The 57,671-nt window shown below is 56.3% G+C and carries 33 protein-coding genes and 1 riboswitch (1 of these 34 running past the window's edge); of the genes, 17 read left to right on the plus strand and 16 right to left on the minus strand.

Annotated elements, in window-relative coordinates:
• Nucleotides 1-169 precede the first annotated feature (169 nt).
• Together fghA and B2T33_RS18210 are read right to left on the minus strand one after the other, a co-directional pair.
• On the minus strand, nt 170-1,027 hold the full coding sequence (fghA, locus tag B2T33_RS18205; protein ID WP_286792809.1) for an S-formylglutathione hydrolase: 858 nt from the start codon (nt 1,025-1,027) through the stop codon (nt 170-172).
• A 77-nt stretch (nt 1,028-1,104) separates the two neighbouring features.
• Complete coding sequence (locus tag B2T33_RS18210; RefSeq protein ID WP_349678270.1) at nt 1,105-2,229, minus strand: S-(hydroxymethyl)glutathione dehydrogenase/class III alcohol dehydrogenase; 1,125 nt, start codon at nt 2,227-2,229, stop codon at nt 1,105-1,107.
• 120 nt (nt 2,230-2,349) lie between these two features.
• Here B2T33_RS18210 and B2T33_RS18215 point away from each other — a divergent pair, with 120 nt between their 5' ends.
• Together B2T33_RS18215 and B2T33_RS18220 are read left to right on the plus strand one after the other, a co-directional pair.
• Nucleotides 2,350-3,234 carry a LysR substrate-binding domain-containing protein gene (locus B2T33_RS18215; protein ID WP_286792810.1) on the plus strand — a complete coding sequence of 295 codons (885 nt, stop codon included), beginning with the start codon at nt 2,350-2,352 and terminating at the stop codon, nt 3,232-3,234.
• Nucleotides 3,235-3,302: 68 nt separating this feature from the next.
• A complete protein-coding gene (locus B2T33_RS18220) occupies nt 3,303-3,485 on the plus strand; it encodes a YegP family protein (protein WP_286792811.1) in 183 nt (60 codons plus the stop codon).
• 65 nt (nt 3,486-3,550) lie between these two features.
• Here B2T33_RS18220 and B2T33_RS18225 read toward each other — a convergent pair whose 3' ends face one another.
• The 3 genes from B2T33_RS18225 to B2T33_RS18235 all read right to left on the minus strand — a co-directional run bounded on the left by B2T33_RS18225 (nt 3,551) and on the right by B2T33_RS18235 (nt 6,592).
• Nucleotides 3,551-4,066: a hypothetical protein gene (locus B2T33_RS18225; RefSeq protein WP_286792812.1), complete on the minus strand. Its 516-nt coding sequence runs from the start codon at nt 4,064-4,066 to the stop codon at nt 3,551-3,553.
• Between the two features lie 3 nt (nt 4,067-4,069).
• The gene (locus B2T33_RS18230; RefSeq protein ID WP_286792813.1) at nt 4,070-4,852 is read right to left on the minus strand and encodes a 3-hydroxybutyrate dehydrogenase; all 783 of its coding nucleotides are present in this window, start codon (nt 4,850-4,852) and stop codon (nt 4,070-4,072) included.
• A gap of 105 nt (nt 4,853-4,957) precedes the next feature.
• Nucleotides 4,958-6,592 carry a sigma 54-interacting transcriptional regulator gene (locus tag B2T33_RS18235; RefSeq protein ID WP_286792814.1) on the minus strand — a complete coding sequence of 545 codons (1,635 nt, stop codon included), beginning with the start codon at nt 6,590-6,592 and terminating at the stop codon, nt 4,958-4,960.
• Nucleotides 6,593-6,817: 225 nt separating this feature from the next.
• Here B2T33_RS18235 and B2T33_RS18240 point away from each other — a divergent pair, with 225 nt between their 5' ends.
• Nucleotides 6,818-8,044 carry a methionine gamma-lyase gene (locus tag B2T33_RS18240; RefSeq protein WP_286792815.1) on the plus strand — a complete coding sequence of 409 codons (1,227 nt, stop codon included), beginning with the start codon at nt 6,818-6,820 and terminating at the stop codon, nt 8,042-8,044.
• Nucleotides 8,045-8,107: 63 nt separating this feature from the next.
• Here B2T33_RS18240 and B2T33_RS18245 read toward each other — a convergent pair whose 3' ends face one another.
• Nucleotides 8,108-8,908: a substrate-binding periplasmic protein gene (locus B2T33_RS18245; RefSeq protein ID WP_286792816.1), complete on the minus strand. Its 801-nt coding sequence runs from the start codon at nt 8,906-8,908 to the stop codon at nt 8,108-8,110.
• A 648-nt stretch (nt 8,909-9,556) separates the two neighbouring features.
• Here B2T33_RS18245 and B2T33_RS18250 point away from each other — a divergent pair.
• From B2T33_RS18250 to B2T33_RS18265, 4 genes are all read left to right on the plus strand, one after another.
• Nucleotides 9,557-11,941 (plus strand): transketolase, encoded by a 2,385-nt coding sequence (locus B2T33_RS18250; RefSeq protein WP_286792817.1) that lies wholly within the window; start codon nt 9,557-9,559, stop codon nt 11,939-11,941.
• Between the two features lie 187 nt (nt 11,942-12,128).
• Nucleotides 12,129-13,277, plus strand: coding sequence for an HPP family protein (locus B2T33_RS18255; RefSeq protein ID WP_286792818.1), 1,149 nt, complete (start codon nt 12,129-12,131; stop codon nt 13,275-13,277).
• Between the two features lie 26 nt (nt 13,278-13,303).
• On the plus strand, nt 13,304-14,323 hold the full coding sequence (locus B2T33_RS18260) for an Ldh family oxidoreductase (protein WP_063086785.1): 1,020 nt from the start codon (nt 13,304-13,306) through the stop codon (nt 14,321-14,323).
• Nucleotides 14,324-14,478: 155 nt separating this feature from the next.
• Complete coding sequence (locus tag B2T33_RS18265; protein WP_063086786.1) at nt 14,479-15,396, plus strand: calcium/sodium antiporter; 918 nt, start codon at nt 14,479-14,481, stop codon at nt 15,394-15,396.
• A 37-nt stretch (nt 15,397-15,433) separates the two neighbouring features.
• Here the strand turns inward: B2T33_RS18265 and B2T33_RS18270 are convergent, their stop codons facing one another.
• The 3 genes from B2T33_RS18270 to B2T33_RS18280 all read right to left on the minus strand — a co-directional run bounded on the left by B2T33_RS18270 (nt 15,434) and on the right by B2T33_RS18280 (nt 17,517).
• Complete coding sequence (locus B2T33_RS18270; protein ID WP_063086787.1) at nt 15,434-16,171, minus strand: MarC family protein; 738 nt, start codon at nt 16,169-16,171, stop codon at nt 15,434-15,436.
• A gap of 110 nt (nt 16,172-16,281) precedes the next feature.
• Nucleotides 16,282-16,617 (minus strand): HNH endonuclease signature motif containing protein, encoded by a 336-nt coding sequence (locus B2T33_RS18275; RefSeq protein WP_064787602.1) that lies wholly within the window; start codon nt 16,615-16,617, stop codon nt 16,282-16,284.
• A 6-nt stretch (nt 16,618-16,623) separates the two neighbouring features.
• The gene (locus B2T33_RS18280; protein ID WP_286792819.1) at nt 16,624-17,517 is read right to left on the minus strand and encodes a M48 family metalloprotease; all 894 of its coding nucleotides are present in this window, start codon (nt 17,515-17,517) and stop codon (nt 16,624-16,626) included.
• 418 nt (nt 17,518-17,935) lie between these two features.
• On the opposite strand from B2T33_RS18280, the gene B2T33_RS18285 reads away from it, so the two are divergent.
• The 3 genes from B2T33_RS18285 to B2T33_RS18295 all read left to right on the plus strand — a co-directional run bounded on the left by B2T33_RS18285 (nt 17,936) and on the right by B2T33_RS18295 (nt 43,868).
• Nucleotides 17,936-20,422, plus strand: coding sequence for a type I secretion system permease/ATPase (locus B2T33_RS18285; protein ID WP_286792820.1), 2,487 nt, complete (start codon nt 17,936-17,938; stop codon nt 20,420-20,422).
• Complete coding sequence (locus tag B2T33_RS18290; protein WP_197146101.1) at nt 20,422-21,729, plus strand: HlyD family type I secretion periplasmic adaptor subunit; 1,308 nt, start codon at nt 20,422-20,424, stop codon at nt 21,727-21,729. The genes B2T33_RS18285 and B2T33_RS18290 overlap by 1 nt, the downstream gene beginning before the upstream one ends.
• Nucleotides 21,730-21,974: 245 nt before the next feature.
• Nucleotides 21,975-43,868, plus strand: coding sequence for a M10 family metallopeptidase C-terminal domain-containing protein (locus B2T33_RS18295; protein ID WP_286792821.1), 21,894 nt, complete (start codon nt 21,975-21,977; stop codon nt 43,866-43,868).
• An 87-nt stretch (nt 43,869-43,955) separates the two neighbouring features.
• Here B2T33_RS18295 and B2T33_RS18300 read toward each other — a convergent pair whose 3' ends face one another.
• Nucleotides 43,956-44,954 carry a tRNA dihydrouridine synthase gene (locus tag B2T33_RS18300; protein ID WP_286792822.1) on the minus strand — a complete coding sequence of 333 codons (999 nt, stop codon included), beginning with the start codon at nt 44,952-44,954 and terminating at the stop codon, nt 43,956-43,958.
• 203 nt (nt 44,955-45,157) lie between these two features.
• Here B2T33_RS18300 and B2T33_RS18305 point away from each other — a divergent pair, with 203 nt between their 5' ends.
• Complete coding sequence (locus tag B2T33_RS18305) at nt 45,158-45,307, plus strand: hypothetical protein (protein ID WP_157097702.1); 150 nt, start codon at nt 45,158-45,160, stop codon at nt 45,305-45,307.
• Nucleotides 45,308-45,451: 144 nt separating this feature from the next.
• Nucleotides 45,452-45,604, plus strand: coding sequence for a hypothetical protein (locus B2T33_RS18310; RefSeq protein ID WP_157097701.1), 153 nt, complete (start codon nt 45,452-45,454; stop codon nt 45,602-45,604).
• Between the two features lie 58 nt (nt 45,605-45,662).
• On the opposite strand, the gene meaB is transcribed toward B2T33_RS18310, so the two are convergent.
• From meaB to B2T33_RS18325, 3 genes are all read right to left on the minus strand, one after another.
• Nucleotides 45,663-46,718 (minus strand): methylmalonyl Co-A mutase-associated GTPase MeaB, encoded by a 1,056-nt coding sequence (meaB, locus tag B2T33_RS18315; RefSeq protein WP_286792823.1) that lies wholly within the window; start codon nt 46,716-46,718, stop codon nt 45,663-45,665.
• A gap of 69 nt (nt 46,719-46,787) precedes the next feature.
• Complete coding sequence (gene scpA / locus B2T33_RS18320) at nt 46,788-48,941, minus strand: methylmalonyl-CoA mutase (RefSeq protein ID WP_286792824.1); 2,154 nt, start codon at nt 48,939-48,941, stop codon at nt 46,788-46,790.
• Nucleotides 48,942-48,943: 2 nt separating this feature from the next.
• On the minus strand, nt 48,944-50,992 hold the full coding sequence (locus B2T33_RS18325; protein WP_286792825.1) for a methylmalonyl-CoA mutase family protein: 2,049 nt from the start codon (nt 50,990-50,992) through the stop codon (nt 48,944-48,946).
• Between the two features lie 136 nt (nt 50,993-51,128).
• A riboswitch (cobalamin riboswitch) is annotated at nt 51,129-51,307 on the minus strand.
• 285 nt (nt 51,308-51,592) lie between these two features.
• Between B2T33_RS18325 and B2T33_RS18330 the strand changes: the two genes are divergently transcribed.
• Complete coding sequence (locus tag B2T33_RS18330) at nt 51,593-52,015, plus strand: response regulator (protein WP_008888386.1); 423 nt, start codon at nt 51,593-51,595, stop codon at nt 52,013-52,015.
• Between the two features lie 58 nt (nt 52,016-52,073).
• Here the strand turns inward: B2T33_RS18330 and phhA are convergent, their stop codons facing one another.
• The gene (gene phhA, locus B2T33_RS18335; protein ID WP_286792826.1) at nt 52,074-52,973 is read right to left on the minus strand and encodes a phenylalanine 4-monooxygenase; all 900 of its coding nucleotides are present in this window, start codon (nt 52,971-52,973) and stop codon (nt 52,074-52,076) included.
• Between the two features lie 140 nt (nt 52,974-53,113).
• On the opposite strand from phhA, the gene B2T33_RS18340 reads away from it, so the two are divergent.
• A complete protein-coding gene (locus B2T33_RS18340; RefSeq protein WP_197146095.1) occupies nt 53,114-53,593 on the plus strand; it encodes an Lrp/AsnC family transcriptional regulator in 480 nt (159 codons plus the stop codon).
• A 69-nt stretch (nt 53,594-53,662) separates the two neighbouring features.
• On the opposite strand, the gene B2T33_RS18345 is transcribed toward B2T33_RS18340, so the two are convergent.
• Nucleotides 53,663-54,421, minus strand: a complete 759-nt coding sequence (locus B2T33_RS18345; RefSeq protein WP_197146094.1) for an SDR family NAD(P)-dependent oxidoreductase — start codon at nt 54,419-54,421, stop codon at nt 53,663-53,665.
• A 149-nt stretch (nt 54,422-54,570) separates the two neighbouring features.
• Here B2T33_RS18345 and B2T33_RS18350 point away from each other — a divergent pair, with 149 nt between their 5' ends.
• The 3 genes from B2T33_RS18350 (at nt 54,571) to B2T33_RS18360 (ending at nt 56,686) form a co-directional block, all read left to right on the plus strand.
• The gene (locus tag B2T33_RS18350) at nt 54,571-55,155 is read left to right on the plus strand and encodes a TetR/AcrR family transcriptional regulator (RefSeq protein ID WP_197146093.1); all 585 of its coding nucleotides are present in this window, start codon (nt 54,571-54,573) and stop codon (nt 55,153-55,155) included.
• A gap of 174 nt (nt 55,156-55,329) precedes the next feature.
• The gene (locus B2T33_RS18355; protein ID WP_197146092.1) at nt 55,330-56,349 is read left to right on the plus strand and encodes an asparaginase; all 1,020 of its coding nucleotides are present in this window, start codon (nt 55,330-55,332) and stop codon (nt 56,347-56,349) included.
• Between the two features lie 16 nt (nt 56,350-56,365).
• Nucleotides 56,366-56,686, plus strand: a complete 321-nt coding sequence (locus B2T33_RS18360) for a YnfA family protein (RefSeq protein WP_120224147.1) — start codon at nt 56,366-56,368, stop codon at nt 56,684-56,686.
• Here B2T33_RS18360 and B2T33_RS18365 read toward each other — a convergent pair.
• On the minus strand, nt 56,683-57,671 hold the 3' portion of the coding sequence (locus B2T33_RS18365) for a two-component system sensor histidine kinase NtrB (protein WP_286792827.1). 433 nt of this gene lie beyond the right edge of the window; only the last 989 of its 1,422 coding nucleotides appear in the window; its start codon lies off the right edge, out of view; the stop codon is at nt 56,683-56,685. The genes B2T33_RS18360 and B2T33_RS18365 overlap by 4 nt on opposite strands.

Below are 57,671 nucleotides of genomic sequence, written 5' to 3' on the forward strand. Positions count from 1 at the left end.
ATCCGCACGCTTAAAATGGCCGATGACGTCGCCGATGCGATAGATGCGCGCAGCTTTGACTAGGCATCATCGCCGGGTTTTCAGATTTCCCCGAAAAGAAAAGCCCCGGCACGCCAGAGGGGGGAAGTCAGTGGGCGGCGTGCCGGGGGAGTCGAAGATCGTGGTGCAATCAGCTCAGTCCAAGATGCTTGGCGTGGAAGCGGATATGATCTTCGATAAAGGTCGAGATGAAATAGTAGCTGTGGTCATAGCCATCCTGAATGCGGATGGTGACCGGGTAGTTTGATGTCTTGGCCGCGGCTTCGAGCACTTCGGGCTTAAGCTGCTCGGCCAAAAAGCCATCTGCACCGCCCTGATCGACCAGGGCCGGGGTCTGAACATCGGGCGCACTTGCGGCCTTCATCAGTTCCGAGCTGTCCCAGTCTTTCCAGACTGACTTGTCATCACCGAGATAATTACCAAGCGCCTTTTGGCCCCACGGGCAATTGATCGGATTGGAGATCGGTGCAAAGGCGGTGACGGATTTGAACGTGCCCGGATTACGCAGTGCAATCATCAGTGCCCCATGACCACCCATGGAATGACCGGAAATCACCGCATCATCATTGACCGGGAAGTGATCCTTGATCAGTGCTGGCAGTTCCCTGGTTACGTAATCATACATGCGATAATTGCGCGCCCACGGCTCCTGCGTGGCGTTGACGTAAAAGCCCGCGCCCTTACCGAAATCATAGGCCTCTTCCTCGTCATCAGGGACGTGATCGCCGCGCGGGCTGGTGTCCGGGGCAACGATGGCGATGCCCAGTTCGGCGGCAATGCGAAATGCACCAGCCTTCTGCATGAAGTTTTCATCCGTGCAGGTCAGGCCCGACAGCCAGTACATGACTGGCACCTTTGCGCCATTGCTGGCCTGTGGTGGCAGAAAGATCGCAAAGCGCATGTCACAGCCAAGGGTGGTTGACGGGTGGGTATATTGCTTTTGCCAGCCGCCAAAGACCTTGTTGCTTGAAGAATTCTCGATACCCATATCGGGGCCTCCTTCTGATCGGCCACTGCCGGAAAATTTCCGACAGTGACGCAATTATTCAAACGTTTATGTATCGATCAGTAATGGATAACCGAACGGATGCTTTCGCCTTCATGCATCAGGTCGAACGCTTCGTTGATGTCTTCGAGCTTCATGGTGTGGGTAATGAAGTCCGAGAGCTTGAACTCACCGGCAAGGTAACGTTCAACATAATCGGGCAGCTGCGAGCGGCCTTTAACGCCGCCAAACGCCGTGCCGCGCCAGACGCGACCGGTGACCAGCTGGAACGGACGGGTGGAGATTTCCTGACCGGCACCGGCAACACCGATGATGACCGACTCACCCCAACCCTTGTGGCAGCACTCAAGGGCTGAACGCATGACATTGACATTGCCGATGCACTCGAACGACCAGTCAACGCCACCGTCGGTCAGCTCGACAATGACTTCCTGGATCGGCTTGTCATAGTCTTTCGGGTTGATGCAATCGGTCGCCCCCAGTTTCTTGGCGAGATCGAATTTCTTTTCGTTAAGATCAATGGCAACGATGCGACCGGCACCGGCCATCTGCGCGCCAATGATCGCCGAAAGACCGATGCCGCCAAGGCCAAAGACGGCCACAGAATCACCCTTTTGCACCTTGGCCGCGTTAACCGTGGCCCCCATCCCGGTGGTGACCCCACAACCAAGCAGGCAAACTTCTTCAAGCGGGGCGGATTTGTTGATTTTCGCAAGCGAGATTTCCGGAAGCACAGTGTATTCCGAGAAGGTCGAGCACCCCATGTAATGATAGATCGGCTTGCCATTCTGCGAGAAACGCGTGGTGCCGTCCGGCATCAGGCCCTTGCCCTGGGTTTCACGGATTTTCTGACACAGGTTGGTTTTGCCCGATTTGCAGAATTTGCACTCGCCGCATTCCGGGGTGTAAAGCGGGATCACGTGATCGCCAACCGAAACGCTGGTCACACCTTCGCCGATGGACTCAACGATGCCGCCGCCCTCATGGCCAAGGATCGCTGGGAAGATGCCCTCGGGATCGTCGCCCGACAGGGTGAAGGCATCGGTGTGGCAAACGCCGGTCGCAACGATCTTGACGCGGACTTCGCCGGCTTTCGGCGGGGCGACCTGAACTTCTTCGATCGACAGCGGTTTGCCCGCTTCCCAGGCGATGGCGGCTTTACAGGTGATGGTTTCGGCGGTCATTGCGCGTCTCCGATAGATTAATTGAACTGTAGCCAGTGTATTTATTCCATCCAGAATGATAATCCGCTATTTTGGTAATTCACTTTTACGTATGTGGAATAATCAAAATGGGGTCGGGCAATGAATGCCTGGGACGGGATCAGCGAATTTATCGCCGTGGCCGAGCGGCAGAATTTTACCCATGCCGCCAAGCAGCTCGGTATTTCGGTCGCCCAGGTCAGCCGACAGGTCACAGCACTCGAGGAAAAGCTGGGTGTGCAGCTTTTTTACCGTACCACACGCAAAGTCAGCGTGACCGAGGCCGGGCAGATTTACTATCAGCATTGCCGGCAACTGATGGATGGGCTGGATGAAGCCGAGCGCGCGATTGGCAACCTGACGGAACTGCCGCGTGGCAAGCTGAAACTCACCGCGCCAACGACTTACGGCGAGACGGTGATTGCGCCGCTGGTCAATGATTTCGTCACCCGCTATCCCGATCTTGAAGTGCAATGCCGCTTTACCAACCAGAAGCTTGATCTGGTACTGGAAGGCTATGACATGGCGATCCGTCTGGGCCGGTTGGAAGGCACGACCGGCAGCCTGATGACCCAGCAGTTATCCACCCGCCGCCTTTATGCCTGTGCTGCGCCGAGCTACATCGCCAAACGCGGGGAGCCCTATTCCCTGTCCGAGTTGCATCACCATAATTGTCTGGTTGGCACACTCGATTACTGGCGCTTTGAAGAAGATGGCCGTGAACGCACGGTGCGTATTCATGGCTCCATCCACGCCAATAGTGGACAGGCGCTTCTTGATGCGGCGCGCAAGGGCATCGGCATCGTGCAATTGCCCGACTATTACGTCGATCCGTGGATTGCCAGTGGTGACCTTGTGCCGGTGCTGACCAAATACCAGCCATCCGATGAAGGCATCTGGGCGATCTATCCGACCAACCGACACCTCAGCCCCAAGATCCGGATGCTGGTGGAGCATTTGGGGCGGTATTTGGGGCAATCATCCTGATTTTTTGTCACAACCGGCTTGCGCCCGCGTCGAACCCTCAATGAATTTCGGTTTGAAGGAGGCGCGCGATGTCAAAGTGCACAGGGTCGAAAGGTGATCTGTGGGAGCTTTATGAAGCAAAGGATGGCTGGCGGTGGCGGCGCACGGCCAGCAACGGCAATATCGTCGGGGCTTCGACGCAAGGTTATTCGAACAAAACCGACTGCATCGCCAATGCCAAGCGCAACGGATGTGATTGCGACCTGAGCTAAGGGTATTGCACTTGGCGGAATGAAAAAAGCCCCGCAGCGTTTGCTGGCGGGGCTTCTCCTGTGTTTCATGGCCGCAGTTCTTTGACTAGCTTGTCGATCAGTTCGATTTGAGTGCCCCACCAGTCCAGAGCTTCCTGATAAACATCTCTTGCGTCGTCCCCTTCCTTTGGTCCAGTCAGAATGGGGCGGTAGATGCTTTCGTCAAGTAGATGTGTTTCGCCGAATTTGACTTCATCTCCTTCGGGAGAAACCGCTTTTCCGACGATTGCTACCTCAATTTGGTCATGTGGATGAACGTTGAACTCGTACTCTTTGAGGATCAAATTTCTATCGCGTTCAATAAATTCATTAAACAACTCGTAGGTTTCGCGATCCTTTTTCCATTTCTGGTAAAGATCTTTGGAAACTTGAGCCACAATCGGATCTTTACCATCTACCTTGTCGAGTACGTGACCAACCGCCCTCAGAAGAGCAAGTGCACCAGCCCAGTGGACCCGCCATAGATCAGGGTCAGTTTCGTTCTCCAGCAAGTTCAAGGCGTAGTGGCAATCCAGTAAGACCCGACGAGCTTGATTGGTCATTTCTTACTGCGCCGTCCAGCCGCCATCGACCGAAAGGTGCGTGCCGGTCATCTGCGATGCCGCGTCCGAGCACAGGTAAAGTGCTGTCTGGCCGATTTGTTCGGGGCTGACGAACTGTTTGGACGGGTGTTTGTCTGACACAAGGCGGGTTGCGGATTCTTCAACCGAAATGTTGTTTTCCTTCGCGCGCGCTTCGATCTGGCGTTCGACCAGTTCGGTGCGCACCCAGCCCGGGCAGATCGCATTGGCTGTGATGCCGGTTTCGGCGGTTTCAAGGGCTGTGACCTTGGTCAGGCCAATCACGCCGTGCTTGGCGGCGACATAGGCGGCCTTCTGGACAGAGGCGACAAGGCCGTGGGCCGATGCCGTGTTGATGATGCGGCCCCAGTTTTTCTTGCGCATGTAGGGCACGGCAAGACGGGTGGTGTGGAAGACCGATGACAGGTTGATCGCAATCACCGCATCCCACTTTTCGGGCGGGAAGTCTTCGACATTGGCGGTGTATTGGATGCCGGCATTGTTGATCAGGATGTCGACGCCGCCAAACTTGGCTTCGGCGTCTTTCATCATCGCTTCGATTTCATCGGGTTTGGACAGGTCGGCACCGTTATAGTGCGCGGTGACGCCATGTTCGGTTTCAAGAGCTTTGCGGGTCGCCTCGATTTCATCGGCGTCGCCAAAGCCATTGAGCATCACATCCGCGCCGGCTCCCGCAAGGGCCTTGGCCATGGCAAGGCCGATCCCGCTGGTGGAGCCGGTTACAAGTGCGCGTTTACCTGTCAGCATTTTGTCTTCTCCCTGTGAAATGGGCTTTCTGCCCTTTGATTTAGGAAGATCATGCCGCAGTGCAATGTAAGTGGCAAGAAATGCTGTGGTCGGGTAGATGGCTTTTTAGGTGCCGATACCGTATTTGCGCAGCTTGTTGGCAATCGAGGTATGCGAAACACCAAGCCGTTTGGCGAGCTTGCGCGAGCTGGGATAATCCGGATAGAGGCGGGTCAGCATTTCCCGTTCGAGCAATTCCATGCCGCTATTGAAATCACTTTGTGCCAAGGCGGTGGCGATCAGATCGGCCTGTTTACTCTCGCCCGCAGGGGAAGCCTCGCCGCTATCCTGCGCGCCGTGAGCCTGTTGGGTGTCGCGTTCGGGTGTCATGGCCGTGCCGGTGGCGGCATCGGCAAGGTCACGCGCGCCAAGGACGTTGCCATCAAGCAGGGCGACGGCGCGAAACAGGGTGTTTTCAAGTTCGCGCACATTGCCCGGCCAATCGTGACGGCAAAGCCATTCCAGCCCATCGCGGGCGAGGCGCGGTGGTGTTCGCTCGGTCTGCTGGGCGGTGCGGTCGATAAAAACGGCGGCAAGATCGGCAATGTCTTTGACCCGGTCGCGCAAGGGCGGCAGGGTGATGCCCAGTACGTTAAGGCGGAAATAAAGATCTTCGCGAAACGTGCCGTCATGGGACATCGCCTCGAGGTCGCGGTTGGTCGCGCTGATAGCCCGGACATCGACGGTGATTTCATCCGTCCCGCCGACGCGCCGAAACCGGCCATCCTGCAGCACGCGCAAAAGCTTGGCCTGTAAATAAGGCGTCAGTTCGCCGATTTCATCGAGAAACAAGGTGCCGCCATCGGCCAGTTCCAGAAGCCCCGGCTTGCCGCCACGCCGCGCACTGGTAAAGGCACCGGCGGCATACCCAAACAGTTCACTTTCAGCCAGGCCTTCGGGCATCGCTGCACAGTTAAGGGCCAGAAACGGTTGATCAGCGCGCGCACTTGCGCGGTGGCAGGCGCGTGCAAACAGTTCTTTGCCGGTGCCAGTTTCGCCAAGGATCAGGATCGGGGCATCGATGGCCGCAAGTCGTTCAGCCTGTGATTTAACGCGCAGCATGGCGCGGCTGGTGCCGATAATGTCGTCAAAGCCGGTGTGGCTGCGATCCTGAAGGGCTGTGATCACGCGGCCCAGCCGTGCCGGACGGTGAAAGACCATCACCCCGCCCCAGGGCGCATCATCGCTGGCGTCCGATCCATCATCAACATGGCCGATCGGTTCGACCTGCAAAAGATAGGTCTGGCCACCCAAAACCACTTCGCGTTCCGGCAGGCGAAAACCACCTTGGCGTAAATCTTCAATAGATGGTTCGCCAAGTATGCTCAATATATCCTGATCACGCAGGGGTCTTTCAGGGGTGGCTGAAATTGCCTGTGCCGCCGGATTGGCCTGTGCAATCAGGCCGTTTGCATCAACCGCGATCACCGGATCACCAAGGGCGGCAAGCGTTGCATGCAACTGTGCGCGACGGCGTTCGGTCGGCAGGCGGTCGATTTCGGTGATGTCGAAAATGCCGGGGATTTTCTTCAATGCGCTCGCCAGTGCCGGGAAGCGTTCCGGGCGGATGGCCGGGATATCGGCATAGATATGATGGGTGGTGACTTCGAATGTGCGGATGTCCAGGCCCTGATCGGTCAGGACGTTGATGACGTCACGCGTAATGCCGAGCCTGTTTTCACCGCGAATTTCGAACCGCATATCCGTACCGATAAGTTTACATTGTATCGATAAATGTACAGATTTAAGTGACTGAAATCCAGAGTCTTTGCGCTTTTCTCTGATGATGAGCGTAGGTGTGTAAATTAATGTTTACACACAGAGGGGCGGCCATTTCCGTAAGTCTTTGAAAACAAGCGATTTTTAAATCTGGCATGGTGATTGCGACTGTCAGGGCAGAATAAACGCATTTCAAGGAGCCTTCCGATGTCTGCCAATGACAAACACAACAGCGCCAAAACCGGCTTTGCCACCCGTGCGATCCATCACGGTTATGACCCGCAAAGCCACAATGGTGCGCTGAACCAGCCGGTTTACATGTCTTCGACCTTTGCGTTCGAAACAGCCGAGCAGGGCGGGCGGTTTTTTGCCGGCGACGAGCAGGGCTTTATCTATTCCCGCATCGCCAACCCGACGCTGGATCTTCTCGAAAAGCGCCTTGCGGTGCTTGAGGGCGGTGAAGCCGCCGTTGCAACAGCATCGGGCATGGGCGCGATTACATCTGTTTTCTGGACCTTTATTGCGCCGGGCGACGAGATCATTGTTGATCGCACGCTTTATGGCTGCACATTTGCCTATTTCCGCCACGGTCTGGAAAAATTCGGCATCAAACATACCCATGTCGATCTGACCGATCCGGCAGAGTTGGAAAAGGCGATCTCGGACAAGACCAAGATTGTCTATTTCGAAACGCCGGCCAACCCGAACATGCGTCTGGTCGATATCGAAGCGATTTCCGACATCGCGCACAAGCATGGTGCCAAGGTGGTTGTCGACAACACCTATTGCACGCCGTATCTGCAGCGCCCGATTGAACTCGGTGCCGATATCGTTGTCCATTCCGCAACCAAATATCTGGGTGGACATGGCGATCTGATGGCCGGTGCGGTGATCGGAACGCTTGAAGATATGACACAGGTGCGTCTGGTCGGGCTTAAGGACATGACCGGTGCGGTTTTGTCAGCGCAGGATGCCAACCTTGTGATGCGTGGCCTTAAAACGCTTGAGCTTCGTATGGAACGCCATTGCGACAATGCTGAAAAAATCGCCGATTTCCTGGAGAAGCACCCAAAGGTCGAGAAGGTCTTCTATCCGGGGCTTGAAAGCGACCCGCATCATAAACTGGCGAAAAAACAGATGGACCGGTTTGGCGGCATGATCGCGTTCGAACTTAAGGGCGGGATCGAAGAAGGCCGTAAACTGATGAACGGCCTTAATATGATTACGCGCGCGGTCAGTCTGGGCGATGCCGAAACCCTGATCCAGCATCCGGCATCGATGACCCATTCGACCTACACTGCCGAAGAACGCGCCGAGTATCAGATCACCGATGGTCTGATCCGTCTGTCGGCCGGGCTTGAAAGCATCGATGACATTCTGGCTGATCTGTCCAACGCACTCGATGGCGATCAGATGGCGATTGCCGCCGAGTAACGGCAAATCAACTGTGGATCGGGATGGCCGAGTGCCATTCCGGTCTGCTGTTTTCACCCGCCACTAGTCAAACAGACTGTATTGAGCCATTGCCTCGCGCGACCGGTCTGACAGGTGTTTATTCTCGATCCGCATGACTTTCAGATCGTGCAAATCAATTTGCGAGAATGACGGTGCGGTATCGCGATGGGTTTTCAAAAGATCCAGCATCATGCCGTTTGAAAAGGCGCGCTTAAGTCCGGTTTCGATGATGTCGCGCAGTTCCGGATTTTTGGGGCTGACAAAGAAATAGATCGGTTGCGGGTAATAAAGTGCTGTTTTTTCGGCAATTTCGATACCGGGTGCTTGCCACTTCATCCAGTTCCATTCGCCGACAATCTGCCAATAGGCACGCGGATAAAGATCAAATCGCCTTGCGTCGAGCATACGATGAAGCGTTCTGTAGCGGCCGCTTACGACGTCAAAGCCGTTATCAGTCAAAATCTCGTTGTCTGGCCATCCAAGTCCCTGACCCATGGAAAGTTTCCTGAGGTCGTCAATCGTCTCAATCTGACTGAACGGTTCTTTGAGATCTTTATGCAGCATGAACAGCCGCAAACCGGTGGTGCCAAGATAGATCGGGATATAGACCGCAAGCAGCCTTTCTTCGCGCTCTGCATTGGTGCCAAAGAAAACCGTGTCGAACTGGTCGGCAGCTTCGAGCATGGGAATGCGCCGGTCTTCGGTCGGGTAATCCATGCATACCGGCACAAGGGTGGCGTTGTGCCCGCTCAGTCTCAGGGCCAGCCGCAACAAATCGATGTGATATTCCCGGTGTGCTTCCCAGGTGATCTCGCCGCGGCAAAATTCCGATGGTGTATCCATGGGGATGCGCACGACGCGTGGATCATTGGTGGATGCCGACTGCGCATGGGCGGGGATGTTACCAAGCAGGTACGCAGTGAAGATTATTAGGCAAAGAAATTGTCGGGCAACATCTTTGATGGCTGTGAACCGGTTGGCCACAGAGGATAATACGCCTCGAATTGCTCCGATCCGGACTGTCATCAGAACAGAATAACTTTGGTCAGGGAAAGAGATCTTAACGAGAGAAAGTTTGGCAATTTAGACGTCACCGGAAGCGAACTTTAGGAGAGGCGGTATCTATATATCAGTATAAGATATTTCTGTGCAAAGAGTTTGAGCCGGGGTTGCACCCAAGTCGCAATCTTCCACCCGGCGCTGGTCGAATTTGGCGGTCTTCCGGGTTTGATCGACTCGCACGGGAATAAGTGCGGGCCAGTTATTTTCCGGATTTTTTGCTGGAACGGAAATTCGAGAGTTTCCCTGTGATCGTCGCAGCTGATTCCAACATTTCAGTGAAATTGCCGAATCTTGTGTGAATTGCCGGACCGCCATCTTGATTTCCGCGACGTGCCCCTAAAAATCGGCATTGTGGTGCCGAATTATTGAGGCGCCAGACGACATCGCATGAAACCCGCAATATCGGATAAAAAAGAAAGCAATCAGGAAATGTCAGTACAGGAAAGCGCACCGGAAATCGGTGAAATCATCGAAGCAAGCAGCACGGCCGATATCAATGCCAAGGACCTTGAGATGCTGGGTCTGCTTGAAAAGAAAGTGCGCTGGCTGTCAAGCTGGACAATCCATAATGCCAACCATCTGCGCCCCAAGCGCGATGGCATCAAGGTTGGCGGCCATCAGGCCAGCTGTGCGTCGATGACCACCCTGATGACAGCGCTTTATTTCAATGTCCTGCGCCCGCAGGACCGGGTCGCGGTCAAGCCGCATGCAAGCCCGGTATTTCATGCGATCAATTATCTGTTTGGCCGTCAGACCAAGGAAAAGCTTGAAAACTTCCGCTCGTTCGGTGGGGCACAATCCTATCCGTCACGGACCAAGGATGGCGATCAGGTTGACTTCTCGACAGGCTCCGTCGGTCTTGGCGCGGCGGTGACAAACTTTGCCGCCCTGACACAGGATTACCTGCGCTACAAGGACATGCTGCCCAAGGATGAAACGCCCGGTCGCATGGTCGCCCTTGTCGGGGATGCCGAACTTGATGAAGGCAATATCTATGAGGCGCTGCTTGATACCTGGAAGCATGACATTCGCAATGTCTGGTGGGTGATCGACTATAACCGCCAAAGCCTTGATGGCATGATCGATGCCCATCTGTTCCGCGTGATCGGCCGGTTCTTCCGCGCAGTTGGATGGAACGTGATTACCATCAAATATGGTCGCAAGCTGCATGACGCCTTTGCCAAGCCGGGCGGGAAATCGCTTAAGAAGTGGCTAAATGATGTGCCCAACGACATCTATTCGGCGCTGACCTTCCAGGGCGGGGCGGCATGGCGCAAACAGATCACCTCGGACATGGAAGGCGACAATGCGCTGGCAAGCCTTTTGGGCGACTATGACGATGACCAGCTTCATGATCTGATGACCAATCTGGGCGGCCACTGCATGGAAGCCGTGCTCAGCGCCTTTGACGCCGTGCCCAATGACAAGCCGACCGTGTTTATTGCCTATACCGTCAAGGGCTATGGCACGCCGCTTCAGGGGCACAAGGACAACCATGCCGGCCTTATGAACGTGCCGCAAATGGATGCCTTCAAGCTGCAAAACAAGATCGCCGACGGGCAGGAATGGGATGTCGCAGCCGGCCTTGATATCAGTGCCGATGCCCTTCGCGACTATATCGCCAGCGCACCGTTTAACGATGATGCCCCGCGCAACAGGTCGGCCAAGCACATCACCATCCCTGAAATGCCCTATGCGCGTGCCGAAACGTCCAGCACGCAGGAAGTCTTTGGCAAGATCCTGAATGAATTGGCCAAGATGAAAAACAGCGATCTGTCTGACCGGATCGTGACCACATCCCCCGATGTGACGGTGTCGACCAACCTTGGCGGGTTTGTGAACCAGCGCGGTCTGTTTGGCCGCGAAGAGCTGGCCGATCAGTTCAAGGAACGCAAGGTTCCCTCGGCCCAGAAATGGATCAGATCGCCGAGCGGACAGCATGTTGAGCTTGGCATTGCCGAGAACAACCTGTTCCTGAACCTGGCCGCACTCGGTCTGTCGCACAGCCTGTTTGGCGAACGCCTTTTCCCGATTGGAACGCTTTATGATCCGTTCATTGCGCGCGGTCTCGATGCGCTGAATTACGCCTGCTATCAGGATGCACGTTTCATGGTGGTAGCAACGCCCAGCGGCATCACGCTGGCCCCCGAAGGCGGGGCGCACCAGTCGATATCAACGCCAATGATCGGTATGGGGCAGCCTGGCCTGACCAGTTTCGAGCCAAGCTTTGGCGATGAACTGGCTGCCATCATGGGCTGGTCGTTTGAACATATGCAGGACCCGGATGGTGGATCGATCTACCTGCGTTTGTCGACCAAACCGCTCTCGCAGCCGGAACGTGACCTGTCACAAACTGAAAAGACCGAAATTATTTCGGGTGGCTATTGGTTGCGTCAGCCGGGCGACGATTGCAAAATGGCGATTGCCTATTGTGGTGCCATGGCACCCGAAGCAATTGCGGCGTGGGAAAAGCTTTCCGAAGATCATCCGGGCCTTGGTCTGCTTGCCGTGACGTCGACCGATCGCCTTTATAACGAATGGCAGGATCTTGAGCGCGCCCGCCTAGAAGGCAAGGCCGATGGTAAAATGGCCCATGTCGAAAATCTGCTGAAACCGCTGGCATCCGATGCCCGCCTTGTCACGGTGATTGATGGTCATCCGGCCGCCCTTGCGTGGCTTGGCGGTGTGCGTGGGCACGCGGTTGCGCCGCTGGGTGTGAATGCCTTTGGCCAGTGCGGTGATAGCATCGCACTTTATGATCACTACCAGATCGGCACGGAGGCCATCCTGCGCGCGGCGAAACGCTGGGACTGATAGGGCATGCTTGAGGTTCGAAAGGGAGGGTGCTTTGCCCTCCCTTTTTTCATGTCTGGGTCGACCACTTGGAGTGGTCCGGCAGTTGACGCAATGTCGGATTGTAAGTACGAGAACTGTTCGCAATTTATAAAAATTAAAATCGGTTCAGTGTGTGTAACCCCGAGCCGGGCAGTGAAACGTTCTTATGAAAAACAGAAGTCTTAAAGGGCTTTATCCGGCGATGCCGTTTGGCACACCGATTGAGGCCACGCGCGCCGGCGGCGGGGCCCTGATTGGACTGGGGCTGGCGGGTTTTTTGCTGTCACTACCCGAGTTGCAAGGCGCAGGTCTTTATCTGATTGCGCCATTCGGTGCGACATCCGTCTTGTTGTTCGCAGTACCCAACAGTCCGCTTGCGCAACCATGGTCCGCGATTGTTGGCAATAGTGTTGCCGCACTTGCCGGGGTGGCTGTGTGCCTGATGGTTGATGACCCTGTGCTTCGCGTTGCGTTGGCGGTTGGACTGGGTATTTCTGCGATGATTGTCGCACGGGCGGTTCATCCGCCTGGTGGTGCGGTTGCGATGGTCGCCGCCCTGAACCCGGATATGGTCGCCGATCTCGGCTTTCGCTTCGCCGTGACGCCGGTTGCTGTTGTGACAGCCATTCTGGTTCTGGTTGCAATTGCCTATGCCCGCTTGACCGGGCGCACATATCCATTCCGCCATTTCGATGACAAAGGTTTGCATCGGACAGCAGATCGTGCACCAATCGAACGGCTTGGCCTTGATGAGGATGAGCTAAACGCGATCCTTCAGCAATATAGCCAGTCGCTTAACCTTGGTATTGAAGACCTGGCGCGGTTGATTGGCGCGGCCGAATTACAGGCGGCATCCCACCGTGCCGGGCCAATGACCGCACGCGATATCATGTCGCGCGATCTTGTGACTGTTGAGGCGGAAACACCCCTTGGCGAGGTGGCCGACCTTTTTCGCAAGCATGGCTTTGCCTCCCTGCCAGTGATTGGCGCGGACGGCCAGTTCATTGGTGTGATCTTTCAAATTCATCTGATCCGCCGCGCACGAGAGGATGCATTGCGTCTGGATCGTGGGTTGTTATCGGCGATGTCGCGTCTGGTTGATCGCAAGCGTGAAGCGCCTGTCCGGGCGATGGAAATCATGTCTGTCACGGAACCACGTGCCACGCCTGATACACCAATTGCGGCGTTGCTACCGCTGATGGCGGATGGCGCATGTGATGCCGTTCCTGTTCTTGATTATGGAAAAATCATTGGCATTGTGACCCGAACTGATTTGATCGCCGCCATGGCCCATGCAAGCATTACTGCCGATTGAGTTGCCCACAAAACTGGAAAAGCCCGATGACTGAGACTGTTACACTGACAATCGAAGAGGCTGAAAAGCTAAGCCTTGCCGTGCTGGAGGACAATGGCTTTGGCGAAGAACATGCAGGTGCCATCATGCGCAGCGTGGTTGCCGCCCAGATTGATGAGTGCCATTCGCATGGACTTTATCGTCTGATGGGTTGTGTGCAGACCGCGCGGAATGGCGGGCTTGATACCCATGTTCTGCCGGAAATTATCGATCAGGCGCCGGCCATTACGCGGGTCAATGCGCACAAGGGATGCTCGCTTCTGGGTTTTGAAATGGGCTTGCCGCAGCTTGTTGAAAAGGCGCGACACTGTGGGATTTCGGTTCTGGCGATCAATAACTGTTTCCATTTTTCAGCGTTGTGGCCGGAAGTCGAGCAGATTTCTGCCCACGGTCTGGTCGGGATGGCGATGACACCGACCCATGCCTTTGTCGCGCCAGCAGGCGGAGCCAAGCCGCTCCTGGGCACCAACCCGATTGCCTTTTCATGGCCGCGTCCGGGCAAAACGCCCTACACGTTTGATTTTGCCACCAGCATGATCGCGCGCGGCGAAATCGAATTGCACCGTCGCGCGGGCAGGCCAATTCCCGAAGGCTGGGCGATTGATGAAAATGGTCATCCCACCACCGATCCGACCAAGGCGCTTGAAGGGGCGATGCTGACCTTTGGCGGGCACAAGGGATCAGCACTTTCGACCATGATCGGTTTGATGGCGGGGCCGTTGATCGGTGATGTGCTGGGACATGAAACCCATGCCGCATCCGAAGATGCGCCGGGTAAGCCGCATCATGGGGAAATCATCATCGCCTTTTGTCCGGAAACATTCCTTGGTGCTGATGCGCAAAAGCATCTTGATCACGCCGAAGACTTGTTTGAGGAGATCGTCAAACAGGGCGCGCGCCTGCCATCGCAACGCCGGTTTGAAGCCCGCGAACGCAGTCAGACAAACGGGGTGACGATCCCCAAGGCCCTGCATGACGAGCTGTTGGCCTTGACGGAGCAACAATAATACTGGGCGTTATGCTTGGATCAGATTTTATGACCCAATCTTTTTTCAAGGGGTACGCCGTGATGGGCTTGCAATGTCCCCAATTGTCGTACAACTCACGCAGCATGCATCCAAAAGCGAGATTTGATGCAATGTGAGCTGGAAGGGCGTTGGTCATGGAATATCTGATGTTGCTCGGCGGTTTGGCCGGGCTTTTCTTTGGCGGGGAGTCTCTGGTGCGCGGTAGCGTCGGGATCGCCCGCAAACTTTCCATGTCATCGCTTCTGATCGGTTTGACCGTGGTCGGTTTCGGGACATCGACGCCGGAACTTCTTGTCTCCATGGATGCGGCATTGCGTGGTGTGCCGGATATCGCGCTTGGCAACGTTATCGGGTCCAACATTGCCAATATCTTGCTGATTGTTGGTGTTTCTGCCGTGGTTTGGCCAATTGCGGTATCTGGCGGCACGCTTGGTCGTGACACCGCTGTGATGCTTGGTGCTGCTGTCGTGCTGGTGCCGTTCTTTGCGCTTGGTGACCTTGGCCGTGTCGCTGGTGGGCTTATGTTTGCGGCATTGATTGGTTATCTGGTGTTTGCCTATCGCCAGTCGCGTTCGGAACCCGCGTCATCGACGGATCTGCCCGAGGCAGTTTCAAATGTTTGGCTGTCAATTGTCTGGGTTGTCGCGGGGCTGGCCATGCTGATGGTTGGTGCCCATTACCTTGTCGAAGGGGCGGTGACCATCGCGCGCACCTTTGGGGTTTCCGAAGCCTTTATCGGGCTTACGATTGTTGCGGTTGGTACGTCCTTGCCAGAGCTCGCGACATCGCTGATTGCTGCATTGAAAAAGCAATCCGAAATCGCGATTGGCAATATTATTGGGTCGAACATTTTCAACATCCTGGGGATTCTCGGCCTGACGGCGGTCGTGTCGCCGATTCCGGTCGCGGACCGGTTCCTGATGTTTGACCTTCCGGTGATGATTGCGGTTTCGATTGGTCTGACGCTGATGCTTCGCCGTCCACAAATTGGCCGGATACCCGGCATCATCATGCTGGTGCTGTATGCCGGTTACGTCTGGGCGGCACAGTAAGGATTGTCGGCGCAGGGCAGGCTGTTTGGCGGATTTCCTAGAAAAACGCCTGCTTTATGCCATCAATGATGAACTGGACCGCGAGGGCGGCCAAGATCATACCAAGCAGGCGTGATACCACGGTGGCAACGGTCGGGCTGAGGCGTTTGGCAACCACGTTTGCCAGCAGGAAGAAGACAAAGGCGATCACCATCACGACGGCGACCACGCCAATGACGCTGGCCTGCATGGCGATATTGTCTTCGAACTTGCCCATCAGAAGCATCACGGATGCGATGGCACCGGGGCCGGACAGGAACGGGATCGACATCGGGAAGATCGAGACATCATCCGCCTCGTCATCCGGGATGGTCGGGCCGTCCGCCGTTTTGGTGGCCGCGGTCTTGGTTTTGGCTTTGGCGGTCTTTCCGGCCTTGTCGGTGTCGTGATCTTCTTCGAGTTCCTGATGAACCTGTTCGGCGCGCTGGTTACGTTTCTGGCTGCGCTTTTCAAACAGCATTTCAAGTGCGATCAAAAACAGCAACGTGCCCCCTGCAATCCGGAAGGCGGGCATATGGATGCCAAACACGCCCAGCAATCCTTCGCCGATCAGGGCAAAGGCCGCTAGGATAAAGAAACTGGTCAAGCAGGCACGGATCGCCATGCGCCGGCGGTGCGCAGCACTTGTGCCCTGCGTCAGGACGATGAAGACCGGCACCAGACCCAACGGGTCAATGATCACAAACAGCGTGACAAAGACCGGGATCAATTCGTTGAGCATATCAAGGCTTGGCATCGGTTCTTCCTGCTTTCGGCGATTGCGCGATGGATGCGTATATTGCGCCCATCTTCGCAGGTAAATGGTTAAATGGGCAGTTCTTTTGGGTGGGTTGGCAATGCAGGGCCTTATCGCCGTTTGCCGCGATTGCGTCCGTAACGCCCGGCACTTTCCGGCCAGTCGACATAATCAACCGGTTTCTTTCGCACCCATTTGACGAACTTGATGATATCGGGATGGGCAAGCAGCTTGTCGGGGCTGTTATAGTCGCGTGCAAGGGTGGCTTCATCAAACAGGCGATGGATCATGCGATGGCAAACGCGATGCAGCCATTCGGTTTCAGTCCCGCCCTGTGATTTCGGGTGCCAGTGATGGCGATCAACACTGGGACCTGCGATCATCGCCCGACCACAGATCGCGCATTTTCCAAGATCAGAACGATCAGAATTTCCCGGTATTGCCATGGTCGATTATTGCGGCGGCATCCGCCGGTTTTCAAAGAATTTCTGCCATGTGCCGGGTTTGAGGGCGCGGAGTGCCTTGATCCGCGCCCCAACCGATGGATGGGTGTCAAGCAGGCTAGGCGGCTGGGTGCTGCGATAAGGCACAAGGCCAAGACGTTTGCGATTGATCTGATCGATATGCAAAAGCGCATCAATCATGTCTTCCGGGCCATTGAGCAAATCACTTGCCCCGTGGTCAGCGGCAAATTCGCGGTCGCGAATGACCGCGCGCTGGAACAGGAAGCTGATGGTTGGCACCGCACCAAACAGGATAATCATCCAGGCGGGTGGATTGAAATCGCCAAAGATGAAAATTGCCAGGCCAAACAGCGCGATGGTCCATGTTGCGCGATACAGCACATCGGTAATCAGCAAGATACGGGTATCACCATGCCAGGCATGCGCCACTTCATGGGCCAAAATCGCGCGCATCTGGCGCGGGGAAAGGCCATGAACCGCATCGCTTGAAATCGCAATCGTGGTGTTGTCGTCCGTACCGGTCGTGATGGCATTTACCCCCTTGCCCGGCAGCAGGAACAATTTTGGTTTGTGACCAAGTTCTGCGCGTTCGGAAAGCAGGCGGCTCATTTCATGGATGGCGGGATAATCTTCCCCCGAAAGCGGACTGGCGCGCAGCATTTTCATCAGTATTTCTGGCGAGATCATCGGTGAAAGTACGAGCATCAGGGCAACCGCAATACCAGCCGAAATCATCATCGATATCCCGCCCAGCATCCATGCACAGGCGGCAAGCACACCGATCATGCACGCCATCAGCCCGCCCGCGTGGGAGACTCCACCGGGTTGAATGGCGAGAAACCGTTGAATGAAGTCGGGAAGCTGCGGCGTGTTGTCAGCCATTCGCGATTTGCCTATCAGGGTTCGGGTTGGGGCCTTATCCAAAGATAGGGATGATCACTGCATATACGCAAATGCAACCTTTGGCGCGGTCGGAAAAATTTATGTCAAACAATCGGTTGTTTGCATTGATCCAGCACAGGTTGTTGCCCGCAAGTCGCGGTTGGGTTTCGAGGACGGGATTTGGGAAGAATTGCGCGATGTGATGACGCGGTAAGGCAATGAAATAAAGGGCTTTGCGGCGAAATCTTAACACATCCTTATATATTCGACTAGAATAGTGGGAGTATGCCATTGGCTAGGATACCCGTTGTGGCTTTGCCGCGCGGGTGGTTTGTCATGCGCAATTGCCAAATGATCAACGGCAACAGATATAAGATATCTGCCCTTGTTTCATGGGCGGTGGTAGTGGAAGGACTTGATGGGCCTGTTGGATAGAATCCGACCAACCCGCAAATCGGATGCGGGACGCGAAGGGGATCGTACCCCGCTGGAACGGTTGTTCTGGCGGTCGATCGCGCTTGTCGGCGGATTCTCGATGGTGATCAACCTGCTCAACATGGTGATCCCAATCTATTCCATGCAGGTGTTTGACCGCGTTCTTTCCAGCCGGTCGGTGGATACGCTGGCCCTCCTTACCCTTGGCATAGGCCTTGTTCTGGTCTTCATCGCCTCGATGGAACAATTGCGATCAAGGGTTTTGATCCGGGTCGGGACGGCACTTGATCTTCGACTGGGTGGGGAACTGTTTGCCCACGTTGTGCAGCAATCAGCACGCGGCAGCCAGATGCGCCAGCGACCTTTGCGCGATCTATATGGTTTGCGCGGGTTCCTGACCGGCAGTGGCCCGTTCGCCCTGATCGATTTCATGTGGGCCCCGGTCTATATCGGGGTTGTGTTCATCTTTGATACCCGCCTTGGCATGGTGGCCTGTGGCGGGGCGTTGCTTTTGATCGTGATTGCGATTGCCAACGAAGCCGCGGCCAAGATTTCCGTCGACCGGTCCGAAGAAAGCCAGAACCGCGGTATTGCGCAGGAAGAAACCTATGTCCGCAATGCCGAGGCGATGGAAGCGATGGGCATGACCCAGTCTGCCCGTCAGCGTTGGCAGGCGGACCAGTCAGACTCGCTTTATTGGGAAGGTCAGGCCAGCCGCCGTGTTGGCACATCGACCACGTTATCGCATTTTGTCCGCCTTGCCATGCAGGTCTGCTTTATCGGGGTTGGCGCCTATCTGGTTCTGTCCGAAAGCATTACGATCGGCATCATGGTGGCGTCCATGATCCTTGGCATGCGCGGTTTGGCGCCATTTGATGGCGCAGTGACCGCATGGCGCAGCTGGAATGCGGCCCGCAGTTCGTTCGAGCGTCTTAATAATATCCTGCTTGAAAAACGTCAGACGGTCCCGGCACCCATGCCGCGCGGACGCGGCATGTCGGTCAGTGTCGATCGTCTTGTCTTTGCGCCGCCCAACAGCCGCAATGTGCTTTTCAAGGGATTCTCGTTCAAGGCCGGACCGGGGCAGATCATTGCAATCGCCGGGTTCAACGGGGTCGGCAAGACCGCGCTTTTGAAGCTGATCATGGGCATCTGGTTGCCGGGTTCGGGGTCGGTCAAGCTTGACGACGTTGAAGCATCCCGCGCAGATCGCACCGAAATGGGCGCGCAGATAGGGTATCTGGCGCAAAACCCGTTCCTGTTCCCAGGCACAATTGCCGAAAACATTGCCCGTCTTGGCAATGCGGAAATGCGCGACATCATTCAGGCTGCTGAATTGGCAGGCGCGCATCAGTTCATTCTGGATTTGCCAGATGGCTATGACACGCGGGTTGATCGTGGCGGTCGCAATCTTTCGGGCGGGCAGCGACAATTGATCGCACTCGCTGCCGCCCTGTTTTCGCGTCCGCGTTTGTTGTTGCTTGATGAACCGACAACAGCCCTTGATGACAATGGCGTTACCCATATCAGCGAACTGATCGATGTTTTGCGCCGAAACGGCATCACGACCTTTATCGTCAGTCACGAACGCGAAATTCTGGCACGCGCCGATGCCATTCTGGCACTGGCCGACGGGCAAATTCAGGTTGTGCCGGTCAAGGGTGGCGCGAAATCAGCAGTATCAAAACCGGTTCCGGAAAGTGATCAAATTGCGCGTGGCCTGCCACCAATGTCCCGCCCGGCCGAGCCAATGGCCGACGCGTTGCCATCTGATGGTCAAATGCGCATCACCCCCAAACAGATTGCCGTGCCCAATCCCGACGCACCGCGCCCGATTGTCGAGAAAAACACGGTCCCCAATACCCATCCGGCAGCAGCCATGAGCGCGCCGGAACCTGAGGTCGGGATCGAGGAAACACCTGAGATCGCGGATTTCGGTGCCACCGGTGAAGCAGGTTCTGGTCGCGCACAAGCTGCGAAGCAGGCGGCAGGTATCGCCAAGACAGAAATGAAGCCACAGCCGACCCCGGGTGGCACGATGATGACCATGCGCCCGGTCAGCAAGAAACAAGCTGCGACAAGGGACGCAGCCCGCAAGGATCCGCCAGCCCGTGCATCGCGTGAAGCCCGTCCGGCAAGTGCCGCCGATCTTGCGCCCAAGCGCGCCGCGACCAAACCAAAGGCCCAGCCGGAACGCACCGCACAACCGGCCCGCAAGCCTGCGCCACAGCGCAAAATAAGTGAAGCCGAGGCCATCGCCAAGGCCCGCGAAGAAGCCGCGATGCGCATGCGCAAAGTGCGTGAGGATGCCGAACGCGCGGCTGCAGCGCGGGCACCGCGCCGCAAACCGGCCGAGGCAGAAGACCGCCCGATGGATCGCGCACAACCAAGTGCACAAAATACCCGTCGCGGTCGTCCGCAATTGCGTGTGGTTGAAGGATCGGCTGAACGTCGACAGGGTGGTGCCTGATGTCTGGTGGTGTGCAACTTCCAACCGCGCGCGAGCTTAGTACCGATGTTAAGCCGTTGGTGCGGATCGGCTTTTTGATCCTGTTCTTGGGCTTTGGCTCGGTCCTTCTGTGGGCCGGTACTGCTGAGGTCAATTCGGCCGCGACGGCCAGTGGTGTGGTTGCGCCATTTTCGGGCCGACAAAGCGTTCAGCATCTTGAAGGCGGCATCATTCGCGACATTCTTGTGCGCAATGGTACGCGGGTCCAGGCGGGTGATGTCCTGATTAGGCTTGATGATACACGTTCACGGGCGAGTTATGATCTGCTCAATAACCGTTATCTCAATGCGCTGGCGACCCAGACGCGGCTGATTGCCGAACGGGCGCAGGATGATTATTTGTCATTCCCGCCGCCGCTTGAAGATCCGCGCTATTTTTCGATCACCGATGCACAACGCACCCTGTTTGACAGTCGCCGCAGTGCGTTTGCCGGTGAGCTTGCGCTCTATGACGAGCGCATCAAGGAATTGCGTCGCGAGATTGTTGGCACGCGCGAGCAAAAGACCGCTGCCGAACAGCAGGTCGGGATCGTCAAGGAAGAGCTCGCCATGGTCAAACCGATGGTTGATCTTGGCTATGCGCGGCGGACCCGGTTGCTGCAACTCGAAAGCCGGTTGGTTGAAACCCTTGGTAATATCGGGCGGTTTTCCGCAGATATTGCCCGGATCGAACAGCAAATCCAGCAGGTCAAGGCCAGCCAGTCACAACTGATGCGTGACCACCTGCAATCGATCAACACAGAATTGCGCGATATCCAAAGCGAGATTTCCGATCTGAACGAACGCCTGCGCTCGGCCGAGGATATCCTGGTGCGTTCCGACATCAAGGCGCCGCGCAATGGCACGGTGACCAACATGCAGTTCACCACGATCGGCGGGGTCATTCCGCCCGGTGCACAGGTGCTTGAAATCGTGCCGGCGGATGATCGGCTTGTGATCGAGGCCCGCGTTTCCCCGAACGATATTGACGTCGTTTCGGCCGGGCTTCCGGTCAATATCCGGGTGACATCGTTCAGTCAGCGCTGGTTTGCGCCGGTCAAGGGCACTGTAACCGATGTCTCGCCGGACCGGCTGACAGACTCCGAAGGCCGATCCTATTTCCAGGCCATGGTCGAGATCGATGCCGAGAGCCTGGCAGAGCATGAAGGCATGATTTTGTCGCCCGGCATGCCCGCCCAGTTGGAGATCGTAACGGGTGCCAGAACGATTCTTGCTTACCTGTTTTCACCGATCACCACCAGCTTTGATCGCGCATTCCGCGAACAATGATTTGGTAAATAACGTATAGGTCATGATGGCAGAATCTATACAACCTGACAGATTCTGACAGACCGGGCTTTTTCCTTCCAAAACGCCGGAAAATATGAGAAAAAACGCATCAACCATCCCCGGGCGAGTCATTTTCTATTGATGATTCGCATAAATCTAATTTATACTACGGTATAAGTCGATTCTGTGGCCGATTGTTCGCCGCAGTACTGGTAAAAATAATTCCCATGTAGGGAGTATGTGTTTTGGTCTCGCCCGCCAACCAAGACGACGGTGTTGGAATTACCGACACCGATATTGATCAGGTTCTTGATGACCGCGCAGAAGGGGATTCTGCTGCGGTCAAAAATGATTCTGGGGCAGGCTCTTCGGGCGAGGGCAACTCACAATCCGCTGCAACGCAGGTTTTCACCAACATCCAGAACGTGATCGGCACTGCCTATGATGATGTTCTGGTGGGCGATGGTGGTGACAACACCCTGATTGGCGGCGAAGGCGACGACATTTTCGAATCGGGCGAGGGTGAGGATGTTGTTACCGGCGGCGAAGGACGCGATACCTTCGTGCTCCAAAGTGGTTTCGAGCAAACCACCATCACCGACTTCAACATTGACAAAGATGTGTTGGCACTTGGCGACCTTGGCGTCGACAGTGTCAGCGAGCTCATGGCGCTGGCCAGCGAAGATGCGTCTGGCAATGCCTTCATCGTGTTTGCCACCGGCGACAAGGTGATTTTCGAGGGCGTGTCGAAGGCAGATCTTGCCAATGTGACGCTGGTGGATGTCCCGCAGATCAACGAAGTTTCTGTCGCGACGGAGGGCGGGGATGCTGCCTCCACCGATGGCGAAGCCAATGTGATTGAAGGTGGGTCAGGCGACGATATCATCATCGGTTCGGATGGCGATGATGTGATTTTGCCGGGCGGCGGCGTTGATAGCATTGATGGCGGTGCTGGCGAAGATACCCTGTCATTTGACGGGGCTTCTGACGGCGTGCGCGCCGATCTTTCGCAAGGTTCCTCGACCGATGCCACTGGTGCCAATCGGACGTCCTTTGAAAATATTGAAAATCTCCGTGGGACATCGGGCAATGATGTTCTGACGGGTGATTCCGGCAATAACAGCCTGTCGGGTGGTGATGGTGACGACACCTTTGCCGCAAGCGACGGTGCGGACGTTGTTGACGGTGGCGCGGGCGAAAATACCCTTGATTACAGCCAGTCTGATAAGGGTGTTGAAGTCAATCTGGAGTCCGGCGCTGGTCGCACAAATGACGCGCAAGATACGCCGTCGCAAAGCGATACCGGTACCGCAGCCGATGGTGCCGCAAGCGGTGATGCGACAGGCGATAGTGGCACAGGCGGTACGGAAGCCGGTGGTACGGAAACTGGTTCCGGCAGCACCGGGGAAGCGGGTTCGACAGATTCTGGTGAAACCTCTGGCGGGGCTTCTAATGAGGCTTCCGGTGATGGCGCGACCGATGCATCCGGCAGTGAAGAAACCACCCAGAGTGATGGCGGGACCGACAGTGATTCCAGCGGTTCCGGTGAAACCACGACTGGCGATGCGGTAACGGAAACCGGTTCAACGGGCAGTTCTGAAGCACAGGAAGATACCACCTCGGGCGAAGCCACATCTGGCGGTTCAGAAAGCACAGACGAAACGGGCAGCACCGGCGATAGCGCGTCGGAAACACCAACCGATGGCGGTTCAGGTGCTGCATCCGGTTCCGAAGCGACCGGTAACGAAACCGGTGCGTCTTCGGGCGAAACTTCCGGATCGACGGACGGTGGAAGCACGACAGGCGAAACCGCATCAGGTGAGACGGAACCTTCCACGGGTGGTTCCGATTCTGGTGACGCAACCGGCGGAGAAGAAGCTTCAGGCTCTGACGGCGGTGAAGTCGTCGACGGTTCTGATACGGGTTCTGGTGCAGGTTCAGAAGCTGGTGCGGGCACCGAAACCTCTGGTGAAGACACATCTGGCGGCGAAACCAGCGGAGAAACTAGTTCCGACAGTGCTTCTGCTGGCAGCGGTGAAGATACGCTGGGTTCCGGCGATACCGAAGGTGGTGCAACCGATACTGGCAGTGCGGATTCCGGTGATGCTGCGGGCGAAGGTACTGAGCAGCCGGTAGACGAAGCAACCGGTGAAACATCCGGCGCTGAGACGACTGAGCCACAAGCTGGTTCTGAAACCACTGGCGAAGGCAGCGACGAAACACCGGCAGAAGGCTCCGGCGAGGCAGGATCAGGTGATGTTGCCGCTGATGGCGATCAGGCGTCTGATGCAGGTTCAACTTCCGATGAGACCCTAGGCCAAGAAACCACATCGGGTGATACCACCGAAGGCGTCGAAGCAGGCGCAGCACCCGAAGGTGACGCCGGACAAGAAACCTCTGGCGATGCAACCTCGGGCGCGGACGCAACGGGTGGTGAAACAACCGGCGGCACCGACGCTGAAGCGGATGGCGACGTAACCGATGCTGATGATGGCGACTCCAACGCCTTTGACAATAATCCGTCAGGTGCGGCCGACATCGTTCAGGGCGACGACGAGCCAGATACCCTCGGGGGGGATAGCGGAAATGACACCCTTCAGGGCAATGACGGCGATGACACGCTTGAAGGCGGCGCTGGCAATGACCTTTTGCAGGGTGGTGGGGGCAATGATGTCCTGCGCGGTGAAAGCGGCAACGACATCCTGCAAGGCGGTGATGGCAGCGACAGCCTGTTTGGTGGCGATGACGACGACGTACTGCAGGGTGGGGCTGGCAACGACCTTCTGGTGGGTGGCTCCGGCAATGATGTTATGGCGGGTGGATCCGGTGACGACTTCCTGCGTGGGGGCCAAGGCGATGATCACATCCAGGGTGGCAGTGGTGTCGATACTGTAAGCTATAGCGATGCCGACAGTGCCGTCACGGTTGACCTTGCCAACGAAACCGCGACGGGCGGTGCGGGCAATGACGTCGTTCAGATGGTGGAAAACGTCGTCGGTTCCGACTTTGACGATCACATTGCGGGGGATGATGCCGACAACATCCTTGAGGGCGGTGCCGGTATCGATACGCTGACTGGTGGTGCGGGGGACGACACCCTGACTGGTGGTTCGGGTGCTGACGACTTTGAGCTGACCGAGAATTTCGGCAATGACACGATCACTGATTTTGCCGATTCGGAAGACATTATAGATCTTTCCAAACTCGGCATTCAGGACTTTGCAACCCTGCAAACCATGATGTCCGATGATGGCAACGGCAACACCGTTATCGATTTCGGGGATCAGGGCACGCTCACCCTTGAAGGTGTCAGCAGCGACAGCCTAAGTGCGGATGATTTCCGCGGTTTCGGTCGTATTTTTGAAACCGAAGACAATGACGTCGGTGCTGGCACTGATGGCAACGACGCGCTTTATGGTTATGGCGGCGACGATACGCTCAGCGGTGGGGGTGGTGACGATGTCATTTCCGGCGGTTATGGCGATGATACGGTTTCGGGCGGTGCGGGCAACGATACCCTGCGCGGTCAGGAAGGTATTGATACTGTCGACTATTCCGGCGCCAATGGCGGTGTTCAGGTTGACCTTGGTGCAGGAACGGCGACGGGTGCCGATGGCAACGATATTCTTGATCGTATCGAGAATGCGACCGGTTCAGCCTATGATGACGAACTTTACGGCGATAACGGTGCCAACGTTTTGCGCGGTGGTGCGGGTAATGACACGCTTGTTGGTCGTGGTGGCAATGACACCCTTGATGGCGGCGACGGCGACGACCTGTTCGTTGGCGAAGAAGGCAACGATACCCTCATTGGCGGTGAAGGCAGTGACACACTTGATCTGAGTGCGCGCGAAAGCGGTCAGGAAGTTAATCTCGAGGATGGATCCGCGCGTGACGGCCAAACCGGCGAAACTGATACACTGGTTAGTGTTGAGAACGTAATTACTGGTGCTGGCGATGACACTGTCATTGCGTCCAGTGACGCCAATGTCATTTCGACCGGCGCGGGGGATGACGTCATTCGCGGCGTTGGCGGTAACGACACCATCGATGGTGGCGATGGCAATGATACGGTTTCCTTTGGCAATGAGTCCGGGCTGAATGTCGATCTTGCGAACGGCACCGCCACGATGGGTTCCGGGACAGCGCAGCTTTCCAACATTGAAAATATTACCGGGTCTGCAAACAACGATGTCATTTCCGGTGACGATGGCGCGAATACGCTTTCGGGTATGGCTGGTGATGACACCATTTCCGGTGGCGGCGGTGATGACGTGCTGTCTGGTGGTGCTGGGAACGATACTGTTGATTATACCGACGTTGATGGCGGTGTGACGGTTGACCTCTCGACCGGCACGGCAACCGGTGACGGCAATGACACCCTTTCGGGCTTTGAAAACGTTGTGTCAGGTTCTGGTAACGACATCGTTTATGGCAACGCTGTCGACAACATCATTAATACCGGTGCTGGCGACGATACTGTCTTTGGCAGTGCCGGTGATGACACCCTGATTGGTGGCGATGGCAACGATACCCTAAGCTATAACGCTGGTGTGACAGGTCCTGGGTCGGCCGTGACGGTTGACCTCGAGGCTGGAACGGTTTCCGGAAACGACTTTACCGACGTTATCTCCGGTTTTGAGAAGATCGAGGGTTCATCGGCCAGCGACACCATGCTGGGCAGCGGTGGTGACGATATCTTCCTCGGTGGTGCGGGCAGCGATACCATTGATGGTCGCGGCGGTGACGATACGCTGACCGGTGGATCGGGTGCCGATACCTTCGTTGTCCGCGCGGACAGCGGTAATGATCTCGTCACCGATTTCGATCCTGTGAACGACGTCATTGATATTCAGGGTATTGACGGTCTTGAGCTGTTCTCCGATGTCGCCGACTTTATCGGCGAAGACGCGGCGGGCAATGCGACGATTTCGGTTGGCGATGCTGTCATTACCCTTGAAGGTGTTAATCCCGATAGCCTGACCTATGCCAACTTCAAGGGCATCCGTTCGCTGGAAGGTACCGAGGACAGGGACGTTCTGATTGGTACTGACCGAAGTGATGTGATTAGCGCCAAAGACGGCAACGATGTGGTTTCCGGCGGTGCCGGAAACGATACGATTGATGGTGGTGCTGGCAATGATTTCATAACCGGTGGAACCGGCACTGACACCATTACCGGCGGTACGGGTGACGATGCGATCAATGGCGGTGCCGGCAATGATGATCTTGATGGTGGCGATGGTAACGATACCCTGAGCTATCAGGGTACTGACGGTGGTGTTGTTGTCGACCTTGCGACCGGACAGGCAACTGTGTCTGACGGCACTGATACAATTGCCAACTTTGAAAATGTCACGGGCTCGTCCTTTAACGACACTCTGGCCGGCGATGACTCTGCGAACGTGCTTGATGGGGGCGCAGGTAACGATGTTCTTGATGGTCGTGCTGGCGATGATGTGCTCAATGGCGGTGCCGGTAACGACACAATTGCGGGTGGCGCCGGCAATGACCGGATTTCGGGTGGTCTTGGCTCCGATACCGTTACCTATGCCGATGCATCCGGTGGCGTAAATGTCGATCTTGCTGTGGGCACGGCATCGGGTGCGGATGGCAACGACACGCTAAGCTCTGTCGAAAATATTGTCGGCTCGGATTTCGATGATGTGCTGACTGGCGATCAGTTTAGTAACGTCATCGAAGGTGGCGCTGGCGATGACACCATCACTGCAGGTGGCGGCAACGATGTTGTTTCCGGCGGTGAAGGTGCTGATACCTTTGTCTTTGGTGCCGAGACTGGCCGGTCCGTCATCACAGATTTCAATCCGGCAGAAGACAAGATTGATCTTGCTGGCTTCAATGTTCCGAACTTTGAAGCACTCAAGAAAATGCTCGGTACGGACAATGCGGGTAATGCAGTCATTACTATAAATGACAGCACTATCGTCCTGAATGGTGTTTCACCCGAAAACCTGACTGCGGAAAACTTTATTGACATTGAAACCCTGGGCGCGACCGAGGGCAATGATGTTTTGCAAGGATCCTTGGCGGCCGAGGTGATTGATGGCCTTGCGGGCAATGATACGATTGCCGGCGGTGCAGGTGACGACACAATTTTCGGTAACAGCGGTGATGACACCATTTCCGGCGGCTTGGGTCGGGATGTCATCGACGGTGGTGACGGCGAAGATACTGTTGACTATTCGGCCGGCGGTGGCGTTTCAGTCAATCTCGAAGCTGGCATCGGCGGTTTCGGGAACGAAGACACACTGATTGATATCGAAAATGTTCTTGGTTCAAACCAGAACGACACGATCATCGGAAATGATGGTGCCAACACATTGTCCGGCGGTGCTGGTAATGACACCATTTCCGGCGGTGCCGGTGATGACGCATTGCTTGGTGGGACAGGCAATGACAGGCTTTCAGGCGGTGAAGGCAATGACACCGTATTGGGCGGTTCGGGCAACGACTTACTCGTCGGCGGCCTAGGCAACGACACCCTTGTCGGCGGTAATGGTACAGATACAGCTGACTACAGCGATGCCGACGGCTCTGTAACCGTTGATCTTTCCGAGGGGACTGCAAGTGGTGCCGCTGGCGACGATACCCTTGAAAGTATTGAGAGTGTTCTGGGTTCAGATCACGACGACACCCTGATTGGTGACGATGCCAACAACATCCTTTCCGGTGGTTCTGGTGACGACATCCTTGATGGTGGTGCCGGCGACGACCTTCTGATCGGTGGCGCAGGCAGTGACACCATCGAAGGTGGCGATGGCGACGACACTGTAACCTATGCGGATGGCGGTGCGGTCAACGTTGATCTGTCGGCAGGAACGGCGAGCAATGCCGGCGGTACTGACAGCATTAGTGGCGTTGAAAATGTCATCGGTTCTGGCCAGGCCGATATCATCACCGGCGATGACGGTAACAACGTTATCAATGCCGGGGCCGGTGCTGATACCATCACCGGTGGTGCGGGTGATGACACCCTGACCGGTGGGACGGGGGCGGATGTTTACGTTGTTGGTCCGGATGCCGGAACCGATACCATCACCGACTTTGCCGTTGGCGAGGACCAGATTGATATTCGTGCTCTTGGTGTTGATACCTACGGCGCGCTTTACGAGATGATGTCCGAAAACGAAAACGGTGACCTTGTCATCGATTTCGGCGAAGGCACATCGATGGTGCTTGAAGGTGTCAGCCTTGAAGATATCACCGCAGACAACTTCATCGGGGTGCGTGACATTGTCGGAACGTCTGGTGATGACACCATGTCGGGGACCGATGGTCGGGACACGATGTCGGGTCTTGATGGCAACGACATCATTGATGGTGTTCAAGGCGATGACAGCATCTTTGGCGGTGCTGGCGACGACACCCTGATTGGCGGTCAAGGTGATGATATCCTGGATGGTGGCACAGGCGTCGATACAGTTGATTATTCCGACGAAACTGCTGGTATCAATGTCAATCTCAACGCCGGGACGGCCACGGCACAAAGTGGCAATGATCAGATTCGGAATGTCGAAAACATCGTTGCCGGTGCGGGCAATGATGTCCTGATTGGTTCTGATGTCGATAACATCCTCGCAGGCGGCGAAGGTGACGACATCCTTGAAGGACTGGGCGGGGATGACACCCTGTCGGGCGGTGCGGGCAAAGATACCGCAAGTTACACCAATGCCGAGGGCGGGGTTACTGTTGACCTTGCTGCACAAACGGCAAGTGGTGCGGCGGGTGAAGACACGCTTGAAAGCATCGAAAACGTCACCGGTTCGGCCCACGACGATATTCTGATTGGCGATGCTGGTGCCAACACGATTGATGCTGGCGCAGGCAATGACTCCCTGATCGCAAGTGGCGGCGATGATGTGCTGCGCGGTGGTACCGGGGTTGATGGCGTTGATTACGGTAATGCGACCGGCGGTATTACGGCCGATCTGGGCGCGGGCACTGTAACCGGGCTTGGCAATGATACGCTTTCGGGTATCGAAAATCTCAGCGGCTCTGATTTTGATGACACCATCACGGGTGATCAGGGGAACAACGTCCTGTCCGGTGAGGGGGGTGATGACATTCTGTCAGGTGGCAAAGGTAACGACACCCTTCTTGGTGGTGTCGGTGACGACACCCTGATCGGTGGCCTTGGCAAAGACCTGATTGATGGTGGTGACGGGATTGATACGGTTGATTACTCCGGTGCAGAGCAGGGGATAACCCTCGACCTTGCGACGGGTAAAACCGACGAAGACACTGGTGATACGGTTCTTAATGTTGAAAATGTAATCGGTTCGAACCGGAACGACGTTATTACCGGTTCGGATAGTGATAACACCATTTTGACTGGCGGCGGGAACGACATTATCAACGGCAGTGCCGGTGATGACGTGATCGATGGTGGCGCCGGTCAGGACGTAATTGATTACAGCAACAGCGAAACCGGCGTTGATGTTGACCTTGAAGCCGGTTCGGCCGCCAAATCTGACGGTACCGATCTGCTGAGCAACATCGAAGACGTGATTGGCTCGGATGCCAATGACAGCATCGGTGGTTCGGATGCGGCAAACACCCTGTCGGGTGGGGCGGGTAATGACACGATTGAAGGTCGCGCTGGCAATGACGTGATTTCCGGTGGCTCGGGTGATGACACCCTGTCGGGTGGTGAAGGGACCGATACCCTTGATTATTCCGAGGCAACCGGGGCGCAGAACATTGATCTGTCTGCTGGAACTGCGACCGGCGCAGATGGCAATGACACGATTTCCGGTTTCGAAAACGTCACCGGTACAGAATTTAATGACACCATCACGGGCGACGAAGCCGATAACGTGATCAATGGCGGTGCCGGTAACGACATGCTGATCGGCGGTGCTGGAGACGACATCCTTGATGGCGGCGCAGGCGATGACAGCTTCGTCGGTGAACTTGGCGATGACACTTATATTGGTGGTTCGGGTGCCGATACGCTTGATTACTCGGATGCTGCGTCCGGCCTGAATATCAATCTGGGCACCAACACGGCAACCGGTGAAGATACCGGTACCGACACCTTTGGTGGCATCGAACAGATCATTGCATCTGACCATGATGACGTCATCACCGGTGGTGGCAACAACGACACCATTCTTGCCGGCGACGGCGATGACAGCATCACCGGTGGTGCCGGGAATGACGTTGTCGAAGGTGGCGCTGGCAACGATACTATTTCCGGCGGTGCGGGTAACGATACGCTTGACGGAGGCGAGGGCGAAGATACCCTCTCGTTTACCGGTGAGTCAGGTGTTTCAGTTGATCTTCAGACGGGCGCAACCAGCACCAGTGATACGATTTCGAACTTTGAAAACATCACTGGTAGCGTTGGCGCGGATACCCTTCGTGGGGATGGGGAACGAAACACACTGTCTGGTGAAGCGGGCAATGACATCCTTGATGGTCGTGCAGGCGATGACGTCCTTCTGGGCGGTGCTGGCAATGATGCGCTGCGCGGCGGTGTTGGTAGCGACACCATCGACGGTGGTGCAGGGAACGATACACTTGATCTGAGTGATCTCTCCGGCGACCAGACCGTTGATTTCACCGACGGCACAGCCACCAATGGCATTGATACCGACACCTTTACCAATATTGAAAATGTCACGACCGGCGACGGCGATGACCTGATCACTGGCGACGACAATGGCAACGTTATCAATGCAGGTGACGGCGACAACACTGTCAATGCCGGCGATGGTAGTGACGTCATCACCACCGGCGAGGGCGCTGATGTCGTCGATGGCGGTGCGGGTAATGACACCATCAATACCGGCGACGGCGCTGATACTATTTCTGGCGGCGAAGGTAACGATGTTATTTCGTCTGGCGGCGGCGATGACCTTGTCGAAGGTGGCGCGGGCAATGACATCATTTCAGGTGGTGCTGGCAGCGATACGCTTGATGGTGGCGCAGGCAACGACACATTGCTGTCGGGTGCCGGTGATGACCGCCTGATTGGTGGCGAAGGCTTTGATACTGCAAGCTATGTCGACTCCGAGGCTGCCGTCACAGTTGATACCAGCAACAATACCGTATCCGGCACAGCAACCGGTACCGATACCCTTGAAGGCATCGAGGCAATCCGTGGTTCCGAGTTCAGCGACACCTTCATCGGTGGCGCACAGAGCGATACCTTTATCGGTGGTGCAGGGGATGACATCTTTGATGCCGGTGCGGGTGATGACACGCTGACACTTGGAAGCGGTTCGGATCAGGTGATCTTCAATCCGGGCGACGGACAGGATACTGTTACCGATTTCAATCCGCTCGTCGATACTATTGACCTGACCAGCTTCAATATTGCCGGTTATGGTGCGCTTGAGAAAATGTTTGGCACGGACGCCAATGGTGATCTGACCATCACGTTTGACAGCGGCGATACCATCACCCTGCAAGGCGTCACCCCGTCAGAGCTGACTGCCGATAACTTCATCGGTGTTGAAGTTCAGCTTGGTTCAGAAAACGCCGATGAAATGATCGGCGGCAGTGGCGATGACATCATCAACGCCCTTGAAGGCGACGACACGATTGATGGTGGTGCCGGGAATGACCGCCTGATCGGTGGCGAAGGCAACGATACCGTCGATGGTGGTATCGGTGATGATACGCTGGTCGGCAATGCCGGATCGGATGTGCTGCGTGGTGGTGACGGTAATGATACCGCCGATTACTCGACCGAAGGCGCAGGTATCAATGCCGACCTTGAGGCGGGAACCGTTACCGGTGGTGATGGTGATGACGTCCTTGAAGGCATCGAAAACGTCACCGGTACCCTGTTTGACGATACTTTGTCCGGTAATGATGAAAACAATACCCTGACCGGCCTTGCCGGGGATGACACCTTTGTCGGAGGTGCTGGTGATGACGTGCTTGACGGTGGCGAAGGTTCCGATACCGCCGATTACAGCAGTGCCGATCAGGGCGTTGATGTTGATCTGGCCGCGGGCACCGCAACCGGTCAGGGCAATGATACGCTGATCGATATCGAAGATGTCGTTGGCTCCGACTTTAACGACAAGATTGCCGGTGACGAGAGCAACAACACCATTTCCGGCGGTGCCGGTGGCGACGCGATTAATGCTGGCGCCGGGAACGACGTTATTGATGGCGGCGAAGGCATCGACGAAATCAGCGGCGGTTCCGGCGACGACATCATCAACGGTGGCACCGGTGGCGACATCCTTCTGGGTGAAGCTGGCAACGACACCATCAGCGGTGGCGAAGGCGACGATATTGTCGAAGGCGGCGCTGGCAGCGACTGGGTCTATGGCGATGCCGGGGATGACATCCTTGATGGTGGCAACGGCGAAAATGATATCGACACCGTTGACTATTCCAATGTCGATGCGGGTGTCACAGTCGATCTGATCAAGGAATATGCGACCGGTGGCGGCGGGGACGATATCGTTCGGAATTTCGAACGCGTCATCGGGACCGATTACACCGATACCCTGATCGGCAGCGACGGGGTCAACACCCTTGATGGTGGTTCGGGCGACGATACCCTTGTTGGCGGTGCGGGTGATGACGTCCTGATCACCGGCGAAGGCGAAGACCTGATCGTGCTCGAGCCGGGCAGCGGCAATGACACCGTGACCGACTTTGACGTCGAAAAAGACATCATTGATCTGTCGGCTTACGGCATCGAGGATTATGCCACCCTTCGTGACCAGATGTCCGATGATGAAAACGGCAATGCCGTCATCACCCTTGGTGATGGCGACAGCATCACGCTTGAAGGTGTCTCGGTCGATGATCTTGGTCAGAAAAACTTCTTTGGCTATGACGCCATCTTTGGCACCGAGTTCGAAGATGACATCACCGGCAGCCAGATCAGTGACGAAATCCATGCCCTTGAAAGCGATGACATCGTCGACGGTCAGGCCGGTGACGATGATATCTATGGTGACGAAGGCAATGACACGCTGATCGGTGGCGCAGGTGACGATACCCTGCGTGGTGGCGATGGCAGTGATACCGCCGATTATTCCGACACGACCGAAGGCGTCACCGTTGACCTGGGTGCAGGCACAGCGACGGGTGAGGCTGGCAACGATACCCTTGAAAGCATCGAAAACGTCACCGGCGGTAATGGCGATGATGTTCTGATCGGTGATGAAAACGCCAACATTCTGGACGGTGGCGCAGGCAATGACACGGTCTTTGGCAAGGGCGGAGATGACACGCTGATCGGCGGCGAGGGCGAAGATGTCCTGTCCTACGAAGACGCAGACAGTGGCGTGAATGTCGACCTTGGTGCCGGTACTGCAACCGGTGGTGCAGGCAATGACACGATTGATGGTTTCGAGACTCTAATTGGCTCCGACCATGATGACACGTTGGCGGGTAACGAGTTCGACAACGTCATTGATGGTGGCGCAGGCAATGACACGCTTTCGGGCGGTGCGGGTAACGACACCCTGATCGGCGGCGACGGCGACGATATCGTCGATTATTCCGACCAGACCGATGATGTGGTTGTCGATCTTGAAAACGGCACGGGCACGACGACCGATGGCACCGATACCCTCGATGGTATCGAAGGTGCGACCGGTGGCGCGGGTGATGACACCCTGACCGGTTCGACGGGCGACAACATGCTTGCCGGTGGTGCTGGTAACGACACGCTTTCGGGCGATGCGGGCAATGATACGCTTGCCGGTGGCGAAGGTGCCGACCTGATTGATGGCGGTGCCGGTGATGACGTCCTGTCGTTTGAAGGTGACAATGTTGCCGCAGAAGGCGACACCACCGACCATGTCGGGAGCCCGACCACCGATGGGACTGGTGAAGTTGCCGATATCTCTGGCAAGAACCTGTCTGATGACAGCTTCGTTGGTGGCGAAGGCAATGACACGCTGGTTGCCGGTTCCGGTGATGATGCGATCATCCTTGATCGCGATCATGAGAACGGTGCGGCCAACCCGTCCATCGTTGATATCGAAAACATCGATGCTGGCGAAGGCAATGACGTTGTCGATCTGACCAGCAACACTCATTCCTATGGCGATGTCACGGTCGATGGCGGTGCGGGCGATGACACCATCTGGGCAAATGATGGTAATGACGTCCTGTTGGGCGGCGAGGGTGCTGATAACATCAATGGCGGTGCCGGCAACGACACCCTTGATGGTGGTGCGGGTGACGACGTCCTGGATGGCGGCGAAGGTTCTGACACCATTGACGGTGGTGTTGGTAATGACACCATTAAAGCCGGTGCTGGCGATGACGTCCTGCTGGGCGGCGACGGCGACGATACCCTTGATTTGTCGGATGCCAATGGCGCGACCATTGATCTTGGCGCAGGCACCGCAAGCAGCGGTGAAACCGGCAGCGACAGCATTTCGGGCTTCGAAAATGTCATCGCGACCGATGGTGATGACACCATTACCGGATCGTCTGGCAACAACACGATTGATGCCGGTGCGGGCAATGACACCGTTTCCCTTGATGGCGGCAATGACGACATCGATGGCGGCGACGGTATTGATACCCTTGATCTGTCTGGCACCACGGGTGGTGTGACGGTTGATCTGGCGGCCGGTACGGCAAGTGGTGCCAACACCGGATCGGACACCATTGCGAACTTCGAAAATGTCACCGGCTCGGATAGCGCTGACGTCATTACCGGTTCGGACGATGCCAACGTGATTGACGGTGGTGCTGGCAACGACACCCTTGATGGTAGTGCTGGTGACGACACGCTTTCGGGTGGTGACGGTGCGGATACGTTTGTCTTCGAAGACGGCACGGACACCGACCTTGTCACTGATTTCGATCTGACGTCGGATACGATTTCGCTGCCGGATCTGGGCATTTCGGCTTGGACCGATCTGCAACCCTTGCTGTCTGACGGCCCTGACGGTGCGGTTATTACCCTGCCAGCTGGCGGTACGGTGACCCTGTCCGGTGTGGCTGTGGGCGATCTGACCCCGGATCACTTCACGGGTATCGACAATGTCGGCACGCCGGGTGAAGACACCCTTGGCGGTGGCGACGGCGATGATTCGGTTGATGGCGGCGGCGGCAATGACAGCGTCGATGGTGGCGATGGCAACGATACCGTTGACGGTGGTGACGGTGATGACTCCGTCGGTGGCGGTAGCGGCAATGATTCTGTTGGCGGCGGCGGCGGTGATGACACGGTCGATGGTGGTGACGGCGACGATACCGTTGATGGTGGCGACGGCAATGACTCCGTTGGCGGTGGCAGTGGTAATGACTCTGTCGGCGGCGGTGCCGGGAATGACACAGTCGATGGTGGCGATGGGAACGATACCGTTGACGGCGGCGATGGTGATGACACTGTCGGTGGTGGTTCGGGCGATGACACCGTCATTGGCGGTGGTGGCAACGATACGCTTGGCGGTGGCGAAGGAACCGACACCCTTGATGGTGGCGACGGTAACGACGTTCTTCAGTTCGAAGCCGACCGTATCGGTCAGGCCGGCGATGAAACCGACCATGCCGGTAGCCCGGGTGTTGATGGCACCGGCGATGTTGCCGACCTTGAAGGCCTTGGTCTGAGCGATGATCAGTTCGATGGAGGCGAAGGTGTTGATACCCTTGTCGGCACGTCGGCCGGTGATGCCATCATTCTTGATAATGATCATGCCGATGGATCGAACGCACCGTCGATTTCTGGCGTCGAAGTCATCGACACAGGAGCCGGCGACGATGTTGTCGATCTGACCAGCCAGACGGAATCCTATGGCGATGTATCGGTTGATGCCGGAACGGGTGACGACACCGTCTGGACCAACGAAGGCAATGACAGCATCAGCGCCGGTGATGGCAATGACCACATCAATGCCGGTGCAGGAAATGACATCGTTGATGCCGGTGCGGGCAATGACACAGTGGTCGGCAGTGCTGGCAACGATACCCTTTCGGGGGGTGACGGCTTTGACACGCTCGATATGTCCGATGTCGACGCGGATGTCGCGGTCAATCTGCAGGATGGCACAGCCAACGGCAGCGAAACCGGTGCTGATGTTATTTCCGGCTTTGAAAATGTCGTTACGGGTGCCGGTGATGACACCATCACGGGAAGTAGCGCCGACGACACCATTTCGTCTGGTGCCGGTGCCGATACCATTGATGGTGGCGATGGCATCGATCTGATTGATGGTGGTGCGGGCAACGACGTCATTTCCGATGGCGCGGGCAGCGACCTTGTTCTGGCCGGTTCCGGTGATGATACGGTCATCGCCGGTGCAGGCAATGACAGCCTTGATGGTGGCGACGGCACTGACACCCTGAATATGTCGAACGCAACGGGTGGTGCTGTTGTTGATCTTGGTGCGGGTACGGCGAGCTCGGCTGAAACCGGCAATGATCAGTTCTCGAACTTCGAAAATGTCACGACCGGTGCTGGCGACGACCAGATTACCGGATCGAACGGAGATAACGTCATCAATGCAGGTGCCGGTGACGACACCATTGATGGCGGTGCTGGTGATGACACGGTTGCCGGTGGTGCCGGTGCGGATACCTTCATCTTTGCCGATGGCACCGATGATGATGTCGTAAGCGACTTCACTCCTGGCGAAGACAAAATCTCGATTGATGATCTTGGCCTCGAAAGCTGGGGTGATCTGGTTCCGCTGCTAAGTGAGAACGGCGACGGTAACGCAGTCCTGAACCTGCCGGCTGGCGGTACGGTGACCTTCGTCAATGTTGCTCTCAGCGACCTGAGTGCTGATGATTTCAACAACATCACTGATGGCGCGACCCCGTACGATGATACCCTGCAAGGGACCGATGATGATGACACCATCGATGCCCTTGCCGGTGACGATACGGTTACGGGTGGTGCGGGTGATGACACCTTGCTTGGCAATGACGGTGCCGACACCCTGGACGGTGGCACAGGCAATGACAGCCTCGATGGTGGTGCTGGCAACGATACCCTGACCGGTGGTGAAGGCGACGACGCCTTAACTGGTAGTGCCGATAACGACGAACTCAGCGGCGGCGCTGGTGACGATACCCTTGACGGCGGGGCTGGTGACGACGTTCTGAACTTCGAAGCCGACGGAACAGCCACCAGCGGTGATACCACCGAAAACACCGGCAGCCCGGGTGTTGATGGCACCGGCGATATTGCCGATATCAGCGGCAAGAATATCTCTGATGATACCTTCATTGGTGGCGAGGGTAATGACACCCTTGATATGACCGATGGCAGTGATGCACTGGTGCTTGATGGTTCCAAACTGGGTGATGGTCAGACCACCACGTCGACGACCGAAACCCGCACCCTTGGCCTGACAGAATCGGCGAGCTCTGCGGATGTCGAGGCGGCTTGGTCTGATGCCAATCTCTATGCCTTTGACTTTGGTACTTCCTATGTCGATGGCGATGGCAAACTGAACCTTGCGGCGGCGGATGACGCGGTCAACTTTGATGGCAATGGCATCGGTAATGACGGCGGCGGTATCGCTGGTGGTCAGATCAACCACGATGCCCAGTCCGGCGAAAGCGAAGCCATCGTTGTCGATCTTGGTGCAGATGCCTCGACCGCCACGGTTCAGGTTTCCAACCTGATGGCCGGTGAAGGCGGCGGCGAGATCGGGTCATGGAAGGCTTTTGATGCTGACGGCAACCTTGTCGCTTCGGGCACGCTTGATGACAGCACGATCGATTACACCAGCAATGGTGTCGGCACGGCAACCATCAACGCCACCGATGGCAGCGGCAATGCGGTCGAATTCCGCTATATCGCGTTTGAAAGCGAGCCCTACGCCAATGGCTCAACAGGTTCGGACAGCAGTGACTTCTTTGTTCGTTCGATCAGTTTTGAGACGACCGTTGATGAAACCACGACCGATGGCGCACGCCTTGACGGGGTTGAGGTCATCAATGCCGGTTCTGGCGATGACGTGGTCGATCTGACCAGCGACACCATTTCGTACGGCGATGTCACCATCAATGGTGGTGCGGGTAACGATACCCTTTGGGGCAATGCGGGTGACGACACCATCAATGGCGAACTTGGCCATGACAATCTGGATGGCGGTGCGGGTAACGATTACCTTGATGGCAGCTATGGCGACGACATCATCGATGGTGGTGTTGGCGATGACACGCTGCAGGGTGGTATCGGCGACGATACCCTGCGCGGTGGTGCGGGCAATGACATCATTGTCGGTGGTGCGGATGAAGACGTCGTCATGTATGACGATGCGACGTCGGCTGTTGATGTTGATCTGGCGAACTACACCGCAACCGGTGGTGCCGGCAATGACGCGATCTATCATGTCGAAAACGTCGTCGGCTCGGATCATGACGACACAATCGCTGGTGATGCGAAATCCAACATTCTTGATGGTGGTGCCGGTGACGATACGCTTTCGGGCGGTGCTGGCAACGACACCCTTGTTGGTGGCGACGGCAATGATACCGCCGATTACAGCAACGCAAGCAACCCGGTAAATGCCGATCTTGCGACCGGTACGGCCAAGGTCGGCACAACCGAAACCGACAAGCTTTCCAGCATCGAAAACCTCATTGGTTCGAACGGCAATGACAGGCTTTCCGGTTCGGACGATAACAACACCCTGACCGGCGGGCTGGGCAACGATACCCTTTCGGGTCGTGCGGGTGATGACCTGCTTGAAGGTGGTGCCGGTAACGACATCCTTGATGGCGGTGAAGGCAATGACACCATTAGTGGCGGTGAAGGCAGCGACGTGATCACTGCCGGTGCAGGTGCCGATATCGTCGATGGTGGTGCGGGCAACGATACCGTCATGGCAGGTGCAGGTGATGACACCCTTGCCGGTGGCGAAGGTGACGACACCCTTGACCTCAGTGATGCCACCAGCGGTGCGACGGTTGATCTTGCGGCCGGTACGGCAAGCAGTGCTGAAACCGGCAATGACACCATTTCCGGCTTTGAAAATGTGATCGGCAGTGCCGCGGCAGACACCATTACCGGTGATGCGGCCAACAACACGATTGCTGCTGGTAATGGTGCAGACGTCATTGATGATGGCGCGGGCAACGACGTGGTCGATGCCGGTGCCGGTGACGATACCCTGATGGCAGCGGCAGGCGACGACACCCTTGATGGTGGCGCCGGCGAAGATACGCTTGATATGTCGGCTGCCAACGGTGCGACGGTGGATCTGTCGGCTGGTACTGCGACGTCGGCTGAAACCGGGACGGATGCGATCAGCAACATCGAAAACGTCATCGGTTCGGACGGCGAAGATGTCCTGACCGGATCAAGTGGTGCCAACACGCTGCTCGGTGGTGCCGGTGATGACACCATCGAAGGTGGTGCTGGTGGCGACTATCTTGATGGTGGTGATGGCCGCGACACCATCAGTTACGAAGGATCCGGCGAAGGCGTTGAAATCTTCCTCGGTGACACCGATGCCCATACCCATAATCCGGGTGAGGGCGGGCGTGCCTTTGGCGGCGATGCGGTTGGTGACATCCTTGCAAACTTCGAAAAAGTCATCGCATCCGCTCATGACGACTATGTCTACGGCAACAGCCAGAACAACGAAGTTGATCTGGGTGCGGGCAATGACACGTTTGACAATGTCGAAGCCGACATCAGCGAAGACACCGTCGATGGTGGTGCGGGCAACGACGTCATCTGGACCGGCGATGGTGCCGATACCCTGATCGGTGGCGAAGGCAACGATACGCTGCATGGCGAACGTGGCGACGACTACCTTGACGGTGGTGCGGGCAACGACACGCTTTATGGCGATCAGGGCAACGATACCATCGATGGTGGCGCCGGTGATGACGTCATCCATACCGGTTCGGGTGCCGACGTTGTTCAGGTCACCAGCCTGATCGGTGACAAGGTCGTCATGGACTTCAACACCAGCGTTGATCAAATCTCGCTCGATGCGCTTGATATCAGCACCTGGTCTGACCTGGCCCCGCTTCTGTCCGAAGTGAATGGCAACACGGTCATTGATCTTGGCGATCAGGGCTCTGTCACGCTGCGTGGTGTCCGCCTGAATGACGTTTCATCCGACATGTTTGTCGGTATCGAAAATGATGGTGGCCCGACCCAGTTTGATGATGTCCTGCTGGGCACCAGCGAGGATGATTATATCGATGCGCTTGCCGGTGATGACACCGTCGATGGCGGTGCTGGCAATGACACGCTGAATGGCATGGAAGGCAACGACACGCTTTCGGGTGGCGATGGGAATGACACCATCACCGGCGGCAGCGGCAATGATGTGATTTCCGGCGGGTCGGGTAATGACAGCCTCGAAGGCAACGAAGGCGACGACGTCATCGAAGGCAATGCCGGTGACGATACCCTGATCGGTCATGCCGGGAACGACGTCATGGATGGCGGCGGCGGCGATGATTACATCGACGGTATGGAAGGTGACGACACCATCACCGGTGGCGACGAAACCGACACCATTTACGGATCTGCCGGTAATGATTCGCTTGATGGCGAAGGCGGCGACGACGTTCTGTATGGCGGTGATGACAATGACAGCATCGCCGGTGGCGCAGGCAATGACCTGCTGTCGGGGGATGCTGGCAATGACACCCTTGATGGTGGCATCGGCAACGATACCCTGCTTGGCGGTGATGGTGACGATACGCTTCTCGGTGGTGACGGCGATGACGTTCTGTCGGGTGGCAATGGCAATGACCTTCTCGATGGGGGTACCGGCAACGACACCCTGACCGGAACCGATGGCACCGATACCCTGCTGGGTGGTTCGGGCAATGATACGCTTGATGGCGGTGCGGGTGATGACACCTACACCGGCGGTGCGGGTGCGGACGAAATCATCGTATCGAACAATTCCGGCAATAAGGTCGTTACCGACTTCAACACCAACGAAGACAAAATCAATCTGACGTCGCTCGACATTGATGACTGGGGTGATCTGCAAGGCCAGATGACCCAGGTCGGCAACGACACCGTGATCAATCTCAATGGTCAGGGGACGCTCACACTTGTTGGCATCTCAATGAGCCAGCTTAAGGCGGACATGTTTGTCGGTGTCGAACAGGCCTCCGGCCCGACGCCGTATGATGATCTGCTTTATGGCACCAGCAACAATGACACGATTGCCGCCCTTGCCGGCGATGACACGGTCTATGGCCTGAATGGTCAGGACACCATCAGTGGCATGGAAGGCAATGACAGCCTGTATGGTGGTGACGGCGATGACACGCTTTCGGGTGATGATGGCAACGACCTGATCGAAGGTGGCAGTGGTCAGGACAGCATTACCGGCGGCACCGGCGACGATACCCTTGATGGCGGATCGGGTGATGACCGCGTCTGGGGTGGCGACGGTGCTGATACCATCACCGGTGGTCAGGGTCAGGACAAGCTGTATGGCGAAGCTGGCAATGACACCATCAATGGCGGTACCGGCGATGACAGCATCCTGGGTGGTGCGGGCAACGACGTGATTGATGGCGGCGAAAACAACGACCGTCTCTATGGCGGTGATGGTGACGACACCATCGAAGGCGGCAATGGCGACGACAAGCTTTATGGTGATGCCGGCAATGACACCCTGATGGGTGGTGCTGGTCATGACAGCCTTGTCGGGGGTGCCGGTCGCGATACTGCAAGCTATGCCAACTCGACCACGGCAGTTGCCGCAAACCTTGAAAGCGGCACCGCAAGCAGCAGCGTAGGCAATGACAAGCTAAGCTCGATCGAAGACCTGATTGGTTCGAACTTCAACGACTATCTGTTCGGTGACGATGGCGCGAACCTGCTGTCGGGCCTTGATGGCAATGACATCCTTGGCGGTGACGACGGGGATGACACCATCTGGGGTGGCGATGGCAATGACAGCATCAATGGTGGCCGCGGTTCGGACCTGATCGATGCCGGTGCTGGCGACGATTACATCGAATACCAGAAGGATGCGAGCTGGACCGGCAGTTATGCTGCCAAAAACGTTGGCGATCCGGGCATGGATGGCACCAACGAACAGATCAATCTTTCGGGCTATAATCGTTCCGAAGACATCATTGATGGCGGTTCGGGCACCGATACCCTGGCAATGACCAGCGGCAACGACGCCCTGTTCCTTGAAGATCGCCTGACCGATCCGGGCACCAGCCCGCGGATCTCCAATATCGAAGTCATTGATGCCGGTAACGGCGATGACATCATCGATCTGACCAGTGATACGCTGTCTTATGGTGATGTCACCATTCTTGGTGGCACCGGTGATGACATCGTCTGGAGCAACGCTGGCGACGACGTGATTGATGGCGGTGCAGGCAACGACACCCTGTGGGGTGGTTCGGGCGCTGATACGATCACGGGCGGTGCCGGTCAGGATGTTCTGAATGGCGGTGCGGGCGATGATGTCCTGCAATACAACGCCGATGGCGTTTGGGATAACAACTGGTACGCCGTCAACAATGGTTCGCCGGGCGAAGATGGTCATCAGAATGACAGTGGCTGGGGTCATCACCATTTCCATGGCAATGGCTGGGGCCATAACGAGGGTGGTGACACTGGCACTGGCGAGACCGTCAATCTGGGTGGCTATAACCAGTCGAACGATGTCTTCACTGGTGGCGAGGGTATCGACACCCTGAAAATGACCAGCGGCAATGACGCCCTGTTCCTCGATGATGACGTCAGCGACGGCGATGCCAATGTCCGCATCAGCGGCATCGAAGTGATCGAGGCCGGTGACGGTAACGACATCATTGATCTGACCAGCGACACCGAAAGCTATGGCGATGTCACCCTTGATGGCGGTGCCGGTAACGATACGCTTTGGGGCAATGCCGGTGATGACCTGTTGCTGGGTGGCTCGGGCGATGACCATCTTTATGGCAGCGCCGGTGATGACACCCTGACCGGCGGGACTGGCTGGGATACCTTCCAGATCGGCAAAGCCGATGGGCATGACATCATTACCGACTTCACGCCGGGCGAAGACATCATCGATCTGTCGGAATGGAACTACAACAACTTCAACCAGGTCCTGAATGACATGCATCTCGATACCGATGGCAATGTCGTCATTGAACTGGGCAACGATGCCTCTGTCACGCTGATGGGCGTCAATGATCCGGATGATTTGGATGCCGATGACTTCGGCTTTGGCAACTGATCAAGGATCAAAAGTCTGATCGAATAAAAACGGGCGGTCGTGATGACCGCCCGTTTTTATTTTTGGATATCTGGCTAGACTGACCGGCTACTCCGCAGCAATAAGGTCACTTGTCCGTTGATTTTCCGGCAAGGCCATATCGTGTTGCAGCTTGGCGCGCAGTTCGTCAATAGAACGGATACGTTTGATCTCGTCAAAACAGGCTTCACCCTGGGTGTGGCTTTTGCGGATCAGGGCCATCCATTGTTTGATACGCCCGGCCTGATGATTTTCCGACGCACCATCTGACGCCATCAGATCGCAATAGGCCAGCAACATGGACAGAACATCCGCCCAGCTTTCCTTGGGCAGGTGTGATCCGCCTTCAAATGCCTTGATCCGGTTGGCAAGGTCAGGGGCGGCAATGGCGCCCCTGCCGATCATAAAGCTGTCGCAGCCCGATATATCGCGGCATTTCTGATAATCCGCGACATCCCAAATCTCGCCATTGCCGGTCATGCCAATGGAAATGGCTTCGCGAATGCGCGCAAGATATTCCCAATGCGCCGGCGGTTTGTAGCCTTCCATCTTGGTACGCGCATGCACAGTCAGGTGCTGCGCGCCGCCGGCCTCAACCGCACGCGCAATATCAAGGAACATTTCCTTGTCGGAATAGCCAAGCCGGACCTTGGCACTGACCGGGATGTGATCCGGCACCGCACGGCGCACGGCCGAAACGATTTCATAAAGGTTTTCAGGACATTTCAAAAGCGACGCACCGGCTTCGCGCTTGTTCACGGTCTTGGACGGGCAGCCGAAATTGATATCAATGCCCGGCGCGCCAAGCTCAACCGCGACAACCGCGTTTTCGCCCATCAGTTCCGGGTCATGGCCCATTAGTTGAACCAGAACCGGCACACCCGAAAGGGTCTTGCCACCGTTCAAAAGTTCCGGGCAATAGCGATGAAACACATGTGCCGGAAACAGGTTCTGCGACACACGGATAAACTCGGTCACGCACAGGTCGAACCCGCCGGCAGCACTCAGCAATTGCCGAACCCGCCAGTCAACAAGTCCTTCCATCGGTGCCAGCACCAAGTGCGTCATCGGGTTTACCCAGTTTCAGAAAATCAGTTGGCGGGTTTTACCACAAACCGTCCAAACCTGTCGGTGAAAAATCACAGATCAGCCTTGCCGTCCTGCGAGGACCCTTGGTGAAATACGGCAGAAATAGCGCATTGCTGACACGGTTTCAGCGAAATTGGCGGCTAGCTTTGAACCATCAAAAACAACAATGAAAGGGCAACTTCATGCTCTATATCTTTGAAAGCGCGCTTGATGAAGTCGAAGCGGTCTCGCGCGAAGCCCGTGAAAAACTCTCCGGCCTTGAACAGGTTTTGCAATCAACCTCCGAAAGCATCCGGGTCCTTCAGGAACGTCTTGAACAGACAGCCGGTTGATAGTTTTGGATCATTCTTGATCCATGTCTTTGAAACGACACATCGGTTGGTCCATGCTGGGTGTTATGTTAACCAGCCTGAATGTTGCCGGTGCCCACGGTGCCGCAGTGACGTCGCCGATAGCAAAACAAGGAGGATTGCAGGATGCTGTATATCGTAGAAAAAGCCCTGGATGAGCTCGAGTCCGTGCCGACCGAAAAGCGCGAAGGCCTCAAGCATCTTGATCAGGAAATCAACGATGCGGTCGAGAAGCTCAAAATCCTGAAAGAAAAGCTGAAAGCGGCTGAAAACAAGTAAGCCAGCCACAGCGAAATGGTTTAAGAGGCCGCGCGTTTTGTGCGGCCTTTTGTTTTGCCTATTTCGCGGCGATCTTGATCAGGCCCAGCAATTCCTCGACCGCGGCGGTCGGGTTGGTAGTGCCCGATAAAACGTCAGCCTCAAGCGCCTGAATTCGGCTTGCCACGTCATCGCGCGCGGTAAAGGTTTCAAGCAACCGGTCACGCAGCATCGTCCACATCCAGTCATGTTGCTGGCGGGCACGCTTGGCGGTGAACTCGCCTTCCTTTTCCATCACAGCGCGGTGCTGGTTGATCAGATCCCAGATGTTATCAAGCCCGTCATTGATCAGCGCTGAAACCATCACCGATTGCGGCCGCCAATATTTGCTGGTGGGCTGCATGATTCGCAAAGCTGAGGAATACTCACGTTTTGCTTCACGCGCCTTTGCCGGGTCGGCATCGGCCTTGTTGACCGCAATCAGATCGGCAATTTCAAGCACACCCTTCTTGATGCCCTGAAGCTCATCCCCCGCACCGGGTAACATCAGGACAAGGAAGAAGTCGGTCATCTGCGCGACCATGGTTTCGCTTTGTCCGGCGCCAACGGTTTCGACCAGAACCACATCAAAACCGGCCGCCTCGCACAGAAGGATGGTTTCGCGCGTCATGCGATTGACCCCGCCCAGATACCCACTGCTGGGTGATGGGCGGATATAGGCATTGGGATCAATCGAAAGTTCGTTCATCCGGGTCTTGTCGCCCAAAATGGACCCGCCGGATCGTGCGCTGGTCGGATCAACCGCAAGCACGGCTACCTTTTTACCAGCCCTGGTCAGGTTTTTGCCAAACGCCTCGATAAAGGTCGATTTGCCAACACCGGGAACCCCGGTAATGCCGATGCGCTGCGATCCGCCCGTGTTGGGCATGAGTTCGGCCAGAACGGCTTGTGCCTGTTCGAAATGTTTGGGATTGCGGCTTTCAACCAGCGTAATCGCACGCGACAAAATGGTGCGATCACCGGCCAGAACACCCTTAACGATTTCATCGGTTGAAAGCACGCGTCTGCGCACGGCCTTGCGCGGGCTGACCGTGCCGCCCGAGCCTGCAGGTATGGTGCGCAGCGTTTCTTTCACCAGGCGTTCCTTGAATATGGCGCGTCTCACGCCAGCAAAGCGTTACGTCGGGTTGGAAGGAAGCGGCGATCAGGCCCCTTCCTCGCCAGACTGATTAAGCTTTTCTAGCAGGTCGCCAGCCGCTTCGGCAATGACCGTTCCGGGCGGGAAGATCGCCTCGGCCCCGGCTTCGAACAGTTTGTCGAAGTCCTGCGGCGGGATCACGCCGCCGGCAACAATCATGATGTCTTCACGGCCAAGCTTATCAAGTTCGGCCCGCAGCTGCGGCACAAGGGTCAGATGACCGGCGGCAAGCGAGCTTGCCCCCACGATATGAACATCGTTTTCCACTGCCTGTTTGGCGGCTTCTTCCGGGGTCTGGAACAGCGGGCCGATATCGACATCAAAGCCAAGATCGGCAAAGGCCGTTGCGATCACCTTCTGCCCACGATCATGACCATCCTGCCCCATCTTGGCGATCAGGATCCGCGGACGGCGGCCTTCATTGGCCTCAAACTGCGTGATCAGGCGATCAACCTTGGCCAGCGCTTCGTTATCAGCGCCGACCTCTGTTTTATAAACGCCGGAGATGGAGCGAATAACCGCCTGATGACGGCCATAGACCTTTTCAAGCGCATCGGAAATCTCGCCAACCGTACATTTGGCACGGGCCGCCTCGACAGCCAGTTCAAGCAGGTTACCATTGCCAGCATCGGCGGCATTGGTCAGCGCGGTCAGGGCACTTTCAACTGCTGCGTTGTCACGCTCCGCACGCAGACGTTCAAGCTTGGCGATCTGTTGACGACGGACTTCGGCGTTATCGACCTGAAGCACATCAACCGGGCGATCATCAGTCACACGGTATTTGTTCACACCGACCAAGGTTTGACGGCCGCTATCAATGCGGGCTTGCGTGCGGGCCGCAGCTTCTTCAATACGCATTTTAGGAATGCCGGCTTCAATCGCCTTGGCCATGCCGCCCTGTTCTTCGACCTCGGCGATATGGGCCCATGCCTTTTCCGCCAAATCTCGGGTCAGGCGTTCGACATAGTATGAACCACCCCACGGATCGATAACATTGGTGGTGCCGCTTTCCTGTTGCAGGAACAGCTGGGTGTTACGCGCAATCCGGGCCGAGAAATCGGTCGGCAGGGCCAATGCTTCGTCCAGTGCATTGGTATGCAGCGACTGGGTGTGGCCTTGGGTGGATGCCATGGCCTCAACACAGGTACGGATGACGTTGTTAAACACATCCTGTGCGGTCAATGACCAGCCCGACGTCTGGCTGTGGGTGCGCAGCGACAGCGATTTCGGGTTTTGCGGATCAAACTGTTTGATAAGCTTGGCCCAGATCATGCGGGCCGCGCGCATCTTGGCGATTTCCATGAAGAAGTTCATGCCAATCGCCCAGAAGAACGACAGACGCGGCGCGAATTTATCAATCGGAAGGCCTGCTGCCTGACCGGCACGGGCATATTCGATGCCATCGGCCAGGGTATAGGCGAGCTCAAGATCAGCCGTCGCACCGGCTTCCTGCATGTGATAGCCGGAAATCGAGATCGAGTTGAATTTCGGCATGTTTTGCGAGGTAAAGGCAAAGATGTCCGAAATGATCCGCATCGATGGTTTCGGCGGATAGATATAGGTGTTGCGCACCATGAACTCTTTCAGAATGTCATTCTGAATGGTGCCCGAAAGCTGTTCGTGCGCAACGCCCTGTTCTTCGGCTGCTGCGATATAAAGCGCCATCACCGGCAGAACCGCACCATTCATGGTCATGGAAACCGACATCTCATCAAGCGGGATGCCATCAAAAAGGGTGCGCATGTCATAGATGCTGTCAATCGCCACACCGGCCATGCCAACATCACCTGCGACGCGCGGATGATCGCTGTCATAGCCGCGATGGGTCGCCAGATCGAAGGCAATCGAAAGCCCCTTTTGCCCGGCGGCAAGGTTACGGCGATAAAACGCGTTCGATTCCTCGGCTGTCGAGAAACCGGCATATTGGCGGATTGTCCAGGGACGTTGCACATACATGGTCGGGTAGGGGCCGCGCAAAAACGGCGGCATGCCCGGCATGGTGTTCAGGTGATCAATGCCATCCAGATCCTTGGGCCCGTAGGATGATTTGACATCAATGCCTTCTGGCGTGGTCCAGGGCGTGCTTTCAAACGGGTCCTTGGCACCTGCGGACGCGCCATCAAACAGCGGAAGGTCGGAGAAATCAGGAATGCGGGTCATGGTTATTTCTCCCCCTGTTTGCCAAGAAGATGATCAAGTGCGGTACCGCAAATGGCAAGGACATCGGCCCCGACAAAAACAAACTCGTTAATGCCGGCTGCTTCGTAATCGGACCTGGCATCGCCCGGCTGGCCAGCAAGATAAACCATGCTTGCCCCCTTGGCTTTCAGCGCCTTGGCAACATCCGCTGCCATGTCGGCATATTGCGCGTCTGATCCGCAAATGATGGCGATTTTCGCCCCGCTGTTGCCAAAGGCGGTTGCAACATCATCGGCATTGGCAAAGCCGTTATTGGTGATCGCCTCGATCCCGCCTGCTTCAAAGAAGTTGCGCGCAAAGGTCGCGCGTGCCGTGTGCTGGGCAACCTTGCCAAGATTGGCCTGGAAGACCTGCGGGAAGGATCCGGTCTTTGCCTTATGCGCATCAGACCGTTTGCGAAGCGCTTCGTAACGTTCGGCAAGTCGATGGGCGGGCAGGGCGCCGATACATGTCGCGGCACTGGTGCCATAAAGATCGGTAAACATGTGCCCGATGGTGGCACCTGCGCGCGCGGCCTCAATCATGGCGCTCAGGCTTTTGCCGACCGTGCCATCAAATTTGGTCTGGCGGGCCTTGGCATCTGCAACGATTGCCTCAAGGTCCGGCTTTTCGCAGGTTACTTTGGCTTCTGTGATGTTGGGAAATTCCGACACACCGGTCAGCGGATTACGACGGGTCGACAGGCGGTTTTCACGCGCATTCCAAACGGTCTCGATCTCGGTCTTGAGACTGCCATTGGCAAGGGCACTTAGAATACCACCCGAAGATTCAAGCGACTGGAATTTCGTCCAGGCGGCCTTCGCCAGCTCCTTGGTCAGGTTTTCAATAAACCACGAACCACCAGCCGGATCGATGACCCGGTGCACGTTGCTTTCTTCCTGTAAAATCAGTTGGGTGTTGCGTGCAATACGGCGTGCAAAGCCATCTGGCAGGCCAATCAGATGATCATAAGGCAGGCAGGTCACACTGTCCGCACCACCCAGACCGGCGGCAAAGCTGGTGACCGTTGTGCGCAGCATATTGACCCACGGATCAACCTTGGTCAGGGCCATTTCGGCTGAAACCGCGTTGACCGTAATCGTCGCATCCTCGGCACCCGATGCCGAAAGGACGCGGCTCCACATCATGCGAAGGGCACGCAGCTTGGCGATCCCGGCAAAGAAGTCGGTGCCGATGGCAACGTTAAACACCATCGCACCCGCGGCCTGATCAACCGCCATCCCGGCATCGGTCAGGGCGCGCAAATAGGTCACCCCGCTTGCCAGCAGGCAGGCCAGTTCCTGACCATCGGTGGCCCCGGCATTGTAATAAGGTGCGCCATTCACTGAAATTGCGGTTGCCAGCGGGAACAGATCAATCAGCTCGACCGCAACGCTTGCCGCATGATCAACCGCATCCTGTGCGCCACAGGGCAGGGTGCCAGTGGACGCAAGGGTTCCGATCGGATCAATGTTAAAGGCCGGTGCGGCTTCGTCGGCACCATCGGTATTTGCGATATGGGCGGCCAGAAGTGCTGCGGCCGGAACACCTGCCGCCCCGGCATCAAGTCCGACGGTGGCAAGGTTGGTGTAAACATCCTCAAGCGCGGCATCGAGATCGGCCAGACAATGAATGGCAATACCGTCAACACCGACCTCGGCAGAACTGATTTCGCGCCCGGCACGGGCGGCGGCATCAAGTTTTAGCGTGATCGAGGTCGCCCCATTTTCAAGGTCCTCAAGGATCGCGGCATTGGTGGCCTTGGGATCGGGATGGGTATGAAGCTGGCGGATATCCCAGCCGGTCACGGTTTCGCGCGGCTCGACCGTGGCATTAAGAACTTCGTGGATCAGCCGGGTCGCGTCATCCTGATCATCATTTGTATAGATCGGCTGAACGGAAAACCCATCAAGCGTATTGGTGACGAGCTTCTTCTCGAACGGTGCCCCCTTAAGGGCCTCTTCGGCAAGCTTGCGCCAACTTGCGTAATCAGCAGATGGAAATTCGGATGCGAGCTTTAGCGGGTCGGACATGGTTTCTCCCGGCTTGGTATGTCCCGTCCTTGATGCGACTCCATATGGGGTCTTCATATGGCGTTGGGCACGGAACTTTGCCAAATTCTATTCTACTACGGATTCCCAGTACCCGGTACACCCCGCCCGGCCCATTTCATGCCAAGAAAACACCATCGGTATTCTGACTCGCGAGAAAGCCTGCAAAAAGGCCGTCACGCTTACAGTTGCGGGGGCAGTTCCGGGCTTGGCCAAAGTGCGCTAAGGCACGGCCGCACCGGATTCCCGATCCTATTTTCCGGTCACATTCGCGACATGGCGGTTTATAGCACCTGTCCCTAATTCCGTAAATAGGCATGGAAATACCTATTTAGGCGGATATCGATCCCGACAAATCAGGTTTCCGTAACGTTATGTCGGCGGAAACGTTGGGGTTTTGCACGTTGTTCGTGGTTTGCGCGTCACATGGTTCCGATCATTGCGGCCTTATACTTTCGCGGCACGGGTGCGAGATCGGGGTGAAGCCGGAACATTGCGTGGCAAAAATTTGGCGGGTTTAACCAATTTGACATTTTCGTCTGTCAGTTTGGACTTGTCCCAAAACTCGGAGTATCGCCATCCATGAACGCGCTCAGCGCCATGCCGTCGCAATTCTGTCCTGATGGACTGGTTGCGTTCGCCGACGACAGTCCCAGCGCCAAGGCAGCCCTTGAAACAGTGTTGCGTCGGGCAGGATATGACGTGGCCGGTTTTGATTGTGCCGATGATCTGATTGATCAGCTGGACGGGCTTTATCCCCGTGCCATCATCCTTGATATTGAAATGCCGGGTATGAGCGGCTTTGAAGCGTTCTGCGAAATTCGCCGCCGCTATCCCAACAGCCAAAACGTGCCGGTTTTCTTCTTCTCGGCCCATTATGACGCCGACACCCGCGCACAAGCCGATGCGCTTGGGGCGGCCGATTTCATCAGCAAGGACGCCAGCCCGAAAGTGGTGCTCGAGCAACTCAATCGGGTGCTGGGCCATTCCATCAGTGCCTGCTAGCAGTGCTGGGAGACCAGCCCTGCCTTGATCAATCCTGAACGGATCGCCACGCCCTGCCTTATGCAGGGCGTTGTTGTCTGTGGGTCCTGTGCGTCTCCTCGCCCAGGGAAATGATGCTGTCTGCCGCACCATGCACATGATAAAGCCGATCTGTCGGCAAGGTGGTTGCCGGATCAATCGCAGGCTTCTTGGCAAGCCGATCATAGATCGGCGCCAGCGGCACATTCATCGCGTCAAACAACTGATCGTAACTTTCCAGAACGAAATAGGTTTTCTGGAAATCATCAATCGCGTAATCCGTGCCCATGACGCGTTCAAGCTCGAACGCAACCCGATTTGGCGTGGGATCGGTCACCGAATAGATGGTTTCGGTTTGCGATGACAACATGCCCGCACCATAGGCGCGCAAGCCATGCGGGGTCATGATCAGGCCAAACTCCACCATATACCAATACATCCGCGCCAGCTGTTTCAGGCCGCCCATCGCAATGGCTTCGGGGCCCTTGGCGCCATAGGCCGCCAGATAGTCGGCAAAGGTCGGGTCATAGAGCATCGGCACATGACCAAAAAAGTCATGGAAGATGTCGGGTTCGACCAGATAATCCATTTCCTCTGGCTTGCGCAGCCAGACCGTGACCGGGAACCGCCGATTGGCAAGATGGTCAAAAAACACATCATCTGGCACCAGCCCCGGAACCGCGACAAGATGCCAGCCGGTCGCCGCATGAAGCTTCTCGCTGACCCGGCCGAAATGCGGAATCTGATCCGCCGCATCAAGTTTCATCAGATTGCGAATGTAATCCTCGGCGGCATAACCGGGCAAAATGCGCGACTGGCGGTCATAAAGCTTGCGCCATAGTTCGTGCTCGGCCTCGGTATATGTGCTCCAGTCCTGATCGATGGTGTAGTCGTCATTGATGTGGCTGTAGTCACCACGCAGATCGTTTCCCTGATTCATGGCCGTCCTCTTTCGGGTTCTATTGCCGATTTACAAGGATCATTTTACATCAACTCTAATGTCATTTTCTGGCCAATAGGGCATCGAAATCGGGTATGATGTGCATATTGTGACCTTGTTGGTTTGATTTGGGGTTTAAAATGACCGACGTGACGCTAAGCGCGACTGATATCCGGATCTTGCAGGCCCTGCAAAAGGATGCCGCCATCAGCAATGTTCAACTGGCCGAAATGGTCGGCATGTCGCCATCGCCGTGTTTGCGTCGGGTCAAACAGCTTGAGGCATCCGGGGTGATCAAACGTCAGGTCGCCCTTCTGGATCGCAAGAAACTTGGCTTTGGGGTGCTGGCGACCATTCAGGTCCGCTTGCAAAGCCATACCGAACAGGGGGCGGAGGATTTTGCCCGCGCGATGAATGATCTTCCGGAAATTCTGTCCTGCTGGGCGATGACGGGGCGGCAGGATTTCCTCCTGGTGTCCGTGGCGCGCGATATCGAAAGCTTTGGCGATTTTGTTACCCATCAGTTGCTTTCAATGCCCAATGTGCGCGATGTGCAATCCAGTCTGGTTTTAAAGGAATACAAGAACCTGACAGCCATACCGTTGCCGAAAGGCGGTTAAAGGTATCGGAAAGACGTATGCGGGGCCGGGTGCAAATGCACCCGGCCCAGTCTTTGGTGGCAGTCGCAATCAGGTGCCGAGACCACCCGCGATATTGATGGTCTCGCCAGTGATGTACCCGGCATGCGGACCAGCAAAAAAGGCGATGGTTTCAGAAACTTCCTCCAACGTAGCAATACGTCGGATCGGATGCATATCGAGAAGCGCATCCGGGATGTCATCCCCAAGGACTTCAGTTGCCATCTCTGTTGGCATCACACCGGGCTGAATGACATTCACCGTGATGTTGCGTCCACCGAGATCGCGGGCAACACCCTTGGCATAGCCGACAAGGGCAGCTTTGGTTCCAGCATAATCAGCAGCGCCGGCAAATGGAACGTAACTACCAAGCAATGAGCCGATAAAGATGATGCGGCCACCGTTGGAAAGCCTGGGTGCGGCCGCACGGGTATTGGCGATCGTTCCCATGACATTGACCTGCCACTGACGGTTATAATTTTCGCCATCAAGTTCGGGATCATCCACCGACTGTCCCTGTATGGCGATGCCTGCATTATTCACAAGAATGTCGAGTTTGCCGAATTCGGCAATCACGGCGTCAATCAACGGCTTGGCAGAGGCCAGATCGGATTGATCGCTTTTGATGGCGATCGCGCGAACGCCTTTTGATCCGAGCCTATTGACGACGGCCTTGGCCTTTTCGTCAGAGGACGCATAGCTGATGGCAACATCTGCGCCAAGATCGGCAAGCTTTTCAGCTGTTGCCGCGCCGAGGCCACGAGAACCACCCGTGACAAGAGCAACTTTTCCGCTGAGAACTGCGGTCATGATAAAACCTTTCTGTGTGAGGAAACTGGTCGCAGAATTCGGCGACCAATATTTCATAACGATCATTACGATAATGCTAGTTATGAAAACTGGACATGACCTGTCAAGTGGTTTAGTAACGGTCGTTACGAAAAAGAAGGATCGGTTTGATGGGACGTCATCGCGAATTTGATGTGGAAAAGGTACTTGACGCTGCACTGCGCGTTTTCTGGCGTAAAGGCTACGAGGGCGCGTCTTATGCCGATCTGACAGAAGCGACCGGTGTAGAACGCCCGGCCCTTTATTCCGCGTTTGGTAATAAAGAAGCCCTGTTTCGTAAGGCGCTGGACCGCTACTACGAGCACTATCTTGATTTCATTCCGGTTGCGCTCGACCGCCCGACGGCGCGGGAAGTTGCCGCCCACATTCTTTATCAGGCCGCTGAGCTGCATACGCGCTATGCCGACCATACGGGCTGTCTTGGCATCAATGGTGTTCTTGCCGGATCAGACGATGCTGAGGCTGTGCGAAAAGCACTGATTGATGCCCGCGCAGAGGGCGAGGCAATGCTTCGCAAGCGATTCGAAAAGGCAAAGACCGAGGGTGACTTGCCAGCATCTACTGATGCTGCGGCGCTTGCGTCATTCGTTCTCACCGTCCTGCATGGCATGGCCGTGCAGGCCAAGGCAGGCTTCAGCCGCGAACGCCTCGAACGTATTGCCGATCAGGCACTTTGCGCCTGGCCGCAAGCATGACGCTACCTCTATTCATCGTGATCTTGCGACAATCAACGCTCTGCCCTGACAGGGTGTTTTTTATATCTGCGAAGGCTGGTCTTGCTTGCCTTCACGCCCATATTTCGGGCATAGCATGATCAGGGTTCATACCTCGGTCGACCCCAAGTCCATCCAGCCCCGGAGCTTCGCGAAATGCCTCAGTCCCCAGTGCCCCTTGCCGCCAACCCGATCCTTGCAGAAGCCACACGCGGCGATATGGTCGAAAGTTTCCATCGCGGGCGCTACGTCGTGATGACGTCTGACGGGACAGTGGTTGATCAGGGGGGCGATATTGATGCGCTGATGTATCCGCGATCGGCGATCAAACCGCTTCTGGCCATTCCGTTTGTTGAAAGCGGCGCGGTAGAGGCCTTCGGGCTTGAGGACAAACACATTGCCCTTGCCTGTTCATCGCATAATGGCGAGGAAGAACACGCCCAAACCGTAAAGGCGTGGTTGGAGAAGATCGGTCTTTCGGTCGATACGCTGGAATGCGCCCCGCATTATTCACTCAGCCTGAATGCAGCGATTAAACAGGCGTCTGATCATGTGAGCCTGACGAAGGCGCACAACAATTGCTCTGGCAAGCATTCCGGGTTCCTGTCGACCGCGCAGCAGTTGGGCGAAGATCCGAGCGGCTATATCGAAGAATCCCATCCGGTTCAGCAACGCCTGATCAAGGTGTTGGAAGAAATGGGGGATTGCGATCTGTCTTCGACCCCGCGCGGTATTGATGGATGTGGCATTCCGGTGATTGGCATGCGGTTGCGTGATCTGGGCCTTGCCATGGCGCGGATGGCAGATCCGGTGGGCCTTGATGCCAAACGTATTGATGCGATCAAGCGCATCCGCAAGGGCTGTGCAAATGCGCCCTTCATGGTTGCCGGAACCGGGCGTTTTTGCACCGGTATCATGGAAGAATGCGGTGAAGATGCACTGGTCAAGGTCGGCGCAGAGGGGGTCTATTGCGCGGCCTTCCCCAAACAGGGGCTTGGTGTGGCGCTTAAGATCGATGATGGCACCCAGCGCGGGGCAGAGGTTGCGATGGGCGCGATCCTGCGCAAACATGGCGTGATTGATGACGCCAAGGCAGAGGTCCTTAAAAAATACCTGACCCCGGTTCTGACCAACTGGGCGGGCAAATATGCCGGGGACTTGCGCCCGGCCTTCTGATCAAAACGGGGAATAGATGCAAAGCATTGCGGCCTATATCTTTGCGGCGATTGCCGAAATTGCCGGGTGTTTTGCCTTCTGGGCCTGGCTTCGGTCCGGGAAATCGATCCTTTGGGTCGTGCCGGGTGTGGCATCCCTGATTGTCTTTGCCTGGCTTCTGACCCGGGTTGAGGCCGACTTTGCCGGGCGGGCCTATGCGGCCTATGGCGGGGTTTACATCACGGCATCAATCTTCTGGATGTGGGTGGTTGAACGCACCACCCCCGACCGCTGGGATGTAACCGGATTGCTGGTTTGCCTTTTGGGGGCCGGGATCATCCTGTTTGCCCCGCGTTAGGTCTTGGTTTTTTCGGATTTTTCGTCGGACTTTTTGCCGGTGCGGTCTTCGGCGGGCAGAAGCACGCGGAATGTCGTTCCCTTTCCCATGTCGGTTTCAAACCAGATGCGCCCGCCGTGGCGCACCGTGACGATGTCATGGGTGATCGAAAGTCCCTGTCCCGTGCCCTTGCCAACTTCCTTGGTGGTAAAGAACGGGTTGAACACCTTTGACCGGTTTTCCTTGGCTATACCGGTTCCGTTGTCGGAAATCGAAATCAGGATGCTGTCATCAAGCGACGTGGTCTTGACCGTGATGTGACCTTCATCGGGTTTGCGCCCGGCCGCCTGAATGGCCTGTGCCGCGTTGACGATCAGGTTGAGGAAGACCTGATTGACCTCGTTGATGTGGCACGGAATATGCGGGATTTCCGGATCGAATTCCTCGGTGATGTCGGCATTGTGTTTCCATTCATTGCGTGAAATCACAATCACGTTCGACAGGACCCGGTTGATGTCGGTGGTGGTTTTTTCCGTCCCGCCGGGGTGGGAGAATTCCTTCATCGACAGGACAATGCGTGCCACCTGATTGATGCCATCAAGGGATTGCTGGGTGGCATGCGGGATTTCTTCAAGCAGGAATTCAAGATCGGAATCACGCATTTGTCGGGCGAAATCCTCAAACGTATTTGGCGGCAAATTTGCGCGGTTTTTCCACAAGGTCTGCAAGGCTAGACCAAGCATGCGCGAAAGCGCCCCGTAACTGTCATTGAGGAACTTCAGGTTATCACGGATGTACTGGCTGGGTGTGTTGATTTCATGGGCAATGCCACCTGCCAGATGGCCAATCGCCTCAAGTTTAAGGGCTTCGCGCAGGTCTTCCTCAAGCTTCTTTTGCGCGACTTCCGCATTCTTGCGTCGGGTGATGTCGCGGAAAATGTAAAGGTAACTCATCTCGGAGGCGAAATTGGCAGGACTTACGATGATTTCCATCGGAAAGCTGTCGC

This window comes from Thalassospira sp. UBA4513 (genome assembly GCF_002388495.1).
Taxonomy (GTDB): domain Bacteria; phylum Pseudomonadota; class Alphaproteobacteria; order Rhodospirillales; family Thalassospiraceae; genus Thalassospira; species Thalassospira tepidiphila.

Coding starts and splice junctions, on each gene's coding strand:
- fghA (WP_286792809.1), bottom strand. CDS start 1,027: ATGGGTATCGAGAATTCTTCAAGCAACAAGGTCTTTGGCGGCTGGCAA.
- B2T33_RS18210 (WP_349678270.1), bottom strand. CDS start 2,229: ATGACCGCCGAAACCATCACCTGTAAAGCCGCCATCGCCTGGGAAGCG.
- B2T33_RS18215 (WP_286792810.1), top strand. CDS start 2,350: ATGAATGCCTGGGACGGGATCAGCGAATTTATCGCCGTGGCCGAGCGG.
- B2T33_RS18220 (WP_286792811.1), top strand. CDS start 3,303: ATGTCAAAGTGCACAGGGTCGAAAGGTGATCTGTGGGAGCTTTATGAA.
- B2T33_RS18225 (WP_286792812.1), bottom strand. CDS start 4,066: ATGACCAATCAAGCTCGTCGGGTCTTACTGGATTGCCACTACGCCTTG.
- B2T33_RS18230 (WP_286792813.1), bottom strand. CDS start 4,852: ATGCTGACAGGTAAACGCGCACTTGTAACCGGCTCCACCAGCGGGATC.
- B2T33_RS18235 (WP_286792814.1), bottom strand. CDS start 6,592: ATGCGGTTCGAAATTCGCGGTGAAAACAGGCTCGGCATTACGCGTGAC.
- B2T33_RS18240 (WP_286792815.1), top strand. CDS start 6,818: ATGTCTGCCAATGACAAACACAACAGCGCCAAAACCGGCTTTGCCACC.
- B2T33_RS18245 (WP_286792816.1), bottom strand. CDS start 8,908: ATGGATACACCATCGGAATTTTGCCGCGGCGAGATCACCTGGGAAGCA.
- B2T33_RS18250 (WP_286792817.1), top strand. CDS start 9,557: ATGTCAGTACAGGAAAGCGCACCGGAAATCGGTGAAATCATCGAAGCA.
- B2T33_RS18255 (WP_286792818.1), top strand. CDS start 12,129: ATGAAAAACAGAAGTCTTAAAGGGCTTTATCCGGCGATGCCGTTTGGC.
- B2T33_RS18260 (WP_063086785.1), top strand. CDS start 13,304: ATGACTGAGACTGTTACACTGACAATCGAAGAGGCTGAAAAGCTAAGC.
- B2T33_RS18265 (WP_063086786.1), top strand. CDS start 14,479: ATGGAATATCTGATGTTGCTCGGCGGTTTGGCCGGGCTTTTCTTTGGC.
- B2T33_RS18270 (WP_063086787.1), bottom strand. CDS start 16,171: ATGCCAAGCCTTGATATGCTCAACGAATTGATCCCGGTCTTTGTCACG.
- B2T33_RS18275 (WP_064787602.1), bottom strand. CDS start 16,617: ATGGCAATACCGGGAAATTCTGATCGTTCTGATCTTGGAAAATGCGCG.
- B2T33_RS18280 (WP_286792819.1), bottom strand. CDS start 17,517: ATGGCTGACAACACGCCGCAGCTTCCCGACTTCATTCAACGGTTTCTC.
- B2T33_RS18285 (WP_286792820.1), top strand. CDS start 17,936: ATGGGCCTGTTGGATAGAATCCGACCAACCCGCAAATCGGATGCGGGA.
- B2T33_RS18290 (WP_197146101.1), top strand. CDS start 20,422: ATGTCTGGTGGTGTGCAACTTCCAACCGCGCGCGAGCTTAGTACCGAT.
- B2T33_RS18300 (WP_286792822.1), bottom strand. CDS start 44,954: ATGACGCACTTGGTGCTGGCACCGATGGAAGGACTTGTTGACTGGCGG.
- B2T33_RS18305 (WP_157097702.1), top strand. CDS start 45,158: ATGCTCTATATCTTTGAAAGCGCGCTTGATGAAGTCGAAGCGGTCTCG.
- B2T33_RS18310 (WP_157097701.1), top strand. CDS start 45,452: ATGCTGTATATCGTAGAAAAAGCCCTGGATGAGCTCGAGTCCGTGCCG.
- scpA (WP_286792824.1), bottom strand. CDS start 48,941: ATGACCCGCATTCCTGATTTCTCCGACCTTCCGCTGTTTGATGGCGCG.
- B2T33_RS18325 (WP_286792825.1), bottom strand. CDS start 50,992: ATGTCCGACCCGCTAAAGCTCGCATCCGAATTTCCATCTGCTGATTAC.
- B2T33_RS18330 (WP_008888386.1), top strand. CDS start 51,593: ATGAACGCGCTCAGCGCCATGCCGTCGCAATTCTGTCCTGATGGACTG.
- phhA (WP_286792826.1), bottom strand. CDS start 52,973: ATGAATCAGGGAAACGATCTGCGTGGTGACTACAGCCACATCAATGAC.
- B2T33_RS18340 (WP_197146095.1), top strand. CDS start 53,114: ATGACCGACGTGACGCTAAGCGCGACTGATATCCGGATCTTGCAGGCC.
- B2T33_RS18345 (WP_197146094.1), bottom strand. CDS start 54,421: ATGACCGCAGTTCTCAGCGGAAAAGTTGCTCTTGTCACGGGTGGTTCT.
- B2T33_RS18350 (WP_197146093.1), top strand. CDS start 54,571: ATGGGACGTCATCGCGAATTTGATGTGGAAAAGGTACTTGACGCTGCA.
- B2T33_RS18355 (WP_197146092.1), top strand. CDS start 55,330: ATGCCTCAGTCCCCAGTGCCCCTTGCCGCCAACCCGATCCTTGCAGAA.
- B2T33_RS18360 (WP_120224147.1), top strand. CDS start 56,366: ATGCAAAGCATTGCGGCCTATATCTTTGCGGCGATTGCCGAAATTGCC.